Raw genomic sequence first — 57,671 nt, 5'->3', positions numbered from 1 at the left:
ATAAATTGGCAGGAATTCAATAACGAGGTCGAGTTCCTAAGAAATCCTCCTGCGTCGTATCCCGTACCACGGCTTATTGCGGCTTTGGACGATGCATCGGATTTGTTCCTCGTCAGGGAGATGGCCGGCGGGCGCCTACTTTCGGAGTTGATCGACGACGGCTCTCCCTATGATCCGGATAAAGTAGTCTCCGAATTGCTTGAGCAATTGGTAATGCTCGAGCGCGTGGGTCTCTATCACAATGACGTGCGCTGCTGGAATGTTCTCATTTCGCAGGAAGGCAAGGCCATCCTGATCGACTACGGCGCCATTTCTGCCGAAGCCACCGACTGCTCCTGGCTGGGCGACTTGTTGTTGTCCTTCCTGATTACGGCCAAGGAGATACTGCAACGTCGCATTGTTCCGGCCAGTCCCGGTCGGGAACCGGCGTTGGACCTCATGACGCTTCCTCCCCGTTATCGCAATGCCTTCATTCAGGCATTTGGGAGCGACCAGGCACGCTGGACATTTGCAGAGCTACAAGAGTGCCTGGCGCGTTCTGAACCCGTTGCATTGCATGCGCCCGAGTGGACATCGCTTTACAGCCACATGCAACAGGCGTTGCTGAGCTATAACACACGCCTTGGAGCCCTCTATACGCAGAACGAGCATGACCGTGTTGAGCTCGCGGCACGCGCATCCTTGATTGAACGCATGCAGGTAGGTGCTCAGCAGGCTCAGGAAAAGCTTGCAACCCTTCAGCTGGAAGCAGAGACAGCCGATAACCGCTATCGCGATCTGGAAAAGGTGAGTAGCCAACTGCAGGAATGGGCAAAAGACCTGGAAAAGCGCACTGCAGAAGCCGAGGACAGGGAGAAACGGCTTAACAAGGGCATGGCGGATCAGGAGGCTGAGAACGCAAGGCTCGTCTCGCAGATTTCGGTGCTCGAGTCCGAGCTGGAGGAGCGTCAACGTGTTCGTGAACTGTCGGAACTGCTTGCCGCTGACCTCAGTCGACTTGTCGAAGAGCGCGATGGCATGCAGGTCAGCATGTCGGAGATGCAGCGCGTCAATACGCAGCACCAGTCAACCATCGACGAACTGCAGACAAAAATTGTTTCTCTGGTTCAGCGCGTCAATAGTTCGGATACCACTAGCGCTGCGGACGCACGCAGGGTGAAGGAGCTTCAGCTGGATCTGTCCCATCGTGTGCGGGCGCTTGAGGAAGCACGGAACCGTATTCGTGAACTTGAGTTGGCAGTGGATATCCTAGAGGGGCAGATCGGAGAGCTTCATGCGAGCCGCTCATGGCGTGTGACAGCACCTTTGAGATGGGTCACCATGAAGGTGACCAAGCGTGGCGGACCTCTTATGGCTCAGACGCCGCGGCGACTGGAGCGCACAGAGCCCGTGCTTGCGGAGGACGAGGTGGCAACGCCCGCCGATGTAGCAATCGACAAACAGTTGGCAGCGCTGGACCAGTTGGGTAGCCGGATCAGGAAATCGAAGAAGTAGGGCCAGGGATTGCCATGTACCGGCAAGGACATCATGAAGGGGAATGTAGGTGAAGAGAGTTATTGTGCTTGGCGCGCAAGTGCCGTTTGTCAGAGGCGGTGCGGAGCTGCTCAACGAAGAACTCGTCAAGCAAATCAATCTGTGGGGCAAGCAGCGCCAGGTCGTCGCAGAGCTGGTGCAGTTGCCATATAAGTGGTATCCAGAAACAGAAATTCTGTCTTCCATGCTGGCATGGAGGTTGTTGAACTTGAACGAAAGCAATGGTCAAAAAATCGACCTGTGCATCTGTACCAAGTATCCGACGTATGCGGCCTCGCATGCCAATAAAGCGCTTTGGCTCGTGCATCAGCATCGAGTGCTTTACGACCTGGAACGTACGCGCTTCGATCAGCCCTACCTGACCGCGAAGGATTCGGCGGTGCGTGATGCCCTGCGAGCTTCGGATCGGGAGCTGCTGGCGGAGATCGAGCCGCGATATACCATTTCTCAGACGGTCACCGACCGTCTGCAGCACTATAGCGGTCTGGGTTCTGAAGTGCTTTATCCGCCGTCGAAGCTGGCGCCATTCATCACCTCGGGAGACTATGGCGACTACGTGCTGTGTATCGGTCGTCTTGAGTCGATGAAGCGTCCCGACCTGCTGATTCGGGCCGCGAAGCACGTCCCCCATGCGAAGGTGGTCATCGCCGGAACCGGTGCCAGCGAGTATGCGCACTCTCTGGCACCGCTGATACACGAGCTGGGCCTGGCGGATCGCGTCGAGCTTGCAGGCTTCGTGGAAGATGAGAAGCTGCTTGAGCTGATTGCCAACTGCCGTGCGGTCTTCTACTCGCCGGTGGATGAGGATTACGGGTTTGCGACATTGGAAAGCTTCGCCGCCTATAAGCCGGTCATCACGGTTGACGATAGCGGTGAGGTGGGCAGGATCGTCGAGTCAACCGGTAGCGGCTGGGTCACAAGCCCTACGCCGGAGGCGATCGCTGAAAGCTTGCTTGATTGTTATGCGAAAGGGCCTGCGCAACTTCGCGCATTGGCCGAGGCTGGTCAGCACATGAGTACCTCCATTACCTGGGATCGTGTGATAAGCAATCTGGTGGAGAGCCGGCTTTGAGTACGCGGTTTCGCATCGCGATGGTCGGGCCGCATCCTCCGGAGCGCTCAGGCATTGCCGAGTACACGGCAGGCCTGTCGAATTTGCTGCGCGACCAGGGCGTGCAGGTCGATGCATTTACCCTGGACGATCTCACTCGCCTCGGAGTGGCCGTGGTCGTCGGCAGATTGCTTGAAGCCGATGCAATCGTGTACCAGATGGGGAACCACCCGGCGTTCCACGGCTGGATGCTGCCCTTGATGGCGGCAGCGCCGGGAATCGTGCATCTGCATGACCTCGTATTGCATCACATGGCCGCTGGAGTGCTTAACGACGAAGACCGTCTGCTCAACGGCGACTATCTTGGCCTGCTGGAAAAGTGGTGCTCGGTCACCGATGTTCGGACCGCGAGCCTGGCGCTTCGTAGTGGATCGCCTGTCTGGAATCGGGAAGACGTGGTGCGTTTTCCGCTGCATCAAGTGGCCACCAAGTTGGCCACTGAGGTTGTGGTGCATTCGCAATATGCGGCCGATCGCGTCAGTCGGGATTTCCCCTGGCTTCCCGTCACAGTAGTGCCGCAACTGTACCCGTTCGTTGTTCCGCACCGTGTCCGCGACGGCCTTCGTACCATCGCACTGCTGGGTGGTGGGCACACCAACCGCCGCTTCGATTGGGTCGTGCATGCACTGGCAATGATCGACGCCGATCTGGATGAGCCGATCACGCTGGAGATTGCTGGTCAGGTGGAGACGGCGGTACTCTTGCAGTTGGAAGGTCTCGCCGACTTGCGTAATGTGCGGCTGGTCAAGCACGGTCATGTCGACGACGATCAGTTCTGGAAGGTATTTGAGCGCGCGGATCTGATGATTGCGCTGCGCGAGCCGACGATGGGCGAAGCGTCGGCAGTTGTGTGCAAAGCGATGCAGGCTGGCCTCCCGAGCGTCGTATCCGATCACGGGTGGTACGCAGAGTTGCCAGCTTCGGTGAAGAAGATCGCACCGGACGCGGAATGCCCGCATGCCCTGGCAGGATTGCTGCGGCAACTGGCACTTGACCCAGCAGCGTATGCCGCATGGGCCGAAGAGTGCTCTGATGCAGCTAGGCGGCCAGCGCTGGATCCGTACGTCGCCACTGAGCTGTATGCGCGTCTGCTGAGACACCATCGTGTCGTTTCCGACTTCAGGAACCGTGTTGCTGATGCGATCGTGAGCCTGAAAGTCGAAATCGACTCGCCGCTTGCCGAAGAACTCCATCGAATCGATGTGCTGAGCGGCTTGCGGGGAGACCGCTGGGTGAATCCGGCCCTGGCAGCATTGAAGGATCAGGAACTGGATCCGCATGCGCGCGTGGTGGGGGCAACAGTGGGACCCTATCCCTACAGTGAGCCGTTGCCAGAAGAGGCCTTTCAGGGGCAGGCTGCCGTTGCTGAGCAGGAGGTGCTGGTTGCCGAACCGTCCAGCATGGTCTCCTTGCGTGTCGAATTGACCAACAACAGCGAATACTCCTGGTTCAGTCCGCTCGGTCACGCACTGCGACCGTTTGGCATTTATCTCGGACACTTCTGGATTCATGCGGAAACACCGACGGCGGTAGCCGAACAACCTCGCCATTTTATTCACGATGCTGTCGCGCCGATGTCTTCTGCAGTTCACGATCTCACAGTCCGCGCTCCGGCAGTCGCAGGTGACTACTACCTGGAGATTGATCTAGTCCAGGAGTCGGTCTGCTGGTTCAAAAGTCGTGGCTTCTCACCGGCCCGACTTCTCATTCGAGTAGAAGCCGCTCAATAATGAGCGGCGTACTCATCCACCACAGGTCCTTACCGATGAAAAACATTATGAAATCTCCTGTTTCCTTCGGCTCCGTCGCCGTACTGGCGACGGTGATTGCGTTCACTGGCTGCTCAAAAGCCCCGGAGGCAGAACAGCCAGTTAAGGCCGAGCCGCAGCAGGCTGCCCAGACCACCGAAGCTGGCGGCATGTCGACTCCGTTGACGCAAGAGCAGGTTGGCGCACGCTACGCCATTGCGTCGGAGCCGGTACTGATCAACAACGGCGAAGTGGTACGGATTGCAGTGTCTGTCACCAATTCGGGCAAGGTCGCCATCAACTCAAAGGGCACACTGCCGGTCAATCTCGCTATTTCCTTGGTGGATGATTCGGGCAATTTCTCGAACCGGGACTTCCTGCGCGCTCCGCTTCCTGCCGAGGGGATTACGTCGGGTGGTTCCGCTGAAGTGATCGCAGATGTGCCCAGCCAAGCAGTGATTGGGAAGACCCTGCGAATCGGCCTCGTCCAGGAATCGGTGGCGTGGTACAGCGACTTCAAGGTGGATTCGCTCGATTATGGCCCCCTGACTTCATGCCAGGACCAGGGCAAGAAAACGGTTTGCGGTGCGGGCGGAAAGCCTTTGGCCAAGCGCTGAGACTCGACGATCATCGGAACGGGCCGCGTTCAGTCTCGGCTTGATTCTGGAACTTATAAGTAACCAAGAGAGGGATGATGAAAACTGCGTTGATTACCGGCATTTCCGGCCAAGACGGGGCCTACCTGGCCCAGCTGTTGTTGGATAAAGGCTACCGCGTGTTCGGCACATACCGCCGTACTAGCTCGGTCAATTTCTGGCGGATCGAGGAGGTGGGAATTGCAAATCACCCCAATTTACACCTGATCGAATACGACTTGACCGACCTTGGTTCAAGTATCCGTATGCTTGAAAGTACGGGCGCCACCGAGGTTTACAATCTGGCGGCTCAAAGTTTTGTGGGCGTCTCGTTCGACCAGCCGACGACGACCGCGCACATCACCGGTATCGGCCCGGTCCACCTGTTGGAAGCCATTCGACAGGTGAACAAGGACATCCGGTTTTACCAGGCCTCAACATCGGAAATGTTCGGCAAGGTGCAGGCGGTCCCGCAGATCGAAAGCACGCCGTTCTATCCTCGTAGCCCCTACGGCGTTGCCAAGCTGTATGCGCATTGGATGACGGTGAACTACCGTGAGAGCTACGGCATCTTCGGCTCCAGCGGGATTCTGTTCAATCATGAAAGCCCGCTGCGCGGCCGCGAATTTGTGACACGAAAGATCACCGACTCGGTGGCCAAGATCAAACTTGGACGGTTGGAATGCCTGGAACTGGGCAATCTGGATGCCAAGCGCGACTGGGGTTTTGCGCGCGAGTATGTGGAAGGGATGTGGCGCATGCTTCAGGCTGATGAGCCGGATACCTTTGTTCTGGCGACAAATCGTACCGAAACCGTCCGTGACTTCGTCAGCATGGCCTTCAAGGGTGCTGGAATTGACGTCGAATTCCGCGGCAAGGATGCAGATGAAACTGCAGTGGATGTCGCTACCGGCAAGGTAGTGATGCGCATCAATGCGAAGTTCCATCGTCCTGCAGAAGTGGATTTGCTGATCGGCGATCCTGAGAAAGCAACTCGCGTTCTCGGCTGGAAGCCTGAAACCACGCTGGAGCAGCTTTGCCAGATGATGGTCGAGGCTGACCTCAAGAGGAACGAGCATGGCTTCTCGTTCTGATCTGAACGGCAAGCGGGTTCTGGTCACTGGCGCGTCCGGTTTCACCGGCCGCTATGTGGCTGATGAACTAAAAAATCTAGGCTGCGAAGTGCTGGGGCTTGGCGGCTCCGATCAATCCGCACCGGACTGGTCTATCGGCCTTGCCTCTGTCGACCGTCATTACCAGGTCAATCTGCTTGATCAGGATGCTTTGCGTGAGGTGCTGAAAACTACCCGTCCAGATATTATCATTCACTTGGCTGCCCTTGCGTTTGTAGGGCACGGAAGTGCAGATGATTTCTACAACGTAAATTTGATCGGCACGCGTCATTTGCTGCAGGCAGTGGAAGAGGCTGAAATTTCTCTTGAGCGGCTCCTCATCGCCAGCAGTGCCAATGTTTATGGCAACTCCTCGGAGGGGCGTTTGGATGAGTCGGTTCCTCCTGCACCAGCAAACGATTACGCTATCAGCAAACTGAGCATGGAGTACGTGATTCGGCTTTGGCAGAGTCGGTTGCCCATCACCGTAGTAAGGCCATTCAACTACACGGGTAAGGGCCAGTCTGAAAATTTCCTAATTCCCAAAATCGTCTCGCACTTTGTCAGGCACGAGCCGCGGATCGAGTTGGGAAATCTGGATGTGTCGCGCGACTTCGGCGACGTCAGGGCGGTGGCATCCGCCTATGGCAAGCTATTGCAGTCATCCGATGCCATCGGTCGTACGGTCAATGTGTGCTCTGGAACGGCTTATTCCCTTCGGGAGGTGATCGACCTGTGCACACAGATCACTGGCCATTCATTGGAAGTTTCGGTGAACCCGAAGTTCGTCCGTAGCAATGAAGTCAAGATGCTATGCGGCGATAACGGATTGCTGCAGGAACTTGCCGGGAGCTGGACGTCTCCGCCGCTGCGGGAAACCCTGGAATGGATGCTCGAAGAAGGCTGAGTAAAGCTCGGCCTCGCGAAATGCTGGCAGCTAGCTGGCTTCGTGATCTATCTACGCGTGTGCGACGCACAGGAGTCTAAGGTTCGGTGACTGATGTGGCAGACAGCCTACGTCACGTTGGGTATGACGTGACGTAGGTTGGTTGGTAGACATGCGATCAACGGTTGATCTGAGATATATGATTCCGCGGCGTGCGCTGTCAACCAGGTGCAGAGGCGCGCACCTGATACGGGTCAAGTAACGTCAAGTCCGACTGCATTTGCTGGCTTGCCCGACCAGGGCCGGCGACTGCTAGGGCGTGCGGTCCAATAGCTGCATAGACCTGAGTGAAATACCCAGAGCGCGCGCGTCCGAAGACATTCCAAGCTCGACTGGGGAGGCTGGATGATCGAAGCGCAGTTCGACCCTGACTTCATCGCCAGCCGCCAACTTTGGTAAAGCAATGCTGATCAGTTGCGGCTCTGGCGCTGACGCTGTGAGGGTCTGGTTTTGCCAGTTGCCGCCATTCACACGAATATTAACAACCATGGATTGGCGTCGTGGAGCCCATAGGCCACCAGCCTGCATAACAAGCCGGGCGCCTGCGGTCGCCGACTTTTCCATTCGCATTAAAAGGCCCGCATCCTCGCCAATGGACCATACTCCGAACGGTTCATCTCTTGACCAGCCATTTGTCAGAAACGGCCGTAGGTCAGCAGGACCTATCCTATCACCTGCCGAAAGAACTGCAGACCTAGTTGAAGCAGCATCCAGAGAGGACTCAGTCTCTCTTGCCGTACAGCCTGGAAGTAATAGGCATAAGACGGAAGCCAGGAGTGCAGCCTTAATATCGCGATTTGCGGCAGTCATTTTGAATCCCGTATGCCAATTGTGCTTAAAGCGATGCATATTTCTTTTAGTTAGTCAGTCAGCTCGATCGGAGCGAATTTGATCCAATCGAAGGCCATGCCGAATCCGGATGAGTGATTATCGACTGGAAGCACGAAGGTAGCCCTGTTGTTGCCATCTTTTAGGAAGGATGAGGGCAATTCTCCATAAAATTCATTGGCAGTGAGCCAACTTAGCCGCACCACGTGGCCGTTCACTGAAACCGCGAGCTCCTCCGGGTGGATGCCAGGGGCTATGGACATGACCTTTCCGCGAACCCGATACATTCCGCTAGAGGGCTTTAGGCGGAATTGAAGCCACGGATTCTCCACCACGTTCCACGAGAACGAAGCCTGTTCTACAGGCCCTTCAGGCTGCCATTGGGCATCCTGCCATCCTCGTCCGGGTGCAGGTACGTCCAAATTCCACCAGCGGCCGAAATCCCACCTGAAGCTTGCCTCGCGTTCTCTGTGGCGGAACTGATCGAAAGCAAGAGGCCAAGGAGACGGGGCGAGCATGGCGCGATAGCGCTGCGAAACGGTATCGCTGCGCAACGAAAGCTCGTCTTTGCGCGCGTCACCCAGCCGTACGACGCCGTCTTCGGGAATACGCATGATCTGCGTCTTGCTCTTGTCCGCGCGGTACAGAACGCTTTGCGGCGGCGACGTATAGTCGGGCCCATCAACAGTTGCGCCTGAGCTGAACTCCCAATGATCCGGGTACTCGACGCACTGACCGGTGCGGCCTCTTTCATCCGTGTGTTGCCAGTCGTTCTCAGGTTGATTGCAGATCTGAACCCGGTTGATCGGCTTGCCGTACAAGTACGTCAGGGCGTTCATCATGTTTTCCCGGAGCGTCCACACGCTGTTGATCTGGTGGGAACCATCAAGAATGAGGAGATCGCGTTCGTTGGCGATGTCCGGCAGGCTTACGGCCACGTTCTTGAGGGCTCTGCGTTGTGTATCAGAAATCTGTGTGTAGTGATGGAACTGGAACATTTGCGCCGCCATGCCCAGTACGATCAATACAGTGCCCAACAACATCGCCAGGGTTCGACGCGCTCCAGATAGGAGCATGACCAGAGCTACCGTCGCCAATGCTCCGCCTGGAGTAGCGAAGAGGAAGGTGCGTTGACTGATACTTGTATGCGCCGGCGACGCAAGGAAGGGAAGATAGCCGACTACGGCAAACGCTACGCCGGTGAAAAGCACCCGTAGCGACCAACGTACGTCGATTTGCTTTCCCGACGTTGGTGTGAGCATAGGTTCGCGTATGTAGCTGAGCGATGCCACCGCCATCAACGCAATCGCCGACAGATACCAGAAGCTGCGGTACTCGACGAAGAGAATCCGCCCGGCGTCGATCCAACCGCCCACTACACTTCGCCCGATGCCAGTGTAAAACAGCACGTGGGCGCGGTCTTTGAGCCAGGCAATGCCACCGGCTTGGCTCTCTAGCAGATGCCCTTGGTAGGTCGAGCCAGTTTTAGCAACATAGTAGATATATGCCGAACACGCCAATATGCCTATGCACCAGACCAGCGAAACGTACCAGCGGCGTAAGGGGAGTTTGACCGTCTCCGCTAATCCCAAGCGACACCAAAGCAACAGCAGAGGCAAGATGGCGTATGCCAATGCCACTTCATAGATCAGCGCGGCGACAACCATCATTGACGTGGAAACAAGCGATAACAGGATGGTCCTGCTCTTGCCGGCTATCAGCTGACTTTCATATGCGTGCACGATCCCTATCACGCCGGCAAAGGCCAGCAAGACAGACCAGTTGATATGGAAGGAGCGGAACGACAGCTGCATTGTATCCGCGGGATAAATGATCACCAGCAGCGCCAATAGCGCAGCGTAAAATCGTGAGCGCAGCAGCCACCATCCCATGATTCCGCCGCACACGCCCTTCAACGCCAAAGCCAGCATCTGCAACAGATGCATGGCGAAAAAAGAATTTGGTGATAGTTGGTAAGCGATCGCGTTGGGCAACAGCATGAGAGGCCGCATGCGATGAGTGGGGAGTGGCCCGCCCTCGCCGACCCAGTAGAACACGCCGTGGCGAGTAAACAGGCTCAGAAGATCCCATTCCTCGATATGCCCCATCATATTGAAGCCGAAGGGAAGCCAAAGCAGCATGACGATCGCTATGGAGCAAGCGATGAACAGCATGGTGCGTTGGGAAGCGTCGTTGCGGGAAAGAAGGTTGGACATTCGATGGCTTGTTTGGTTGCAGTTACGGCGTAGGTTGGAGTTAGACGTGATCGCGACGTCGGTCTCGGTTGAAGACCCAGAAATTCATCACGAGAAACACCACGACAGGCACGACGACGGCCGAGAATGCAATCCCCCACGCGTAATGCAAATGCAGACTGTTCACAGCCACGCCCATCCCGATGATGGACAAGGCGAGGTTGAAGCTGTGCAGCAAAATGAAGCGCAAGCCTTCCGAACTCAGATGACCAGAGGAGACGAACGTAAAGCTGCGGTGCGCGACGAAATTGATTGGTACCAACAACAGGTAGCAGAGCGCCGTCGCCATGGTCGGCTGCATGCCGAACTTTGATACAGCCAACCAGGTGAGCGCACTGAAGGCAACGGTACTGGCGCCGCCAACGATGCAAAAGCGCAAAAAGCGTGCGGCCAGGGCGCGATGGCGCTGCGGTATCACTGCACGTTCTCTTGCTCTTGGCCGACGTTGAGCTGTTGGCCCTTTATGTATTGAGGACGATTGCTGACGTTCAGCAGCACGCGCCCCACATACTCGCCCACCACGCCTAACGCGAGTAGCTGGATGCCGCCCATAATCAATACCGCGACGATCAATGAGGTCCAGCCGATGACGGTATGCGGCCAAAGCAGCTTTTGCAAGATCAGCACGATGGCGCACAGGAAGCCGAGGCCGGAAGAGACGATTCCTGTCAGCGACGCTACCCGTAATGGCGTGATCGAGAAGCTTGTGGCCATCTGCATCCACAGCGAGATTGATTTGCGTAGGCTGTATCCAGACTTGCCATCGCTTCGGGCGTGGTGCTCCGCTTCTATGGTGGTGATATTGCTGGTGCTCTGGACGATAAGGCCATCGACATAGACGAAGGGGCCGCCGTAGCGCAATATCTCGTCACGAACTTCGCTGATCAAACCGCGAAATGGCGAAAGATACAGTCCGCGAGGTTTGGCGAGCAGCCACGAAGCCATGCGGTCATTGAACTGGCTGCCCAGGCGCTTCCAGAGAGCGTGTCGCCGGCTTTTGAACTGCACGTAGCAAACATCCGCGCCACTGCGCAGCTCTGCCACGACGCGCCCGATGTCGGACGGCGAGTGCTGCAGGTCGTCATCCATGGTGACGATGTAACGGCCGCGTGCCACGCCGAATCCGGCCATTAACGCATTGTGCTGCCCCGCATTCTTGCGCAGCCGGACTCCTTTCAACCAGGGCCGGGAGGCGCACAGCGCTGTTATGACCTGCCAGGAACTATCCGGGCTGCAGTCGTACACCAGTACAACCTCGAACTTGTCGGTGAGTCCGGTCAGCGACTCCTCGAGTTTCTCGGCAAGCGTGGGCAGGATGGTGGCGCTGCCATAGACCGGGATGACGACGGAAATATCAGGTTGCATCGCTCGTTCCGTAGTATTTGCGGATCAGCCTGCCGATGTATCCGGGAGAGGAATCAATGCCGATGGCAGTTGCATAACGAACAAATGGCGCCGGATCAGGCATGGCACCGCCGCCTCGGTCCACAAAGTCGATGGTTGCCTTCTTGCCCAGCGTGGCCTCCAGCATCGAGACCAGCTCGAGCAGGGTGATGTTTTCTGGCGGAGCCAGATCCAGCACAGCATTGGCCTCGAGGCGGCGCTCAACCAGATGAAGGGTTAATCGGGCGACATCTTCTACGTCGATCAGGCAGCGCACTGCCTTGACCCAGATGCGCAATGGCTCCGCGTTGCGGATGCCACTGGCGAGATAGTTGGACAGAGTGTGAGGGTTGTCGGTGCGTCCCACGACTTGAGGCAGGCGCAGAATCAGATACTCGTCCCGTTCCGCAATCAGCCGTTCCATTCTCAGCTTGTGTCGGACGTAATGGGTTTCTGCGCGGTCGGGGTCTGTCACGCTGCACGTGCTGAAGTACACGAACCGGCCCCGCGCCTCGTCCAGAGCCTTGACCAGCAGACGTGCTTCCCTTTCGAATGCCGCAGGATCGGTCTCGGACGAATTGGACACCCCGGAGGCGAATACCGTGGCGTTGAGCTCAGCGAGCCTATCTGCTGCGAAGGATCTGGCCAGCAGGCCATTACCGATGATCACTTAATTACCAATTCCCATTTATCGACGTTGCCCTTATGCAGCGCTGGACAACTACAAGGCCGCCGACGCCATACGATCGTCCCGGGCCAACACTTGCTTCGGCCGCGGCGTGTCCCCATCAGGCATGAAAGCGGCGAGTAGTGGCGCCGCCACGCTGACGGCGCAGTATACCGTCAGCCGTGGCGGCCATCGTAATCTTGAGAGTGGCCGTTAGCCCAACGCTTGTTCCAGCTCCGGCAACAGCGTGAACAAATCCCCCACCAACCCGATATCGGCAATCTCGAAGATCGGCGACTCCGGGTCCTTGTTGATCGCCACGATCGTGCCGGCGTCCTTGATGCCGGTCAGATGCTGGATCGCGCCGCTGATGCCGATCGCCACGTACAGCTCGGGGGCGATGATCTTGCCGGTCTGGCCGACCTGCAGCTCGTTGGGCACGTAGCCGGCGTCCACGGCGGCGCGCGAGGCACCCACGGCGGCGCCGAGTTTGTCGGCCAGGCTGTAGATGTGCTGGAAGTTCTCGGCCGAGCCGACGCCGCGGCCGCCGGAGACCACGCGCTTGGCGCTCTGCAGGTCCGGGCGGTCGGAGCTGCCTGCGGCCAGGCCGACGAAGCGGGTGTGGGTCGGCAGCGCGGCATCGACCGTGACTGCTTCGACCGTCGCGCTGCCGCCGGCTGCCGCTTCCGGCCAGGAGGCGCTGCGCACGGTGGCGACCACGACCTGGTCGGCCGGCGCTTTCACTGTGATGATCGCATTGCCGGCGTAGATCGGGCGCTTGAAGGTGTAGGCATCTTCGACCGCCATCAGGTCGGAGACCTGGTTGACGCCCAGCAGCGCGGCCACCACCGGCATCAGATCCTTGCCGAACGTGGTCGAGGGGCCGAACACGTGGGTGAAGCCCTGGCCGGCGAGCTGGGCGATCTGCGGCCCCAGCACCTGCGCGATGGCGTGTTCATTGGCGGCGTTTGCCACCGTCAGCACGCGAGCAACCCCCGCCAGCTGCGCGGCCTGGGTCGCAACTGCGGCCGGATCGGCCGCCAGCACCACGATGTCGATGGACTCGGCCGGCACCGCCAGCGCGGCGCTCAGGGTCTTGGCAGTGGCCGCATTGAGCTGGCCGTTGAGATGTTCGGCAACAATGAGAACCTTGGCCATTACAGCAACCCCTTCTGCTTGAGTGCGGCCACCAGTTCGGCGGCATCCTTGACCATCACGCCGCGGCTGCGCCTGGACGGCGGGGCATAGTGGGTAGTGGCCAGGCTGTCGTGTGCAGCGACGCCGAGATCGGCAAAGGCCAGGGTCTCCAGCGGCTTGCTCTTGGCCTTCATGATGTCCGGCAGCTTGATGAAGCGCGGCTCGTTCAGGCGCAGATCGGTGGTGATCACCGCCGGCAGGTCCACTTCCAGCGTTTCCAGGCCGGCATCGACTTCTCGGGTCACGGTGGCCTTGCCATCGGCGACCACCAGCTTGCCGGCGAAGGTCGCCTGCGGGCGACCCCACAGGGTGGCCAGCATCTGACCGGTCTGGTTGGCATCGTCGTCGATCGCCTGCTTGCCCAGGATGACCAGGTCCGGCTGTTCCTTCTCGACCAGCTTGAGCAGGGTGCGCGCGGCGGTCAGCGGCTGGATCGCCGCGTCGGTGACCACGTGGATGGCGCGGTTGGCGCCCATGGCCAGGCCGTTGCGCAGATGCGCCGCCGCATCTGCCGGCGCCAGGGTGGCGACCACCACTTCGGTGGCGATGCCGGCGTCGCGCAGGCGCAGCGCCTCTTCCAGGGCGATTTCGTCGAACGGGTTCGGTGAAAGCTTGACGCCGTCGGTGACCACACCGGAGCCATCTGGCTTGACCTGAATGCGGACGTTGTAGTCCACCACGCGCTTGTAGGCGACGAGGATTTTCATCGTGTACGAGATCCTTCAGCTGTTGCGGGAAGGCCCGGCCGCGGCGGCAGGCTCGGGAGTGCGGTCATTCTAACCGGGCGGGATGCACCATGCGATGGCGTATGGATGCTGCGGCGCAACACCTCTGAGCACGGTTTGGGCAATGCTTAGGCCCGGTATTGCTCCGACCGTATATCCTGTGTGGTTTGAAAACGCAGCGCGGTGCGCGCGCGACCAGGAGGGGTAGACAGTGGCGACTTGGCTAGTAACCGGCGGGGCGGGCTTTATCGGCGGAAATTTTGTCCTTGAGGCAGTCGCGCGCGGGATCCGCGTGATCAATCTGGACGCGCTCACCTATGCGGGGAACCTGAACACGCTGGCGTCGCTGGAAGGCAATGCCGACCATGTCTTCGTCCAGGGCGACATCGGCGACGGCGCGCTGGTGACCCGCCTGCTGCAGGAACATCAGCCGGACGCGGTGCTGAACTTCGCTGCCGAAAGCCATGTGGATCGCTCGATCGAAGGCCCAGGCGCGTTCGTCCAGACCAATGTCGTCGGCACCCTGGCCTTGCTCGAGGCCGTGCGCGATTACTATAAGGCGCTGCCGGACGCGCGTCGCGAGGCCTTTCGGTTCCTGCATGTGTCCACCGACGAGGTCTACGGCACGCTGGGCGAGACCGGCAAGTTCACCGAGACCACGCCGTATGCGCCCAATTCTCCGTACTCGGCGTCCAAGGCCGCCTCGGATCACTTGGTGCGCGCGTTCCACCACACCTACGGGCTGCCGGTGCTGACCACCAACTGCTCGAACAACTACGGCCCGTACCACTTCCCGGAAAAGCTCATTCCGCTGGTGATCGCCAAGGCGCTGGCCGGCGAGCCGTTGCCGGTGTACGGCGATGGCAAGCAGGTGCGCGACTGGTTGTTCGTCAGCGACCACTGCGAGGCGATCCGCACCGTGCTGGCCAAGGGCAAGGTCGGCGAGACCTACAACGTGGGCGGCAACTCCGAGCGCCAGAACATCGAGGTCGTGCAGGCGATCTGTGCGCTGCTGGATCAGCACCGCCCGCGTGAGGATGGCAAGCCGCGTGCGAGCCAGATCACCTATGTCACCGATCGCCCCGGACACGACCGTCGCTACGCGATCGATGCCTCCAAGTTGAAGAACGAGCTGGGTTGGGAGCCGGCGTATACCTTCGAGCAAGGCATCGCGCAGACGGTGGAGTGGTACCTGACCAACCAGGCCTGGGTGCAGGGCGTGCTGGATGGCAGCTATCGGCTGGAACGGATCGGCGCCGCGGCGTAACGCGAGCCATTAGCAAGAGCCCGCGCATGTATGCGTGTGCGGGCCTCAACAGGACATACCTGATGACACAACGTAAAGGCATCATTCTGGCTGGCGGCTCCGGCACGCGCCTGTACCCGATCACCAAGGGCGTCAGCAAGCAGCTGTTGCCGGTGTACGACAAGCCGATGATCTACTACCCGCTGAGCGTGCTGATGCTCGCGGGTATCCGCGACATCCTGATCATCAACACGCCGCACGAGCAGGCACTGTTCCAGTCGCTGCTGGGCGATGGCTCCCAGTGGGGCGTCAATATCCAGTACGCCGTGCAGCCCAGCCCCGACGGTCTGGCGCAGGCCTATCTGATCGGTCGCGAGTTCGTCGACGGCAAGCCGAGTTGCCTGGTGTTGGGCGACAATATCTTCCATGGGCATGGCCTGACCGATACCTTGCGCCGCGCCGATGCGCGTGAGCAGGGGGCAACCGTCTTCGGTTACTGGGTCAACGACCCGGAGCGCTACGGCGTTGCCGAATTCGATCAGCAAGGCAAGGTCATCGACATTGCCGAAAAGCCGGAAAAGCCCCATTCCAACTACGCGGTCACCGGCTTGTATTTCTATGACGGCAAGGCCAGCGACTACGCGGCTGCGTTGAAGCCCTCGCCGCGCGGCGAGCTGGAGATCACCGATCTCAATCGCTGCTATCTCGATGCCGGCGACCTGCACCTGGAGCCTCTGGGGCGCGGGTATGCATGGCTGGATACCGGCACGCATCAGTCATTGCACGAAGCGGCCAATTTCATCGAGACCATCCAGATGCGCCAGGGTCTGCAGGTGTGCTGCCCGGAAGAGATCGCATTTGGCCAGGGCTGGATCGATGCCGAGCAGCTGGAGCGGCTGGCGGCGCCGTTGTTGAAAAATGACTATGGCAAATATCTGACTGCATTAGCCAAGCGCGGGGTTGTCCATTGAAAGTGATCGAAACGACGTTGCCCGGCTGCGTTGTCATCGAGCCTGCGGTCTTCGGTGATGAGCGCGGTCAGTTCTTCGAAACATGGAATGCAGAGCGATTCGGGCAGCATGGCCTGCCGACGAGTTTCGTACAAAGTAACGTCTCCACGTCCGCCAGGGGCGTGCTGCGTGGTTTGCATTACCAGTGGCCTCGGCCACAGGGCAAGCTGGTGAGCGTGCTCGAGGGCGAGGTGTATGACGTTGCGGTGGATATCCGCGCTGGATCTCCTCACTTTGGGCGTTGGACCGCCGTTTTACTGAGTGCAGAAAATCGACGCCAAGTCTGGATACCTGAAGGCTTTGCACATGGCTTCGCAGTGCTCTCAGAGAAAGCACTGTTCAGCTATCTGTGCACCGACGTATACGTCAAGGAAGCGGATGCAGGCGTGCGTTGGGACGATGCGGCAATCGGGATCGATTGGCCGATCAGCGATCCATTGCTGTCTGCCAAGGATGCCAAAGCGCCGTTCCTGGATGAGGTACCAGTCGATCGACTGCCGGTGTACATGCCGTGACCACGGTGGTGTTTGGTGCGAACGGGCAGGTCGGGACGGAACTGCTGCGCGCACTGGCAGCCGATGGTGCAATACGGGCAACGACGCGCAGTGGCCAGTTGCCTGATGGAAGTACGTGCGAGACGGCGGATTTTGACGTGCCGGAAATGCTGACCGTCTTGTTGGACCGAATTGGCCCGTCGCGCGTGGTCAATGCTGCGGCCTACACGGCAGTAGATCGCGCAGAACAGGATCGAGATAGCGCCATGCGCGCCAATGCGACCGCGCCCGGCGTCATCGCGGCATGGTGTGCATCCAACAACGTGCCGTTGGTGCACTACTCGACCGACTACGTCTTCGACGGTCAGGGCACCGCGCCGTATCCGGAGGAGGCGAACACCTCGCCGCTGGGCGTGTATGGCGAGACCAAGCTTGCTGGCGAGGAGGCCATCCGTGCTTCCGGCGCGCGGCATCTGATCCTGCGCACGGCATGGGTGTACGCATCGCACGGCGCGAACTTCCTGCGCACCATGTTGCGCGTCGGTGCCGAGCGCGAGGAGCTGCGGGTGGTGGCCGATCAGGTCGGGACACCGACGCCCGCCGCCCTGATTGCCGATGTCACCGCGCAGTTGCTGCGCCAACGCACACCCGACACTTCGGGTACCTGGCACCTCACGGCTGCAGGTCAGACAAGCTGGCATGGCTTTGCCGAGGCGATCTTCCAGGAAGCTGTCAGCGCCGGTTTGCTGTCGCGCACGCCGCGCGTGGTGCCGATCACCACTGCCGACTATCCGACGCCCGCAAAGCGGCCCGCGTATTCGCGGCTGTCGATCGACAAACTGCAGCGCGATTTCGATATCGTGCTGCCGGACTGGCAGGTCGGCCTGCAGCGCGTGATTGCCGAAGTCGCCGCTGCCAGACAGTAAAGTCGCGACTCTGGTCGGTGGCGATATTTCCACCGACCGATGCGCGCCGCAAAAACAAACAGCCGGGAATCCCCGGCTGTTTGCTTATACGTTGCGCAGTCCCGCAGGCGACCGATCAGGTGCGCCCGTAGGTGTCTTCGAAACGCACGATATCGTCTTCGCCCAGATAGCTGCCGGACTGCACTTCGATCAGTTCCAGCGGCAATTTGCCTGGATTGCGCAGGCGATGGGTCACGCCAAGCGGAATATAGGTACTCTGGTTCTCGGTGAGCAGCAGCACCTCTTCGCCACGCGTGACTTCTGCGGTGCCACTGACGACGATCCAGTGTTCGGCGCGGTGGTGATGCATCTGCAGGCTGAGCACGGCACCGGGCTTGACGGTGATGCGCTTGACCTGGTGACGGTGACCCATGTCGATCGAATCGTAAGCACCCCACGGACGATAGACCTTGCGATGCCAAGTCGCCTCGGAGCGACCGTCGGCCTTGATCCGGCCGACCACATCCTTCACTTCCTGGATGCGATCGCGGTGGCCGACCAGAACAGCGTCTGGCGTCTCCACCACAACCACGTCCTCCAGACCGACCATGGCGATCAGGCGCGAGCCATACGCATAGGTGTTCTTGCAGTCCAGCTGGATCACATCGCCGTGGTGCGCATTGCCCTGGCCGTCCTGTTCGGAGACGTCCAGCAGCGACGACCACGAACCGACGTCGTTCCAGCCGGCATCCAGCGGCACCACCACTGCATCGGCGGTCTTTTCCATCACCGCATAGTCGATCGAATCCGATGGGCTGGAGGCGAACGCGTCCTTGTCCAGACGGGTGAAGTCGGCATCGCGCTTGCCGCCTTCCCACGCCTTCTGGCAGGCATCGGCAATGGCGGGCTGGAACTTGCGCAGTTCTTCCAGATAGCGCGAGGCACGGAACAGGAACATGCCGCTGTTCCAGTAATACTCGCCGCTGGCCAGATAGCCTTGCGCGGTGGCCAGGTCGGGCTTTTCGACGAAGCGCTCGACCGCAGTCGCGCCAGTACCGGCACCGGCCTTGATGTAGCCATAGCCGGTTTCAGGCGCGGTCGGCTTGATGCCGAAGGTGACCAGCTTGCCCTGTTCTGCGGCGGCGGCTGCGACGGTGACTGCCGCCTGAAAAGCAGCCTCGTCACGAATGACATGGTCCGAAGGAAGCACCAGCAGCAGCGGATCTCCACCGTTACGGGTGGCTTCCAGTGCAGCGACGGCAATTGCCGGGGCAGTGTTGCGGCCCTTGGGCTCGAGCAGGATGGCTGACGGCTTCACGCCCAGCTGCTGCAACTGCTCGGCGGCCATGAAGCGATGCTCTTCGTTGGCCACCACGATGGGGGCATGCGCCGCCACCGGGGCGGAACGTAGCCAGGTGGCCTGCAGCATGCTGTGCTCGCCGACCAGCGGCAGGAACTGCTTGGGATAGGATTCGCGCGACAACGGCCACAGGCGCGTGCCGGAACCGCCGGACAGGATAATCGGAAGGACATCGCTCATGAGCGGGGGAAACTCCAATGCGTCAAAGTGGGGGACGATGTTAAATCAGCCGCGCAGCAGGTTGGAAATTTCCTGCGTACGCGTTTCCAGCAGTGCCGCGTCGCCGCGCGTTTCCACGTTCAGACGCAGCAGCGGCTCGGTATTGGAGCTGCGCAGGTTGAAGCGCCATTGGCCGAAATCGGCACTGATGCCGTCGGTGTAGTCCAGTTCCGGCGACTGCTCGCCGTAGTGCTCCATCACGCGGGCAACCGCCGCCTTGGCGTGGTCCACCTTGAAGTTGATCTCGCCGCTGCAGGGGAATTTCTGCATGCGCGCTTCGACCAGATCCGCCAGCGAACGACCCGACTGCGACACCAGCTCGGCGATCAACAGCCACGGAATCATGCCGGAGTCGGCATAAGCGAACTCGCGGAAATAATGGTGCGCGCTCATCTCGCCGCCATAGACGGCATTTTCGCTGCGCATCTTTTCCTTGATGAAGGCATGGCCGCTCTTGCACAGCACCGGAATGCCGCCGGCGTCCTCGACCATCTCGACGGTGTTCCAGGTCAGGCGCGGGTCGTGCACGACCTTGCCGCCGGGCTGCTTGGCCAGGATCGCCTGCGCCAGCAGGCCGACCAGGTAATAGCCTTCGATGAAGCGGCCGGTGTGATCGAAGAAGAAGCAGCGATCGAAGTCGCCATCCCAGGCGATACCGAAATCGGCGCCGTGTTCCTTGACCGCCCTCGCGGTGGCGTCGCGGTTTTCCGGCAGCAGCGGGTTGGGGATGCCGTTGGGGAAGTTGCCATCGGGTTCGTGGAAGACGCGGACGAACTCGAACGGCAGCTGCGGTGCAAGCAGGTCGACGATCAGGCCGGCGCCGCCGTTGCCGGCGTTGACCACCAGCTTGAGCGGCTTGAGCGTGCTGCGGTCCACGTAGCTCAGCAGATGCTCCAGGTAGGCGGTCTTGTCGGTGCGGCTCTGCTCGCTTGCGGTAGGCTCGCCGGGTGCGGCGGTATCGGCAGCGACGGTGTCGCGAATCGCGAACAGGCCGGTGTCTGAGCTGATCGGCCGCGCTTGCTCGCGGACCAGCTTCATGCCGTTGTAGTCCATCGGGTTATGGCTGGCGGTGACCATCACGCCGCCGGCCGCCTTGAGGTAATCGGTCTGGAAATAGACCTCCTCGGTGCCGCACAGGCCGATGTCGATCACTTCGCGGCCGCTGGCGCGCAGGCCGGCCGAGAGCGCTTCCTGCAGGCCGGGACTGGCCAGGCGCACGTCGTGGCCCAAGACCACCGGCCCTTGCTCCAGCTGCGCCGCCAATGCCACGCCGATGCGGCGCGCCAAGTCCTCGTTGAGTTCATCCGGCACGCGGCCGCGAATGTCGTAGGCCTTGAAGGCGGGTAGCGTCATGGGCAATTCCTGGGGTGGGGGAATTCCGAGTTTAGCGGCTGCGCCGTGTCTTGGGTGTGGCGGCATTGCGACCGGGGACAGGGAACAGTCAGCGGCTAGAATGGCCGCTTCACATCAGCGAGGCGAGGGCGGTGATGAACAATGGTGGACGTGGTGCGGCAGGCGGCAAACGCTACGCCGATGCCGGGGCGGCGCTGGACGGGGTGCTGGCCGATGGCCAAACCCTGGCGGTCGGCGGCTTTGGGTTGTGCGGAATCCCGGAAGCGCTGATTGCGGCGGTGCGCGAGAGTGGGGTCGGTGGATTGACCGTGATCTCCAACAACGCAGGCGTCGATGGATTCGGGCTGGGTCAATTGTTGGCCACCCGGCAGATCCGCAAGATGATTTCGTCCTACGTGGGCGAGAACAAGGAATTCGAGCGGCAGTACCTGGCCGGCGAATTAGAGCTGGAATTCAACCCGCAGGGCACGCTGGCAGAGCGTCTGCGCGCGGGCGGGGCAGGAATCCCCGCGTTCTATACCGCAACCGGCTACGGCACGATCGTCGCCCAGGGCAAGGAAACCCGGCAATTCGACGGCAAGCAGTATGTGATGGAAACCGCGCTGCAGGCCGATGTCGCGCTGGTCAAGGCCTGGCGTGCGGATACGGCCGGCAATCTGGTGTTCCGCAAGACCGCGCGCAACTTCAACCCTGCCTGCGCCATGGCCGGGCGCGTCTGCGTTGCCGAGGTCGAGGAGATCGTGGAGGTGGGGGCGATCGACCCGGACCAGGTGCATCTGCCCGGCATCTATGTCGACCGGCTGGTGCTTAACGCCACGCCGGAAAAACGCATCGAACAACGCACCGTGCGCGAAGGACAGCAGTGATGGCCTGGACCAGAGACCAGATGGCGGCCCGTGCGGCGCGCGAATTGACCGATGGCGCCTACGTCAACCTGGGCATCGGCCTGCCGACGCTGGTGGCCAATCACATTCCCGATGGCGTGGACGTGTGGCTGCAATCGGAAAACGGCCTGCTCGGCATCGGCCCGTTTCCCACCGAGGACGAGGTGGATGCGGACCTGATCAATGCCGGCAAGCAGACAGTCACCGCACGTGCCGGCGCCAGTTATTTCGGCAGCCACGACTCGTTCGCGATGATCCGCGGCGGGCACGTCGATCTGGCGATTCTCGGTGCGATGCAGGTCACCGAGCGCGGCGATCTGGCCAACTGGATGGTGCCCGGCAAGATGGTCAAGGGCATGGGCGGCGCGATGGACCTGGTGGCCGGCGTCAAGCGCGTTGTCGTGCTGATGGAACACGTTGCCAAGGACGGCAGCCACAAGATCCTGCCCGAATGCGACCTGCCATTGACCGGCGTCGGCGTGGTCGATCGCATCATCACCGACCTGGCGGTCTTCGATGTCACCGATGGCGGGCTGGTGCTGGTGGAGGCGGCCGATGGCGTAGGGCTGGAGGAGTTGCGCCAGAAGACCGGTGTGACAATTCTGACGCCTCAACTGTGAGGCAAGGCCGGATGGCCGTCAGGTCATCCGGCCCGAACCACTCCGCGTCCGGTGAAGCGATCATCGAGTTGCAGATCCGCCAGCCACGGCGCCTGCCAGTGTCCGGAGCCGACGCACTGCAGCGGGATCTGGACCGAGGCTCGATCGAAGTCCAGCAGGTAGCTTTCGTCCTGCGCAACCTGACAGACGTCAGCAATGAACGCTAGCGCGCCCTCATGCACCTGCGCGATCGTCGCCCATTGCGCTGCCGAGAGCTCCGGACTGGCGTAGACCGCAGTCGGAACGTCGGCGGTGCCTGTGAAGTAGGAAAACTGCGGCGAAGGAGCGGTGAGAAGTGTTTCCAGAAGCAGATCGTGGCGCAGGATTGTCGATTGCTCCGGATCATCCTCGGTGCGGCCATCAAAATAGCGGGCGGCTGCCCAACTCTGGGCAGGGATCTTTGTGGCGCGCCCGTTCAACGCAAAATAAACGCCATCCAGCGGCTGCCCAGTCAATCTTGTGAGGTTGGCCTGGATGGTGCCGGAGTAACCTATGTCGGCCACCATGGCGGCACCGTCACCTGCAGTCGCTCTCCAGTAATGCAGGTAAGCCGTCCTTTCAGTTTCGGCAAGCGCCAGCAGTTCATTGGTCGCCGGGGCAATGAGTTCCAGCAGCTCGGCATGCATCTCCGGCAGGTAGACGTCGCGTTGCATGACCGAGCGCCCCAGGCGACGTTCCAGAATATGTGCTGCAACATCTCCCAGGCGCGCCTGTACCAGACCGCTCAGTGTCCCGGTGTAGGTGCTGTCCAGCAGCAGTGCAAGATCATCCGGTGCATGCAGTGAGGGTGTTCCGGTTGCCCGCCGTGATGCCAGCAGATACCTGCCATGCAGCTGCTGCAGTGAAGGGGAAGTTTGCCTTACCAGCTGAAAGCCCTGCTCCAGCAGGTGGCCTTCCCGGCTCAAAAACAAGATTGTTTCGATATTGCGTTGCTCTGCCGTGCGGATCAGCCAGGCGAGATAATCGAAGATCAGCGGGCCGATCACCACGTAGCCAAGACAGGCCGGTGACAGAATCGGCGAGGGCATCAACGTTTCCGGATGCCGGTCGGCAAGGTCGGCGAACCGATTGGCCAGCAGGCCAAGCCACAACTGGTCCTGCCACCGGGTGGCCGCACCCGAAGATGGTCTAAGCGGGCGCAAGGCAGGAACCACGTCCAGCAGCGCGGATGGGCGAAGTACATGCACCGGCGTCAACAGGCTGTGCATCTGTGGGCGCTGGATATCTGCGTGTTCGTTGTCGCCGACATGTAGCCACTGCGATGCATCGATTCTTTCGATGTCTGGCAGCTCCTTCCAGGCACTGTCGGCATCCTTGCGCCAGCCCGTCTCGCAGGACACATACCAGGCAGCCGGCAGTGCGCTGACTTCTGGTGGCAGGACCTGCTGCAGCAACGCGCTATCCAGATACATATCCGAAAGCGCAACCAGGCGGATGCCACGTTGTTTTAGGTGCGTCGCTGCTGCGATCACCCCCCGGCGTGGTCGCAGCAATCTGGCTTCCAGGGCCACTTCCAGTGCCTGAAGGGCGCCGATTGGCAGTCCCTTCGCATCGGGCAGGCCAGCCAGCGTTGCGTAGATGCTCGATAGATCGACATCGGCGCCATGTTGATGGCGCGCTTTTGACTCGGCAAGTTCGCGTAGTTCGAGAAAATTTCCGACCCCGAATTGGCCTGCTATGAGGTGGGCAAGATAGGCGCGGGCACCCGCCGGAAACAGGAACGGCCTCACTACCAAGGTATCGAAGATATCCAGCGACACAAATCGAGCCTGCAGAGAGGACAGTGTCAATCGCGTGGCGAGCGGCGTCTCGAACGATGCCTGCCAATTGCGTCCACCTTCGCCGCTGAGTGACAGCGTACCGTCTTGCGGCAATATGCCGATGCGATACTGTTGATGGCGCAAGACAGCAACGAATATGCGTTCCATCGCGTGGTGCAGGGTGCCGTCGATCTGGCCGTGCTCTTCGGGAAAGTCCTTGAGCTCTAGATTCAGTGCGTACAACGGCCGCAGTGCATCCACCTTCACCCAGAACATCGATCCTGCGGGAAAGTCGATGTACTCCGATGCGTCGATGTCGAATCCGAGTCGCTGGGCCAGCGTGCGGCAGACCTCAAGATTGCTCAGCCAGGTATGCGCCCACAGCGGCACTCGTTCGTAGCTCTCAGGGTAAAGCATGCCAAGGCGTGGCTCGGCCTGAAACATTCCCAGTTGCCAGGCGATGCGCTCCGCACTCCCCATCAGGGACGACAGCAGGTAGCGGCGCCACTCGCCTTGCTCGCTGCCTGTATACAGCGACTTTTTCGTGTGCAGATGGCCGACAACATCCAATGCCAGGACCTGCTCGCGGAACGTCACCACCAGCGGTGCGATGTCACGGCCGCGGTTGGGCACGACGCGTATGTCGAGCTTCCCGATCTGCGGCAGCTTTGAAAAGCGCTCGCGCGCCTGAGCTACGGCTGTTTCATCCATCACCGATACCAGCAGGTCATAGCCCACCGGCATGTGCTGGAGTGACTGCGCGAATTCGTCGATCAGGTCGGGATAGAAGACGTGCACCATCACGCCAACTTTTAACTGCAACTGCGACAACGGCACTGGCGTGCCGAACGACGCCTGGTCTGACAGGCGGGGAGCTGCCGGCTGCTTGCGTCCAGCCAATCGCACCCGCTCCAGAAAGCCGCGTAACCCGAGGGCACGGACCACCTTGTACGCACGCGTCGCGACCGCAGTTGCGCCGGAGAAACCGCCGCCATGCAGTTCTACCGAGCGACGCGCCGCAGCCATGAGTTTGGAAAGACTGCCGGTCACGCGGTACGCCACTGGTTGCTCACAGATTCTGGTAGTTCGGGCCCGAACCACCCTCCGGCGTGACCCAGGTGATGATTTCGTACGGGTCCTTGATGTCGCAGGTCTTGCAGTGCACGCAGTTGGCGGCGTTGATCTGCAGGCGCTTGCCGGAGGGGCTGCCGGTGTCTGCGACCATTTCGTAGACGTTGGCCGGGCAGAAGCGGGTGCAGGGGTTGTCGTACTCCTGCACGCAGCGGGTGGCGCAGACGTCGGTGTCGAGCACTTTCAAATGCACGGGCTGGTCTTCGTCGTGCTCGGTGGCGGCGAAGTAGACCGCCTGCAGGCGGTCGCGCGGGGCGAGCTCGCGCGTGCCGTAGTCGCGCGGTGGTTGCTCGTAGTCGCCGATCTTGTGCAATGCCGACCAGTCGGGCTTGTTCTTCAGCGTCCATGGCGAGGCGCCCTTGAGCGCGGTTTCCCAGGCGGCGTTGAGCAGGCCGAACCACAAACCCTTCTTGAAGCCGGGCTTGATGTTGCGCACCTGCTTCAGCTCGGCCATCGCATCGGACGCGCGCAACTTGGCATCGAAGCCTTGCGGCGCCAGCTGCGATTGCACCAGGTGTTCGGCGGCCAGCATGCCGCTGCGGATCGCCTGATGGGTGCCCTTGATCTTGGGCACGTTGAGCAGGCCGGCGGTATCGCCGATCAACAGGGCGCCGGGCATTTCCACCTTCGGCAGCGATTGCCAGCCGCCGGTGACGATGGCACGCGCGCCGGCCGAGAGGATGCTACCGCCTTCCAGCAACGGCTTGATCAGCGGGTGGTTCTTCCATTGCTGGAAGGCTTCCCACGGCTGGTACTTCGGGTCGCTGTAGTCCAGTCCGCTCACGTAACCGAGCGCGATCTGGTTGTTGTCCAGGTGATACAGGAAGCTGCCGCCGTAGGTGCGGTTGTCGGCCGGCCAGCCGAGCGTATGCACGATCTTGCCGGGGCTGACGCGCCCCTCCGGTACCTGCCACAGTTCCTTGATGCCGATCGAATAGCCCTGCGGGTCGGCGTCGGCGGTGAGGTCGAAGCGTTTGAGCAGGCGCTTGGTCAGATGCCCGCGCGCGCCTTCGGCCAGCACGGTGACTTTGGCACGGATATCGATGCCGGCGGTGTAACCGGGCTTGTGCGAACCGTCCTTGGCCACGCCCATGTCGCCGATGCGCACGCCGATGACCTGGTCGTCGGCGTCGTGCAGGGTTTCGGCGGCGGCAAAGCCCGGGTAGATCTCCACGCCCAGCGCTTCGGCCTGCGGCGCCAGCCAGGCGCACATCGCGCCCAGGCTGACGATGAAGTTGCCGTGGTTGCGCATGCCCGGCGGCACCACCGGGAACTTGCGCGCGCTGTCCTTGCCGAGAAACCAGAATTCGTCGTCGGTGGCGGCCACGCAGATCGGCGGCGGGTTGTCGCGCCAGCCCGGCAGCAAGGCATCCAGCGGGCCCGGCTCGATCACCGCGCCGGACAGGATATGCGCACCGATGGTGCTGGATTTTTCAATCACGCAGACGCTGATGGCCGGATCGAGCTGCTTGAGCCGGATCGCAAAGGCCAGCCCGGCCGGACCGGCGCCGACGGTGACGACGTCGTACTCCATCACGTCGCGCTCGACCGTCTCTGGCGCACTTGCGCCGACTCCTGCTTCCGACATTGCTCCGCTCCCGTTGGCTCGATGGCTGCTGCGCATTTTCCGGGATTCGATGTGACGGCGGCAAATCGGATCGATTCATCCGTACCGCCCAGCCTCCACTCAGCGGGAGCGTGCTAGCGTTTGATGCATGAAGATTCGGGTTGCGCTGCCGCAGGCGGAGATCACCTGGTGCCGCGGCTGGTTGCCCCGCGCGCAGGCCGATGCGCTGATGCAGGCACTGCTGACCCAGGTGCAGTGGGAAGTGCACCGCATCCGCATGTTCGGGCGAACGGTGGATTCGCCGCGTCTGAGCAGTTGGGTTGGCGATCCGGGCGCCAGCTATCGCTACTCGGGCACGCAGTTCGCGCCTCAGCCGTGGCTGGACGTCTTGCAGCCTTTACGCACGCGCTTGCAGGCCGAGACCGGGGCGCCGTTCAACAGCATGCTGGCTAACCGTTACCGCAGCGGCAACGATGCGATGGGCTGGCACAGCGACGACGAGCCGGAGTTGGGGCCGCAACCGTTGATCGCCTCGGTGAGCCTGGGCGCGACGCGGCGCTTTGCCTTCAAGCATCGCGACGATGCGGCGTTGAAGCAGGCGCTGGAATTGGGGCACGGCGATTTGCTGCTGATGGGAGGCGATACCCAGCGCCACTACAAGCATGCGTTACCGCGCACCGCAAAGCCCATTGGCGAGCGCATCAACCTGACGTTTCGCCGGATTGCGCCGCGTGGCCCCGAGCGCTAGTCCGGCTGTCGCGGTGACGGCGGGCCCGGCAAGCGCTGGCTATCCTGCTGGCCGGTGATCAAGGTCCACCCGACCAGTTCGGTGGTGACCTGCGTCATCGCCTGTTCGAAGGCCGCTGCCACTGCCGCCGTGTCGGTGCCGCTGGACGGGCGCGCGACCAGGAAGGTGCGCGAGGCCACCACGCGCTGATCGGCGGCGTGCAGCAGTTTGGCATTGAGTTCGATGGTGGCCGACGGCAGCGACTGGCCGGCGTAGTCGGACTCGAAGCGGCGCAGGTCGATCGCCAGCTTGTAGTCGGAGCGGATGCCGGTGCCGATGCGGGCGACCGCGGCGATCTTGCCGGAGTCCTCGAACGCGCGCACCACGCTGTCTTCCAGCATATCGGTGGCCGGCTGCGCCCAGCCTGCGCCGTGATAGACCTGCAACTCGCCCGGGGTCGGGCGCACGTTGATGCGGGGGCTGTCGATCACCCGCGCGGCGCTGGGCTTGGACACCGAGAGCTGCCAGGTCACCTGCGGCCAGGACGGGTTGGGCGCGATCCGGACATTGGGTGCGTAGATGGTGGCCGGCTTCTGGTCGCCGCCGGTCAGCAGCGAGCAGCCGCCCAGCGCCAGCAGGGAGACGCACAACACGGGACGCAACAGGCGCATGGCAGTCATTTCGGTTCGAACTCCTTGGGTGCGTCGCGGCCGAGCAGGTAGCGCGCAGGGTTGTTGTCCAGTTTGTCGCTGACCCGGCGCAGGTCGCGGATCAGGCCGCGCAATTCGGTCAGCGTGGGGCCGAGCTGGCCCAGCCCGTCATTGGCAAAGCTGTTGATGGCTGCGCGGTTCTCGCCAAGGATGTTGTCGGCGTTGCCGGCGGCCGAATCCAGCTTGACCAGGGTGGCATCGAGCTTCTCCAGGATGCCCGGCAGCTGTTGCACCAGGTTCTGGTCCAACCGCTTGATGGTGCCGTTGGTGGTGGTCAGGGTGGTGTCCAGATTGCGTGCGGCATCGCGCGCGCTGACGATCAGCGCCTGCATGCCTTCGTCGCGATCGGCGATGCCGCCGCTGATCTTTTCCAGGTTCTGCAAGGTGGCGGTGATGCTGGCAACGTTCTTGTCCGAGAGCATCTGGTCCATGCGCTCGACGATGCGGTTGGCGGTGTCGGTGATGTTCTGCAGTGCCGACGGCGTGGTCTGGATGATCGGCGCGTCGCTCTTGTCGATGGTGGTCAGCGACGGTGCCTCGGGCGTGCCGCCGGAGAGCTGGATGATCGACGGGCCGGTCAGGCTGGTGATGGCCAGCTTGGCGCGGGTATCGCTCTTGATCGGCGTGGTGGAGTTCACCCGCACGTGCGCGACGACCTGGCGCGGGTCGTTCGGCGCTAGCGTCAGCTCGGTGATCGAGCCGACCGCGATGCCGTTGTACTGCACCGGGCTGCCGACCGTCAGGCCAGTCACCGCCTCACGGAACACCACCCGGTATTGCTGCCAGGTACGGTCGGAGGAGTATTTTGCGGCCCATAGCCCGAACAGCAACAGGGCCAGGCCCGCCACGATGGTGAAGGCGCCGATCAGGACGTAATTGGCTTTGGTTTCCATGCTCAGGCGGTCTCGGTGGAGTCGGTCTTGGCCGCGCGCGCGGCGCGCGCGCGCGGACCGTGGAAGTATTCCTGGATCCAGGGGTGATCGATCTGCTCGACTTCGGCCAGCGGCGCGTTGGCGATCACCTTGTGATCGGCCAGCACTGCGATGCGGTCGCAGATGGCGTACAGCGTATCCAGGTCATGGGTAATCAGGAACACGGTCAGGCCCAGCGCCTGCTGCAGGGTGCGGATCAAACGGTCGAAGGCGGCCGCGCCGATCGGGTCCAGCCCGGCGGTGGGCTCGTCCAGAAACAGCAGCGGCGGATCCAGCGCAAGCGCCCGCGCCAGGCCGGCGCGCTTGCGCATGCCGCCGGACAGCTGCGAGGGCAGTTTGTCCAGCGCATCGGCCGGCAGGCCGGCCAGCTTGATCTTCAGCAGCGCAAGCTCGAAATACCAGCGCTCGGGAAACTCGCCGTGATGTTCCTTCAGCGGGACCTGCACGTTTTCGCCGACGGTCATCGACGAGAACAGCGCGCCGTCCTGAAACAGCACACCGGTATTGCGGGTGATGTGCTGGCGGTCGGCGAAACGGCCCGAGCGCGCATCCGCACCCAGCACCTGGATGCTGCCGGCGTCCGGCTCGCGCAGCCCCAGGATGCTGCGCATCAGCACCGACTTGCCGGTACCCGAGCCGCCGACCACGCCCAGGATCTCGCCGCGGCGCACGTCCAGATCCAGTTCCTCGTGCACGACCTGGCTGCCGAAGCGATTGGTCAGCCCACGCACCGAGATCGCCAGCTGGTCGTCGGCGGCGTCGGTCTCTGTGCCGGGATTGGGGATTGGGGATTCGGGATTGGTCAAGGCACAGCTCTCCCGAATGCCAGCGCGCCAGCTGCGCTTGTGCTTTGCACGAATCCCCAATCCCGAATGTCGAATCCCGGCTTCATCACCACCCCATCTTCATGAACCACAGCGCGGCGATCGCGTCGAGGATGATGACCAAGGAAATCGTCTGCACCACCGAGGAGGTGGTGCGCTCGCCAACCGATTGCGCGGTGCCGCTGACCTTCAGGCCTTCCAGGCAGCCGATCAGGCCGATCACCAGCGCGAACAGCGGCGCCTTCGACAGCCCGACCAGAAAATGCCGCAACTGGATGGTGTCGTGCATGCGCGCCAGATACATCTGCGGCGGAATATCCAGATCGAATGCGCCCACGGTGACGCCACCGGCCAGGCCGGCGATCATCGCGATGAAGGTCAGCAGCGGCAGGGTGAAGATCAGCGCGAGCAGGCGCGGAATCACCAACAGGTCGATCGGGTCCAGGCCCAGGGTGCGGATCGCGTCCACTTCCTCGCGCGATTTCATCGCACCGATCTGCGCGGTGAAGGCGCTGGCGGTGCGCCCGGCCAGCACGATCGCGGTCAGCAGCACCGCGAACTCACGCAGGAAGGCGATGGACACCAGCTCCACCACGTAGATCTCCGCGCCGAAGTCGCGCAGGATGGTCGAGCCCAGGAACGCGATCACCGCGCCGACCAGATACGACAGCAGCACCACCAGCGGCACCGCATCCAGGCCGACCTGCTCCATGTGGTGCACGGTGGAGGTCAGGCGGAAGCGGCGCGGCTCGTGGATCAGCCGCGCGATCTTGACCAGGTTCTCGCCCAGAAAGCTGTTCAGCTCCAGAATGCCCTGGCCGACGCCATGGGTGGTGCGGCCCAGACGGTCCAATGCGGCAACAAAGCCGTAGTCACGTTTGGGCTTGGGGCGTTCGTCGTTGAGTTCCTCGATGGTGCACACCAGGGCCTGGTGCTCGTCGCGGAAATCGATCGCGTCTTCCTTCAGGCCCATGCGGCTGGCGAAGCGCAGCAACTGCAGCACGCCGGCCGAATCCAGTTGCCCGATGCCGCGTGCGTCGATGCGCCGGACCCCCTCGGGCACGGCCTGCAGCAGTTCGGCCTGGGGCAATGCGGTCGCCAGGACCCAACTGCCAGCAAGGCGGACCTGTGCGTGATCCTGCGAGTCTTGTTCGATGCGTGGAGGTTGCGCTTTGATCATGGGTGGCCTGTCCGTGGCGCCAGCATACCGCGCCCGGCGTGAGCGAATGATGGGGACGCTTCGCACCTGCGGTCCCGGCACAGACAATCGGCGCGCCGGCCAGGTGCGCTGCGGCATACACTGGCGGCCTCGCCAGACGGCGTTTCTCCGATCCGACCCGCCACGCATGTCCGCTGCCACCGTCGTCCAACCGTCCGCCAGCGCCACCTATGCCCAGCGCGTCGCCTTTGTTTCGGAAATCGCCGGACGCCTGCATTCCTACGGCACCACTGCGCAGCGTCTGGAGGCCGCCGTGGTCGGACTGTCGCAGAAGCTGGGCCTGGACTGCGAGCCCTGGTCCAATCCCACCGGCATCATTTTGAGCTTCAGCGACCCGACCAAGGCCATCGGCTCCAGCGACATCACCCGGGTGATCCGGCTGGCCCCGGGCGAGAACGACCTTTACAAGCTCAGCGTGGCCGATTACGTGGCCGACAGCGTGGCCAACGGGCGCATGAGCATCGCGCAGGGCCACACCGCGCTGCGGCGGCTGGACCGCGAGGTCGATCGGCGCGGCAAGACCATGCAGGTGCTGGCATTCGGGCTGGCCGCCGCCGGCGTGGCAGGGCTGTGGAAACTGCCCTGGTTGGACATCGCCACCGCTGGCGCGATCGGGATGTCGATCGGCCTGCTGACCCAATACACCGACAAGCGGCCGGCGACCAAGGAAGCCGGCGAGGCGCTGGCCGGTCTGCTGGCCGGGGTGGTGGCCGCGGTGGTGGCTTCGCTGGTCGGGCCGCTGAACCTCAATACGGTGATCATCGCCTCGCTGGTGGTGCTGCTGCCCGGCATGTCGTTGACCAATGCCTTCAACGAGCTGGCCAGCCAGCATTGGGTCTCGGGCACGGCGCGGCTTGCCGGTGCGGTGACCACGGTGCTCAAGCTCACCGTCGGTGCGGTGATCGCGGTGACGCTGACCCAGGTGCTCGGCCTGCACCCGCAGGTGGCCGCATTGCGCCCGCAGGCCGGCTGGGTGGAAGCAGCCTCGCTGCTGGTGGCCGCTTATGCGTTTGCGGTGTTGTTCAAGGCCAATCGACGCGATTATTTATGGATCATGGCAGCGGCCATGTCCGGGTATGTCATCGCGCGTTATGCCGGACATGCCTGGGGTGGTCCGGCCGGTGTCTTTGCATCGGCCATGGCCTTGACCGCCGCCGGTAATCTGTTCGGGCGGGTGGTGCAAAAACCCGGTGCATTGATCCGTTTGCCCGGCATCATCATGCTGGTTCCGGGCAGTGTCAGCCTGCGTGGCTTTCTGACCCTGGTACAGCAACAGGATGTCAGCGTCGGGCAGGCCGCACTATTGGCGGTTACCAATATCGTGATGGCCTTGATGGCAGGATTGCTGTTCGGCAATCTGTTGATTCCGGCCCGCAAGAATTTATGACCGGTAGAAAACGCGCAATAAAAAACGCCGGCACTGCCGGCGTTTTTTATTGGTATGAATCAAGCGGCCTTGGACTTCTTGGTCGCGCGCTTGGTGGCGGCTTTGCGTGGCGCTGCCTTCTTGGCCGGGGTCTTCTTGGCGCCGACCTTGCTGATCAGAAAGTCTTCGACTTTCTTGCCGGCGGCGGTGAGTTCGGCCAGCCAGCGCGGCTGCTTGCCGCGGCCGGTCCAGGCTTCCTGAGGATTGGCGGGGTTGCGATACTTCGGCGGAACCTTGCCCAGCTTGCGGCCGGCGCGCGGACCCGGCTTGGCAGCGGCAGCAGGACGACCCGGGCCGGCGCTGGCGCCAAACAATTCTTCGATGGAATAACCCTGGGCTTTTGCCGCGCGGGTCAGCTGCGTGCGAACCTTGGCAATCGGGGCGCGCTTGGCAACCACGGTCTGCTGCTTCTTCGCATTTTTGATCAGTGCACCCAACTGCTTGGCCGACAGGCCGCTAAGATCGATCGACATCACTACTCCGGAAGATGAGAGAAAAAGAATGCCGGTCCGTGGCAGCGCTGGCCATCATAATGTCAGAAAACCCGGGTGACAAATGCGCCGAAATAATTCGGCGCCTTGTGTTCATCCAATCGAAGTGGTTTCGGGTGATTTGATCAACGACCCAGGCGGGAGAATAACCCGGCCTTATCCAGGTTTTCTGCTGCCTCTGCATTGCGGGCGCGATATTCAAATGTACCGGCGGCCAATCCGCGTTCGGAGACCACCACCCGATGCGGAATGCCCAATAGTTCCATATCGGCGAACATCGCGCCCGGGCGCAGCCCGCGATCGTCCAGCGCCGCTTCGATCCCTGCGGCGATCAATTCGTCCAGCAATGCCTGAGCGGCGGCAACCACCTGCGCATCCTGCTTGGGATTGATGATGCAGACCACCACCTGCCACGGTGCCATCGGTGCGGGCCAGACGATGCCGGCATCGTCATGGTTCTGCTCGATCGCCGCGGCCACGATGCGCGAAATGCCGATGCCGTAGCAGCCCATCTTCATCACTGCCGGCTTGCCGTTCTCGTCGATCACGGTGGCCTGCAACGCCTGCGCGTACTGGCTGCCGAGCTGGAACACATGGCCCACTTCGATGCCGCGGGCCAGCCGCAGCTCGCCGCCATCGGCCGCGCGTTCGCCGTCGATGACGTTGCGCACATCGGCAACGGTTTCCGGTTCGGGCAGGTCGCGGCCCCAGTTGACGCCCGCCAGGTGGGCGCCGGGCACATTGGCGCCGACCACGAAATCGGCCATCGCCGCGACATCGCGATCTGCCACCACGCGCACCGGGCGGGCGGTATTGACCGGACCCAGGAAGCCCGGCTCGCAGCCGAGGTGGTCGCGGATTTCGGTGTCGTTGGCCAGGCGGTAGCCGGCCAGGCCGGCGACCTTGCCGAGCTTGATCTCGTTGACGGCGTGATCGCCGCGCACCAGCACCAGCACGAAGCCGGCGTCGGCCATCACCGCCACCGACTTGACCGTGCGCTGCAGCGCGATGCCCAGCAACCGGGCGACGTCTTCGCAGGTCTTCTGGGTGGGCGTTGCGACCTGGCGCATCGCCTCGCCAGCCTCGGCGCGCGGCGCGGGCAGGGCGGCGCTGGCGGTTTCCACGTTGGCGGCGTAATCGGAGCCGGTGGAGAACGCCAGCGAGTCCTCGCCGGAGGCGGCGATGACGTGGAATTCCTGCGAGGCGTCGCCGCCGATGGCGCCCGAGTCGGCCTGTACGGCGCGGAATTCCAGCCCCAGCCGGGTGAAGATGCGGGTGTAGGCCGCACGCATGTTGTCGTACTCGCGCGCCATGTCCGCATCGGTGAGATGGAAGGAATAGGCGTCCTTCATCAGGAACTCGCGTGCACGCATCACGCCGAAGCGCGGGCGGATCTCATCGCGGAACTTGGTCTGGATCTGGTAGAAGTTCAGCGGCAGCTGCTTGTAGCTGTTGATCTCCTGGCGTGCGAATTCGGCCGCGGCCTCTTCGGCGGTCGGGCTGTAGCAGAACTCCTGCTCCTTGCGATCCTTGATCTTGAGCAACTGCCCGCCGAACTTCTCCCAACGGCCGGTGGCGTCCCACAGCTCGCGTGGCTGGATGGTGGGGAACAGCACTTCCACCGCCCCGGCGCGGTTCATCTCCTCGCGCACGATGGCCTCGACCTTGCGCAGCACGCGCAGACCCAGTGGCGACCAGGTGTACAGCCCGGAGGCCAGCTTGCGGATCATGCCCGCGCGCAGCATCAGACGGTGGCTGACCAGTTCGGCGTCGGCCGGGGTTTCCTTGGTGGTGTGCAGGTGGAACTGGGAAAGACGCATCGGGCTTCGCTTGGGCGGAAAGCCCATAGTTTGCCAGTCTCGCGCCCTGCCGGTCAGGGCGCCGGCCGATCGGCCGGATGCATGGACCGGCACCTGGCCGGTCCCGAGCCGGCTCAGGTGGCCGGATTGCCGCTCGCGGCCGGCTTGCAATAGGCCTTGGCGGCCGCCTCGGCGAGATTGCGCTGCGCTGCGCGGGCGTCCGGGTCCAGCGGGGTGCCGGGCTTGCCGTCGGCGCCGGCACCCATGGTGACCTCGCCCTTGCCGCTGAGCAGTTCCAGGTTGCGGCGTGCGGTCAGGCAGTCGGCCGATTCGGGCGTGGCGGTTTCCGGAGCGGCGATGGCGGCGGTGCCGCTGCGCGCATCGATCCGGCGCGCTTCGTAGCGCTGGCCGGTCGGTGGCGGGGTTTCGGTGTAGTGGGTGACGCCCTTGGCGTCCTTCCATTTATACAGATCGGTCGCGCCGGCGGCGGCGCTGACCAGCATCAACAGGGCGCAAAGCCCGGACGACAGATGCATGTGGCTTCCCCTGGATGATTCCCGCGGCGATTGCAGCATCCGCGGCCCGCGCTGGCAAGTGACGCCGCGGGCGCGCATGCACGACGCAGACGCGCTACCGCCGGACGGACCTCAGGCCCTACACTTGCCGGATGGATGAGATGAGACCGCCCCCGCGCTCGCGCACGATCTACCTGCTGCCGAACCTGTTCACCACCGCCGGGCTGTTTTCCGGTTTCTACGCCATCATCGCCGCCGCCAATGGGCAATTCGTCCAGGCCGCCATGGCGGTGTTCGTGGCCGCGGTGATGGACGGGCTGGACGGCCGGGTCGCGCGCCTGACCAATACCAGCAGCGAATTCGGCGTGCAGTACGACTCGCTGGCCGATCTGGTCAGCTTTGGCATGGCCCCGGCGCTGGTGATGTATCACTGGTCGCTGTCGGCATTGAAGTACGACAGCAACGTGATGGGCCGGGTCGGTTGGTCGGCCGCCTTTCTGTATGCGGCCTGCGCCGCGCTGCGGCTGGCGCGTTTCAATACGCAGGTGGGCGTGGTCGACAAGCGCTGGTTCATCGGCCTGGCCAGCCCGGCGGCCGCCGGCCTGATGATGTCCTTCGTCTGGGCGTTTGCCGACGACAGCCTGGGCTTCGATGGCGAGCAGCTGCGTTATCTGGCGCTGGCGGTCACCGTGGTAGCGGCCTTGCTAATGGTGAGCCGGATCCGGTTCTGGAGTTTCAAGGGCGGCGCGCGTGGTCCGCGTGCCGACCGTGTGCCGTTCCTGGCGCTGGCGATCGCCACGGTGGTGATCGCGTTGCTGGTGATCGACCTGGCCCGTTCGCTGCTGGTGATCGGCGTGCTGTATGCGCTGTCCGGCCCGGTGATGTGGTTGTGGCGGCGCTGGCGGCGCACGCCCGAGCTGCCATGAGCCGGCCAGCTGCCATGCGCACACTGCCATGAGCCAGATGCCATGAGTCAATTGGCTTCCGAGCCGATGTGGTCCGATTTGCAGGTGTCGTATCTGCAGGCGTTGGGGCATACCGTCTATCTGGACCGCGACACCGTGGACGCGGCGGCTGCGCCTGACGAGACGATCGAGCGCGCGCCGGCGGCTGCACCGCCACGCGTCGAGCGCACGCCACCAATGCCGGCGCCTGCGGCACCGCATGCGGCCCGTCGCAGCGCACCGGTCGACGCGCCGCATGCGGTCGCGCCTGCGCCATCGACAACGCCGCAGCGGCGCAGCCGGGTCGGCATGCCCGACCGCCTGCAGATGGCGTTGCTGCGTGCATCCGGCTGCAACCCGGGCGATCCGAATACGCAAGCCTTGATGGCATCCTGGCCGCTGGCCGAGCTGCGCGGCAACCCGGCGGCCAAGCGCGCGCTGTGGCCGCAACTGCGCGCCCTGCGGCGGCGTCAGGATCCGGCATGAGCGCCCTGAACGCGCCGCTGCCCACGTCGCTGCGCGCCATGCGCGAGAGCGATCTGGATGTGGTGATGGAGATCGAACATCGCGCCTATCCGTTCCCGTGGACGCGCAGCATCTTTCGCGACTGCCTGCAGGCCGGCTATCCGGGCTGGGTGATGGAGCAGGGCGGGCAGGTCATTGGCTACGGGGTGATCAGCATCGCCGCCGACGAGGCGCACGTGCTCAATGTCTGCATCGCACCGGAGGCGCAATCTCAAGGGCATGGCCGCGTGCTGTTGCGCGCGCTGATCAAGGGTGCCTGCGATCGCGGCGCGCGACGCGCGTTTCTGGAAGTACGCCCGTCCAATCCATCGGCGATTGCGCTGTATCACTCCGAAGGCTTCAATGAGATCGGGCGGCGCCCACGCTACTACCCCTCCAATACCGGCCGCGAAGATGCGTTGGTGATGGCGATCGAGTTGTTCTTCGAAGGGTTCTCCTGACCCGCATTGGCCGAGGCGGATGGGAGCGTTCTCTCGCATCCGGCTGGATCTGCACCCACTTACCTGATACGCGCTGCGCAGTTGCATCGGTGATGCATGCGCCACGACCCGCAGACACCCGCCCGGCTCTTGCGTAGCGGTCAGACGACTGCACCGGTGCTTTTCTGTTTCGCGGCAAATGCGGATTTGTCGTAACGCAATACGATCAGAACATCAGGCAACGCACCTGCTGTGACCGCGAGCTCTTGCGCATCGCTGCAATCGATCGCAACGGGGTGCATGTTTTTCCCCTCGCATCGCCGGGAGTTGGCGATTGCGTGTCGCCATCCGGCAGGTCGCGCCTGCATGCGAGATGGTGATGATTCCGCGACATCCCATAGTGTGGTTTACGGCGGCATCCATCGACCACGTCCACGCGTGCGAGGCGCAGCGCAATAGCGATGCATCGCATCGCAACCGCTGTGCGCGTCAGAAAAACATGGATGCATGTGATCGTGGTGGCACACCGTGCTGGAGCTATGTCCGTCTGCGTTGCGATGCAGGTCATGCTGCGCTGCAGTGTCCTTACGCATGTCTCCGCGTGTCTTGGTTACAGCGTTTTGTCTTCTCTTGGATGTCCCGCAACCGTTTGCGTGACTGCGCGTGCACATCGATGCATCGGCTAGATACAGGCCATTGCGATGCTCCTAGTATCGGCGTCGCGGAACTGAACATTACAGATATGAAAAGTATGTTCCGCGCCTGCTAGACCAGGGGTGTGCCGCCGCGCGGCGCATCGAACCTATCCGAGGGAGAGATCAAGATGAAGCCGAAATTTTCAACGGCGGCCGCCGCGTCGCTGTTTGTCGGGTCGTTGCTGGTTGTTGGCGTTGCCTGCGCCGATCCTGCACTGGAAGTCGCAACCACTGGTTGGGCAATACAGAACGGAGGGACCAAGGGCGGCTCCAAAGCAGCCGCTGCCAACATCTACACGGTCAAGACTGCCGCCGAGCTGAAGAGCGCGTTGAAAGCCAGCGTGGGCAGCAACGGGCGCATCATCAAGATCAGCGGCATCATTGATGTCAGCGAGGGCAAGCGGTACGCCACGACCTCGGATATGAAGGCCCGCGCACGGTTGGACATCCCGACCAAGACCACGCTGATCGGCATCAGCAGTAACGCGGAAATCCGCGAAGGCTATTTCTACGTCAAGGCCAACGACGTCATCATCCGCAACCTCACCATCGAAAATCCGTGGGATCCGGAGCCGGTCTGGGATCCGGATGACGGCAGCGCCGGCAACTGGAATGCCGAGTACGACGGCCTCACAGTCGAGGGCGCCACCAACGTGTGGGTGGACCATGTCACCTTCACCGACGGTCGTCGCACCGACGATCAGAACGGCACCGCCAACGGCCGCCCGAAGCAGCATCACGACGGGGCGATGGACGTCAAGAAGGGCGCCAATTTCGTCACCATCTCCTACTCGGCGTTCAAATCGCACGAGAAGAACGACCTGATCGGCTCCAGCGACAGCGCCTCCAGCACCGATAGCGGCAAACTCAAGGTGACCATCCACAACACCTTGTTCGAGAACATTTCCGCACGCGCACCGCGTGTGCGCTTTGGCCAGGTGCATCTGTACAACAACTACCACGTCGGTAGCACCAGCAATAATGTCTATCCGTTCTCGCACGCGCATGGCGTTGGTAAGGAGTCGAAGATCTTCTCGGAGAACAATGCGTTCGACATCAGCGGGGTGAGCAGCTGCGACAAGATTGCGGCCGATTACGGCGGCAGCGTCTATCGCGATCAGGGCTCGCTGCTCAACGGCAAGGCGCTGACTTGCTCGTGGAATACCAACATCGGATGGACCCCGCCGTACACCTATAGCCTGCTGTCGGCCGACAAGGTCGCTGCGGACGTCAAGGCGAAAGCCGGCGCGGGCAAGCTGTAAGACGTCTGAGGTACGCAATGCCGCGATGTGTGCAGCGTTGCACGTCTTCCCACAACGCCCGCCGCACTGCGGGCGTTGTGCGTTTGCGCAATGTCTTCATCGATGTCTCGATGTCCGGCGACATGCGCCGTCTCAACACCGTGGCGCGTGTGTGCAGCATTACGCGTCTTCGATTCGCTGCGCAGCAGAGCGCAGGAACCATGCAGGACGCGGGAACCATGCAGGGCCCTTGCCCGCCCACCATCGCGGGGCACGCTGCAAGTACGTCCTTGTAAGCTCCTACGCGGCATCCATGCCGCGTAAGGTCCCGCGACGGTGGGCGGGCAAGGACCAGGCGAGATGGTCGGTGTGCATGGCTTTCAGTAAAACAATCAGCACACTGTCTGGTGAGGGCACCGCGCCCTCGACTAACCAGGCTTTTGACCCCGTCTCGGCCAACAGTGATTGGCGGTCCTAGAGCTTGGCGCGTTGTTCGCGCAGACCGGTCAGCTGCGTGCTCCAGTCGTTCAAGCGCGCACGCTCCTGCTCGACCACCACGGCTGGTGCGTTCTGCACGAAGGTGGCGTTGCCCAGCTTGCCATTGCACTTGCCGATCTCGCCTTCCACGCGCTTGATTTCCTTGTCCAGGCGCGTGCGTTCGGCATCCATGTCGACCAGGCCTTCCAGCGGCACCAGCAGGGTCAGCTCACCGACGATGGCCGTGGCCGACGGCGGTGTGTCCTGGCCGGCCTCCAGCCAGTCGATCGCTTCGAGCTTGAGCAGAAACGACAGCTGCGAGGCAAAGCGGCCAACGCGGGCGCGATCGTCGGCAGCGCCGGCCTGCAGCAGCAGGCGTACCTGCTTGGACGGCGGCACGTTCAACTCGCTGCGCACACGACGCAGTGCCGACACCATCGACTTCAGCCATTCGACATCGGCCTCTGCGCTGGCGTAGCTCGCAGTGTCGATATCGCCGGCCTGCGGGAATACCTGCAGCGAGATCGTGGCGGCGGTGATGCCCAGGCGCGGTGCGACCTGCTGCCACAGTTCTTCGGTGACGAATGGGGTGAGCGGGTGCAGCAGGCGCAGTAGCGCCTCGAGCACGTAGAGCAGTGTGTGACGCGTGCTGGCGGCAGCCTCGCTGTCCTGGCTATTGAGCGCGGGCTTGGCCAGTTCGACGAACCAGTCGCAGAACGCATTCCAGGCGAACTCGTACAGCGATTGCGCGAGCAGATCGAAGCGGTAGTTGGCGTAGTGCGCGTGGGTTTCCGCAGTGACCTTGTCCAGGCGCGCAAGAATCCATTGCTCGGCTTCGGTGCGCGGTTGCGGCACGCCGGCAAAGCGCGCGCCTTCGGTGTTCATCAGCACAAAGCGCGTGGCGTTCCACAGCTTGTTGCAGAAGTTCTTGTAGCCTTCGGCGCGGCCGAGATCGAACTTGATGTCGCGGCCATGCGTGGCCAGCGCGGCGATGGTGAAGCGCAACGCGTCCGCGCCGTGGGCGATGATGCCGTCGGGGAATTCCTTGCGCGTGGCTTTTTCGATCTTCGGCGCGTCCTTGGGTTTCATCAGCCCCGTGGTGCGCTTGGCAACCAGGTCTTCGATGCTGATGCCGTCGATGATGTCCAGCGGGTCGAGTACGTTGCCCTTGGACTTGGACATCTTCTGGCCCTGCGCATCGCGGATCAGGCCGGTGATGTAGACATCGCGGAACGGTACTTGGCCGGTGAAGCTGTCGGTGGCCATGATCATGCGCGCCACCCAGAAGAAGATGATGTCGAAGCCGGTGACCAGTACCGACGACGGCAGATAGCGCTCGAAGCCGCGCTCGGCCATCGCGCTCGCATCCGGCCAGCCCAGCGTGGAGAACGGCCATAGTTGCGAGGAGAACCAGGTTTCCAGCACGTCGCTGTCCTGGTGCAACGCGACGTCGGCACCCAGGCCGTGTTTCGCGCGCACCTCGGCTTCGTCATGGCCGACATAGCACTTGCCCGCCTCGTCGAACCACGCCGGGATGCGATGCCCCCACCACAGCTGACGGCTGATGCACCAGTCCTGGATGTTTTCCATCCAGTGGCGATAGGTATTGATCCAGTTCGGCGGGACGAACTTGACCTGGCCGCTTTCGACCAGCTCCAGGCCGCGCTTGGCCAGCGCGTCCATCTTCACGAACCACTGGTCGGTGAGATACGGCTCGATCACCTGGCCGGTACGATCGCCGCGCGGCACCTGCAGCGTGTGCGGCTTGGTTTCGACCAATCGACCTTCGTCTTCCAAATGGGCCAATACAAGTTTGCGTGCTTCGTAGCGGTCAAGGCCGACATAGGCTGATGGAATCGAATATGCGAAGTGCTGGCCGACGCGCTTGCGTTGGATCTGATTGAGTTCGCGCCAATCCATGCCCGGCTCAACGAAGGGATATTCATCGTCCGGATACTGCTCCCGCGGATTGATGATTTTCGCTTCTGCTGTGAACAGGTTGATTAACGGAAGATTGTGCCGCTCTCCCACCTGATAATCGTTGAAATCATGCGCAGGCGTGACCTTGACCACGCCGGTGCCGAAGGCGCGGTCGACATACTCGTCGGTGATCACCGGCACGTGCCGGCCGGTCAGCGGCAGCACGATGCGAGCGCCGTGCAGCGTGGCATAGCGCGGGTCTGCCGGATGCACCATCACCGCGGTGTCGCCCAGCATGGTCTCCGGGCGCGTGGTGGCGACCACCAGATAATCGCGGGTTTCGCGCAGCGTTTCGACGCCGTCGGCAGCGTGTTCGACGTGCTCGTAGGTCACGCCATCTGCCAGCGGATAGCGGATCGACCACAGGAACCCGTCTTCTTCGACGTTTTCCACTTCCAGATCGGAGATCGCGGTCTTCAGCACCGGGTCCCAGTTGACCAGGCGCTGGCCGCGATAGATCAGGCCCTGCTCGTACCAGCGCACGAACGCTTCGTTGACCGCGGCCGACGGCTGCGGATCCATGGTGAAGGTGCTGCGCGACCAGTCGCTGGATGTGCCCAGGCGACGCATCTGGCGCTCGATGGTGTCGCCGGATTCGGCCTTCCATTCCCACACCTTGGCGATGAAGCCTTCGCGCCCCAGCGAGTCGCGCGTGTCACCCTTGCCTTCCAGCGCCAGATTGCGCGATACCACCATCTCGGTGGCGATGCCTGCATGGTCGGTGCCCACCTGCCACAGCGTGTCGAAGCCGCGCATACGGTGATAGCGCACCAACGCATCCATCAGCGTCTGCTGAAACGCATGGCCCATGTGCAGCGTACCGGTCACATTCGGCGGCGGCAGCAGCACGGTATACGGCTCACCCTTGCCTGAAGGTACGAAATAACCGGCAGCCTCCCACTGCGCGTACAGGCGCGATTCGAAGGAAGAGGGGTCGTAGCTGGAGGCGAGGGTGGTCATAAGGCGGGGAATGGAGAGTCGGGAATAGGGAATTGGTAAGGCGTGTGCGCTGATCGGTGGCGGTCTAATGGGAGGGAGCCGATTTTCGATTCCCAATTCCCGATTCCCGATTCACATGTCGTATTTGGTCAGTTCCAGGCCTAGCGCCTTGTACTGCTTCCAGCGTTCGCGCAGCGGTTCGCGGGCGGCGGGGTCGGCGGGGACGACTTCCAGTACGCGGTCGCAGGCGCCCAGGTAGGGATCGTCGCGCAGGTTGATCACCAGCGGGCGCGAGGGAGCATCGAACTCCGGAGAGGCGATCAGTACCGGTGCCAGCTCGTCTTCCTCGTCGGTGCCGGCAATCTGGTGCGGGATGTAGGCCTCATCGTCGAATGCCCACAGCAGGTCGTCCAATGCCTCGGCCTGCGCGGCGTCGCGCGCCAGGATCAGCGTAGGCAGGTTGGCGTCGTTGGCCTTGCGCGCCAGCTCGCAGACCAGCCGCAGCGGTTCGTTGAGGAAGCGCGGTTTGGCGATCAGGTAGAAGTCGGCACGGGGCATCAGGGCAGGGAATCGGGAGAGGGGAATCGGGAATGGTCACGGCACCGCCGCGACCTCGACGGTCGCGGCGGTGACTGAGAGAAGAGGGATTTCACGATTCCCTATTCCCGATTCTCAATTCCCACCTGCGGCGCGGTCCAGCAACCACTGCGTCAGCAGCCCCACCGGGCGTCCGGTGGCCATGCCGCGCTTGCCTTCGTCGCTGGCGACGCCGGCGATGTCCAGATGCGCCCAGCGCTGATTTTCGGTGAAGCGCGACAGGAAGCAGCCGGCGGTGATCGCGCCGCCCCAGCGGCCGCCGATGTTGTAGACGTCGGCGAAGGTGGAATCCAGCAGGCCCTGGTACTCGTCCCACAGCGGCAGGCGCCAGGCGCGGTCGAACACGTGCTCGCCGGCGGCCAGCAGTTCGTTGGCCAGGTCGTCGTGCTTGCTCATCAGGCCGGCGGTCTGGTGGCCGAGCGCCACCATGCAGGCGCCGGTCAGCGTGGCCACGTCTACCAGCGCTTCGGGGTTGAAGCGCTCGGCGTAGGTCAGCGCATCGCACAGGATCAGGCGGCCTTCGGCGTCGGTATTGCCGACCTCGATGGTCTTGCCGGACATGCTGGTGATCACGTCGGAGGGGCGATAGGCATTGCCGTCGATGGCGTTCTCCACCGCCGGCACCACCACCACCAGGTTGATCGGCAGCTCGGCCTTGACCGTGGCCACGAAGGTGCCGATGACGTTGGCGCCGCCGCACATGTCGTACTTCATTTCCTCGATGCCACCCTGCGTCTTGAGGTTGACGCCGCCGGTGTCGAAGGTGATGCCCTTGCCGACCAGCACATAGGGACGCGCGTCGCCGCCGCCGTTCCACTTCAGCACGATCAGCTGCGGGCGGTTGGCCGAGCCACGCGCCACCGACAGCAGCGAGCCCATGCCGAGCGACTCCATCCGCGTCTCGTCCAGGATCTCGGCTTCGGCGCCGGGGAACTTGCCGGCGAAGGCGGCCGCGGTCTCGGCCAGATAGGCCGGGGTGCAATAGTTTGGAGGCAGGTTGCCCAGCTCGCGGGCGAACTCCACGCCCTCGGCGGTGGCCACGCCCACGGCCAGTGCGCGGGCGTCGTCGCCGGCGATCGCCAGCGTGGTCAGGCCGGTCTCGTCGACTTTCTTCTTGCCCAGCGTGGCGGTGTAACGGTAAGCGGCATGGTCGCTGACGATGATCGCCTGACGGATGTTCCAGGCGCTGTCGCGCGCCTTCACCGGCAATTCGGTCAAGGTGAGCAGGGCGGTGCCGACCGGGCCGGTCTTCAGCGCGCGGGTCGCATCGCCCACCGCCTTGAGGTACGGCGCCACGCCGAACTTGCCGGCCTCGCCCAGGCCGACCACCAGCACGCGCGGGGCGGCGACGCCCGGCAGGTCGTGCAGCAGGCTGGTGCTGCCGGTCTTGGCAGCCACATCGCCGCGTGCCACCAGGGCCGTCAGACGGCCCTGGCTGGCGCTGTCTAACGCCTGGGCGGCGGGCGACAGGGTCTTGTCGGCGAACACGCCAACCACGATGCAGTCGACGGCGGCGCTTGCCGGCGCGTCTTGGTTCAGGGTGAATTGCAGGGCCATTGATCAGATTCCGTAGGCAAATCCGTACAATCGCGGGCTGTTTACGCCAACCGGACTAGGCTGGCGCCGCCGCGAACGAATCCGAGAGTTTAAAACAAGCCCACCCCATGCCGAAGCTCGATCGATACCTGTTTAGCGATTTCACCCAGAGCTTCCTGGCCACCTTGATCGTGCTGCTGGTCGTCAGCGTGGGCGGTGTGCTGGTGGATATCCTCGGCAATATCGCCGATGGCCGCATCCCTGCTCGCTTGCTGCTGTCTCAGGTGGGCCTGCAATTCGTGGCGTATCTGCCGATCATCCTGCCGCTGGCACTGATGCTGGGGCTGTTATTGGCGCTGGCGCGGCTGTACCGCGATTCAGAAATGGCCGTCATCACCGCCATCGGCGTGGGCCCGCGGCGCATGTTGCGGCCGATGTTGATGCTGGTGGTGCCGGTCGTCGTGGTGATCGGGCTGTGTTCGCTATGGCTGGGCCCCTGGGCCAGCCGCACCGCCGAGACCATGCTGGAAGACGCCAACCGCAGCATCGTGATGGCCGGCCTGGAGTCGGGCAAGTTCACGCCGCTGTCCGGCGGTGGGGTGGTCTACCTGACCACGATCTCCGCCGACGGCAAGGGCCTGGGCAAGGTGTTCATGCAGCGCCAGAAGGACGACCGCATCGATGTGGTCACCGCCGCCCGCGGTGCGATGTTCTTCGAAGGCAAAGCCGACCGTTACCTGCGCCTGGAGGACGGGTACCGCATCGAGGGCCCGGCCGCCGGCAACACCCTGGACTACCGTTTGATGAAGTTCGCCAGCAACGACGTGGCCTTGCCCGACCGGGCCCAGGTGCACGATGCCAACGATCCGGAAGTGATGTGGACCACGCAGTTGCTCTCGGACGAACGCCCGGCCGCGCGCGCCCAGTTGCATGAACGCCTGGCGCCGCCGTTGCTGGCGCTGGCCTTCGCGCTGCTGACCCTGCCGCTGTCGCGCAGCGCGCCGCGGCAGCAACGTTACGGCCGGATCATGCTGGCCTTCCTGGCTTACATGGTGGGCACCAATCTGATGATCGTCGGCACCCAGTGGATTGCCAACGGAAAGACCCCGGCTGCGCTCGGTCTGTGGTGGCTGACCTTGCCGCTGCTGGCGGTGGCGATCTGGGCGTATGCGCGCGATGGCCGCGTGCGTCGGCCGAGGGTGCGCGCATGAGGCTGATGCCGCGGGTGCATGACTGGTACGTCGGGCGTGCGGTGCTGTTCACCGTGCTGCTCACGTGGGCGGTGCTGCTGGGCCTGGACCTGGTCAATGCCTTTGCCAGCGAGGCCAAGAACATCGGCCAGGGTGCCTACACCTTTGGACATGCGATCGCATATGTGGCCTACACGGTGCCGCGCCGGGCCTACACCTTGTTCCCGACCGCTGCGGTGATCGGCGCCTTGATGGGCCTGGGCCAGCTGGCGGCGACGTCCGAGCTCACCGCGCTGCGCGCGCTAGGCGTGTCGCGCAAGCGCATGTCGGCCTCGGTGGTGGCCGCCATGGCGCTGTTGACCGCCACCATGGTGATCAGCGGCGAGACCGTGGGGCCGTGGGCACAGAACCAGGCCGACACCCTGAAAACCAGCGCCCGTTACAACAGCGATATGGCAATGGCGCGCTATTCCGGCCTGTGGGCGCGCGAGGGCGACACCTTCCTCAATGCGCTGAGCGGCGAAGAGAAGCTGCTCGACGGCGGCGGCACTGCGCTGGATCTGCACGATGTGCGGCTGTATCACCTCGATGCCAGCGGCCGTCTGGCGCAACTGACCTACGCGGCGCTGGCCGAGAATCGCAACGGGACCTGGACGCTGCGTCAGGTACGTCGCGACACCTTCCAGGAGCGCTCGGTGCAGCGCGAAACCTTCCCCGAGCTGGCGTGGCAGTCACAGCTCAGCCCGGCAGCGCTGGCGGCCGGGCTGGCCAAGCCGCGCAACCTGTCTGCGCGCGATCTGGAACAGAGCATCGAGTACCGTCGCCGCAACGGCCTGGACGCACGCGATTACGAAGATCAGTACTGGAGCCGCTGGTTCTATCCGCTCAACGTGCTGGCGCTGTGCATGGCGGCGATTCCGTTCTCGTTCGGTTCGCTGCGTAGCGGCGGCCTGGGCAAGCGGCTGTTTCTGGGCATCCTGTTCGCGCTGGGGTTCTGGCTGCTGCAGCTGTTCTTCGGCCGCATGGCCGGCGCACTCAAGCTGGATTACCGCATCGCCTATGCGCTGCCGCCGATGGTGATGCTGGGCGTGTCGGCGTGGTTGTTCCGACGGCGCAGTAGCTGACGCGGGTGCGCCGGTTCAGCGTCTTCGGAACCGCGCTCTGCCTGCTCTAAGCAGCGGTAACCGCCTTGTGCCTGTGAACCACCACTGCTTCGCATGATGGCCGTACTCCAGCGCCGCCTGCCGTAGAGATCGGCAAATGCCGGCCTGGCCATTTCAGCGCTTCGGGATGCGTTGCAGCCGGGTGCCACTGGCGCGGTCGTGCCAGGCCAATCGATCGCGATCCAGCCAGGCCCACCAGAATCCTGCGCCGGCCAAGGCCAGCGACAGCGTGCCGACGGCATAGCGGATCCAGAGCGCGCGCCAGGAGGCTTGCGGACCGGCCAGCGCCAACCGCCATGGGCGCATGCCCAGGGTCTGGCCACCACGTCGCCAGCTGACGGTGGCGTACATCCCGGCAGCGATCCAGCAGCACAGCCACAGCAGCCATTGCCAGCCGCTGAAGGGGGCAATGTTCTCGCGGGCCGGATGCCCGGCAAGCGTGAACCCCAGCGTGAACGCGGCGGAGATCAGCATCCACAGCGCGAAGACCGGCCAGGCGTCGTAGCACATGGCCAGCAGTCGCCAGACCACCAGAGCAGGTGCGCGCGGGCTGCGAGGTGATAGGGGTGAGGTCATGCCGCGAGCATAGCCGGCGCAGGCGATCGAGCAACGCCGCGCCGCGGCAATCCCGCACCGGGCACAGCCCGTGTTTCGAGCCGAGAGCCACGCGGTGCAGGGCGCATCGAGGCCGCGCAGTCAAGCCCACTCCTTCGCGGACCGGCGCGCCGCAAAACGCATGCCACGCTCTATGCTGTTGCGATGTCAGCCAGCAGTCCCGCCGAACGTCGCCAACTTGCGCAACAGCTGCCACCGGTGCAGGCCGCCGATGCCGCGGCCATCGAGCGCTTTCTGGATCGGTTGTGGGCCGAGCAGGGCGTGGCGCGACAGACCCTGGACAGTTACCGGCGCGATCTGGAAGGGCTGGCGCGCTGGCGCGACGGTGCCGGCGGCGGGTTGCTGGGCGTGGATCGGGCGGTGTTGTTCGACTATCTGCGCTGGCGCACCGAGGCGCATTATTCGCCGCGCAGCAATGCCAGGCTGCTGTCGACCCTGCGTGCGTTCTACGGGCTGTGTCTGCGCGATGGCGTGCGCGGCGACGATCCCACCGCATTGCTGGACCCGCCACGCTTGCCGCGCTCGCTGCCCAAGGCACTGACCGAAAGTCAGATCGAGGCGCTGTTGGCCGCGCCCGACATCGACACGCCGCTGGGCCTGCGCGACCGCGCGATGCTCGAGCTGATGTATGCGGCCGGCCTGCGCGTCAGCGAACTGGTCAACCTGCCGGCGGTGGGGGTCAATCTGCGTCAGGGCGTGCTGCGGGTCACCGGCAAGGGCAGCAAGGAGCGCCTGGTGCCGCTGGGCGAGGAGTCCCAGCACTGGCTGGAGCGGTATCTGCGCCAGGCGCGCCCGCTGCTGGCCAGCCACAAGGCAGTCGCGGCGGTGGACGGGCAGGTGCCGTTGTTCATCGATGCAGCGCGCCGGCCGCCCAGCCGCCAGCAGTTCTGGGTGCTGGTCAAACGCTATGCGGCAGTGGCCGGGATCGACCCCGCCACGGTCAGCCCGCACGGGCTGCGGCACAGTTTTGCCACCCATCTGCTCAACCACGGCGCGGACCTGCGCGCGCTGCAGATGCTGCTCGGTCACAGTTCGCTGTCCACGACGCAGATCTACACCCTGGTGGCGCGTCAGCATCTGCAGAAGCTGCACGCCACCCATCATCCGCGCGGCTGACTGCGGCCGCAGGGGCGGCGTCGGTGCCGCCGCAGCCGAGCCAGCGGCCCAGTTAGCGAACAAACCGTCCCGTTCGCTGCCTGGCTTCATCTGCGCTGTGCGAGAATCCAGACACCCCATTCGACTGGATGCGTGAATGTATCGTCTTGCCATCGCCGCGCTGCTGGGCGCAATCAGCCTCACCGCCTGCGCGCAATCCTCGCAGCCTGCGGCAAGCACCGCCGGCGCCAAGCCGGCCGCCGCCGCCGCCGCGGGCAATGTGGACCAGCGCGTGAGCGTCGCGCTCAAGGCGCTGGACCCGGACTTCAAGCCGGACTACATCGGCGCCGCGCCGTTTCCCGGTTTCCGCGAAGTGGTGGTCGGCGGGCAGGTGCTGTACGTCAGCGACGACGGCCGTTACCTGATTCAGGCGCAGCCGTTCGACATCCAGAACAAGCAGTTCGCTGCCAGCCCGGGTCTGCTGGCCTACCGCCGCAAGCAACTGGAGACCGTGCCCAAGGCAGACCGCATCGTGTTCGCGCCGGCAAATCCCAAGTACACCGTGACGGTGTTCACCGACGTGGAATGCGGCTACTGCCGCAAGCTGCACAGCGAGATCGGCGAGCTCAACAAGCAAGGCATCGCGGTGGAGTATCTGGCGTTTCCGCGCATGGGCCTGGGCAGCCAGGACCACAAGGAAATGATCGCGGTGTGGTGCGCCACCGACCGCAAACAGGCGCTGACCGCGGCCAAGTCCGGGCAGCCGGTCACTGCCAAGGACTGCAAGAACCCGGTGTCGATGGAATACACGCTGGGCCAGCGTCTGGGCGTCAACGGCACCCCGGCGATCTTCGCGCCGGACGGCACCCAGCTCGGTGGCTACCTGCCGCCAGCGCAGCTGCGTGAGGCGCTGGAAAAGCGCGCGATCACCACCGCCGGCGGCAGCCGCTGAGGTATCCGACAACGGCGCTGTGATGCTGCCTTGACGCTGGCCGCTGCGACGGTCGGCGTGATCGATCGAGAGGCCGGGATGCGCATGCATTCCGGCCTCTTGCGTTTCAGGGGCCGGCTGGTCGGCATCGTTGTGCGATGAGAGAACGGCGGTGGGCCGGCGTTGGCCAGCGCTGCCGACGTTGCCACCGCGCGGAGATCCTGCCCAAAGGCCGGCAAGCGCGCGAATCCCTGATGGCATCGCCATTTGCCCTGCCGTTGCTGCTGCCGCATCGGCCGGAACGCGCCGAATCCGGCCCGGGCTGTGCGAATGATCACTGCATGGATCGACGGCCCGCCCACGCCGGGTCCGGCGCCAACGCATCAGCTCCGTTACAATCTGCAGCCCCGTTTCTGACACGGTTCCCCGGACATGATGGTCCTCGAGGGCGCTTCCGCCCTTTCGCCGTTCCGCCGCGCTCGGCTCGAAACCCGCCTGCAAACCCTCGTTCCCGCGCTGCGCATCAGCGGTGCCTGGCACGTGTACTTCATCGGCGTCGAGGCCGGGCAAGCGCCCGACCAGGCCACCTTGCAGCGGATCCTGCAGGCCGAAGCCGCCCCCGCGCCGCGTGCCGAGGATGCCTCTTCGCACTATGTGGTGCCGCGTCTGGGCACGTTGTCGCCGTGGTCGAGCAAGGCCACCGAACTGGTGCGCGGGGCCGGGCAGCCGATCCAGCGCGTGGAGCGCGGCACCCGCATCGATCTGGCCGGCTGGCCCGACGACGAAGCGATGCGGGCCGCCGTGGCCAGGCTGCTGCACGATCCGATGACCCAGTCGCTGCTCGGCTCTGCCGCAGCCGCCGAGGCGCTGTTCAACGTGCCAGATCGCGGACAGTTGCAGCGCGTGCCGCTGGTGGCGCTGGAACAGGCCAACCGCGACCTCGGCCTGGCCCTGGCGCAGGACGAGATCGACTACCTGCGCGAACGCTTCGCCGAGCTGGGCCGCGACCCGGCCGATGTCGAGCTGATGATGTTCGCCCAGGCCAACTCCGAGCATTGCCGGCACAAGATCTTCAACGCCAGCTGGACCATCGACGGCAGGCCGCAGGAGCGCTCGCTGTTCCGCATGATCAAGCACACCCACCAGCAGACCCCGCAGCACACCTTGTCGGCCTACAGCGACAACGCCGCGGTGGTGGAAGGCGTGCCGGCCGCGCGCTATCGCCCGGATCCGGCCAGCGGCGAATACCGCGCCGAGGCGGTGCTGCCATCGGCGTTTGCGATCAAGGTGGAAACGCATAACCACCCGACCGCGATCGCGCCATTTCCCGGCGCGGCCACCGGTGCCGGCGGCGAGATCCGCGACGAGGGCGCCACCGGCCGCGGCGGCAAGCCCAAGGCCGGCCTGACCGGGTTCACGGTGTCGCACCTGCGCATCCCGACCCTGCCGCAGCCGTGGGAAGCGCCGCGCGCGCTGAACCCGCGCATGGCCCCGGCGCTGGACATCATGCTCGACGGCCCGCTCGGCGGCGCCGCGTTCAACAACGAATTCGGCCGGCCGAACCTGCTCGGCTATTTTCGCAGTTTCGAACTCGCCGAAGGGCAGGGCCTGACCCGCGCCTACGACAAGCCGATCATGCTGGCCGGCGGCCTGGGCGCGATCGACCGCAATCAGGTCGAGAAGCTGCGCCTGCAGCCCGGCGATGCGGTGATCGTGCTGGGCGGCCCGGCGATGCTGATCGGCCTGGGCGGCGGTGCGGCCAGTTCGGTGGCCGCTGGCGACAGCGCCGAGGCGCTGGATTTCGCCAGCGTGCAGCGCGAGAACCCGGAGATGGAGCGCCGCTGCCAGGAGGTCATCGACCGCTGCGTGGCGCTGGGCACCGACAACCCGATCCGCTGGTTCCATGACGTGGGCGCCGGCGGCCTGTCCAACGCCATCCCCGAGTTGCTGCACGACTCCGGGGTGGGCGGCATCATCGACCTGGGCCGCGTGCTCACCGACGACCCCTCGCTGTCGCCGCTGGAACTGTGGTGCAACGAATCGCAGGAACGCTACGTGCTGGGCGTGCCGCAGGCGCGCCTGGAGGAATTCGCCGCGATCTGCGCGCGCGAACGCTGCCCGTTTGCCGCGGTCGGCGTGGCCACGGCCGAGGAGCGACTGATGGTTGGCTATGGCGTGCTCGACGCCGGGAATCGGGAGTCGGGAATCGGGAATGGCAACAGCACGCTGCCGGTTGCCGATGCCGCTTCCCACCATTCCCCATTCTCCACTCCCGATTCCCCGCTCCCCATCGACCTGCCGATGGATGTGCTCTTCGGCAAGGCGCCGAAGATGCATCGCGATGCAGTGCATCCGCCGGCGCCACAGTGGCCGGTGCTGCAGACCGCCGCGCTGGATCTGCAGCAGGCCGGTCTGCGCGTGCTGGCGCATCCCACGGTGGCGTCCAAGAGCTTTCTGGTGACCATCGGCGACCGCAGCGTGGGCGGCCTGACCGCGCGCGAGCAGATGATCGGCCCGTGGCAGCTGCCGCTGGCCGATTGCGCGATCACCCTGGCCGGTTTCGACACCTTCGCCGGCGAGGCGATGTCGATCGGCGAGCGCACCCCGCTGGCGTTGTTGAACGCCGCGGCGTCGGCGCGCATGGCGGTGGGCGAGGCAATCACCAACCTGTGCGCCGCGCCGGTGCAGACGCTGGACAGCATCAAGCTGTCGGCCAACTGGATGGCCGCCGCCGGCCACGCCGGCGAAGACGCCTTGCTGTACGACGCCGTGCGTGCGATCGGCATGGAGCTGTGCCCGGCGCTCGAACTGAGCGTGCCGGTGGGCAAGGATTCGCTGTCGATGCAGGCGCAGTGGGTTGTCGGGAATGGGGAATCGGGAATCGGGAATGGCGAAACGCACAAAAGCGTTTCACCCGTCTCGCTGATCATCAGTGCGTTCGCGCCCGTCGGCGATGTCCGCACGCAGTTGACGCCGTTGTTGCGTAGCGACGAAGAGAGCGAGCTGTGGTTGATCGGGTTGGGCGGTGGCAAGCAGCGTCTGGGTGGCTCGGTACTGGCGCAGGTGTATGCCGACGATGCCGCGCTGCCGGCATTCGGCGGCGAGGTGCCGGATCTGGACGATGCGCAGCGGCTGCGCAGTTTCTTTGAATTGATCCGCGCTGCGCGTGAGAGCGGCCTGCTGCTGGCGTATCACGATCGTAGCGATGGCGGGGCGTTTGCGGCGCTGTGCGAAATGGCGTTTGCCTCGCGCCAGGGCCTGGATATCACCCTCGATGCCTGGGGCGACGATGCGTTCCGCAGCCTGTTCAACGAAGAACTGGGTGCGGTGGTGCAGATCGCCATCGAGGATCGCGCCGCGTTCGCCGATCTGGTCGAGCGGCATGCCCTGACCGAATGCGCGCAGCGCATCGCACGTCCCACCGGCGCGCCGCGCATCCGCGTGAGCGGGCAGGGGCGGGTGCTGGCCGAATGGCGTTGGGAAGCCTTGTTCGACGCCTGGTGGTCGGTAACGCATGCCATGCAGAAGCTGCGCGACAACCCGGAAACCGCCGACGAGGAGCGCGCGCAGGCGCGCGACTTCCAGGCGCCGGGATTGCGTCCGAAGCTGGTGTTCGACCCGTCAGAAGACGTGGCCGCGCCCTTTGTGGCGACCGGTGCGCGGCCCAAGGTGGCGATCCTGCGCGAGCAGGGCGTCAACGGACAGATCGAGATGGCCTACAACTTCGAGCGCGCCGGTTTCCGTGCGTTCGACGTGCACATGAGCGACCTGATCGAAGGCCGGGTGGATCTGGCGCAGTTCTCCGGGTTTGCCGCTTGCGGCGGCTTCAGCTACGGCGACGTGCTGGGTGCCGGCCGCGGTTGGGCCACCTCGATCCTGGAGCGGTCGGCCTTGCGTGACGCATTCGCCGCGTTCTTCGCGCGCAGCGATACCTTCGCGCTGGGCGTGTGCAACGGCTGCCAGATGCTCAGCCAGCTCAAGGACATCATTCCCGGTGCCGAGCATTGGCCGCGCTTTCTGCGCAATCGCAGCGAGCAGTTCGAAGCGCGCACCGCCTTGCTGGAAGTGGTGGAGTCACCGTCGATCTTCCTGCGCGGCATGGCCGGCTCGCGGATTCCGGTGGCGGTGGCGCATGGCGAAGGCCGCGCCGAGTTCGACACCGTGGTGGATCAGGCGGCTGTACGCGTGGCCCTGCGTTTCATCGATGGCGATGGCGCGGTGGCATCGCAGTACCCGCTCAATCCGAACGGCTCGCCGGATGGCATCACCGGGCTGACCAGCACCGACGGTCGCGCCACCATCCTGATGCCGCATCCCGAGCGCACCCCGCGCACGGCAAACCTGAGCTGGCACCCGGCCGATTGGGGCGAGGACTCGCCGTGGCTGCGCATGTTCCGCAATGCGCGGGTCTGGTGCGGTTGACGGTAGGTGGTTGTGCGGCATGAGCTGAAGCGCCGTACCAACCGTGTCATTCGACGGCCGTGTGCAGCGATGCACACGGCCGTCGTCGTTTCCGGTGTCGGGGCTGCGCAACTGCCTGCGGTGGCGTCGGATCGTTCGACCCTTGCAGCGATCGTGATGGCGATGCGCGGAGTTTTTGAGCAAGGACGCGCACGGCCGCGGCTGGGCCGACTGCAGCAGATGGGCGCTCAAGGAGCAGGCTTGCCTGCGACAGCATCCATGTCCTTGGAGGAAGTGCGCGCACCGGCGATCGCATTGGCGTTGCTGCGACGAATTACATTTAGAGCGGCCAACAAAACGATTGCGCGGCCGCCAGGCGGGCGCGGTCGGTGCTCGGAACGGCATGTGCCACGCGTAAACTCCGGTTCTGAGCGCGCCGCCCGTCCTCACCTGACGACCGCTCGCTACGTTTTGTCAGCCGCTCTTAGTGAAGGTCGGTACACGGTTCGCTTTAAGTAACCATAAAAAATACTAGGTATTTAGTCGATGTATCTGGTGATGCTGCTTGTGTGACGTCAATCTCAATTGAAATTTTGGTTTTTCAATAGATTCAGACCACGTGATGCATTTTCGATGCATGGCGTTTCTGCAGCACTTTATGCGTTGACCGTGGATGCTTTTGTGCGGCCATTTGCCGCTGCAGAAGCAGTGCGAGTGCGTTTTCGATAAACCTCAGGGGGACCGTGCGATGCAATCGCACGGTGGTCGGTTTTTATCTGCCAGACCAATGGGGAGTAAATCGTTAATGAAACGAATTCACTTGGATGCCGGTGGTGAGCAGCGTGCTCATCGCCGAACGGTAAGGCTTGCCTGCGCGACGGGAAATCAACCGTTATATCGGTCTTCGGGACATGCGCGCGGCAGGCTGGCGGCGGCAATGCTGCTGGCTCTTGCCGGCATGGCCGCAGTTGCCCAGGCCACGACCACGCATGCCGATGCGCTTGCGCATTGCACGGTGGTCGATGGCCAGCAGCGTTGCGACACCGATGCGGCGACGAGCGACAGCGCCGCGTCTGCGAGCACGAGCGCGCAAGCATCGGCAACGCCTGCGACCGATGCCGATGCACCGGCGTTCGCGGATGGGCAGGATGCGCTGGCACTGGGCAACGCAAGCAATGCCCTCGGCGATGGAACGAGTGCGTTCGGCGGCGGAAGCCTGGCGTTGGAGCGCGACGCCACTGCGATCGGACACAACGTGTCGGCCGCAGGGGAATCGGCGACCGCCATCGGTGGCGTGGCAACGATCTACGACTACGATGCATCCGGATTTGTCATCGGGCAACGCGAACAGGCCACGCAAGCGTCCGGTGTGGGAGCGACTGCCGTCGGCGGTGGTGCAGTGGCTGGGGATCCGTTTTCCAGCGCCGTGGGCAGCGGCGCCAGCGCCATTGGCGTGCAGAGCACGGCGCTGGGTTATCGCGCGCAAACCGGCAACGACGGCGCCACCGCGATCGGCGGTTTGTCCACGGCCAGTGGTTTTCTCTCCACCGCCGGCGGCTACAATTCGCGTGCCAGCGGAGAGACATCCACGGCCTTCGGTTACGGGGCGCGCAGCGAAGGCAGCAGCAGCATTGCAGTGGGCGATACCGCATTGGCCAGTGGCGTACAGAGCGTGGTGGTCGGTGGCATCAGCAACTTCGGCTCGATCACCGCCGCCACCGGAACAGGCGGCATCGCGCTCGGCGCAGGTGCGCAGAGCCAGTCCGATTATGCGATTGCCATTGGCTACGATTCCAACATCTTTCCCAATGCCCCAGGCAATACCGATGCAGTGGCGATCGGCCACAGCGCCGGGTCGTTCGCGCCACGCACGGTGTCGCTGGGTGGCTTCGCATTGGCGATGGGCGATGGTGGCGTCTCGATCGGTCACGACAGCGCGGTCTACACTGAAAACAGTGTCGCGTTGGGCGCACGTGCCGGCACCTCCCGGTTCAACGGCAACAACACCGCGATCGGCGCAGATTCACAGACCAATGGCATCGATGCGGTGGCGATCGGTTATGGCGCGCGCGTGGGCGATTTTGTCGACGATGCCTGGAATCGCTCTGCATCCAGCGCCGTCGCGCTGGGCGCGCATTCCTACGCGTACCGCAGCAACACGGTGTCGGTTGGCGATGTGCAGGCGGGGCTGACGCGGCAGATCACCAGCGTGGCGGCAGGCACCGAGGCCAACGATGCGGTCAATGTCGCCCAGCTCGACAGCGTGCGTGCGGTGGCCGACCGTCTCGACAGCACGCTGGCGGTTGGCAAGACCGATGCGGACGAAGCCGCTGCTCATGTCGACGGACTCAATGCGCTGGCGTTGGGGAGCGCCAGCAACGCGATCGGCGATGGTGCCAATGCGCTGGGTTCGGGCAGTCTGGCACTCGGGCGCGATGCCGTGGCCGTCGGCCGCAACGCCAGCGCGGCCGATGCCTCGGCCGTTGCAGTGGGTGGCGTCGCGTCCGTGCCGGTGTTCGATGCAACGGGTTCCATCGTCGGCGCGCAGGAACGGGCAACCCTGGCCCAGGCGGTGGGTGCAGTGGCGCTGGGCAGCGGGGCGATTGCCACGCGCAGCTTCGCCACCGCGGTCGGCACGGGGGCGGCCGCTGACGGAGAGCAATCGATGGCGGCGGGATTCGGCGCACGTGCCCAGGATGATGTCGCCACTGCGGTGGGCGCCTTTTCGACCGCCCGCAGTACGGCGTCGTCGGCCTTCGGTTTTGGTGCGCTGGCCAACGCGAGCATGACCACGGCAGTGGGCTTCAATGCCTCCAGCCTTGGCGAGAGCAGTGTCGCCGTGGGCAGTCTGGCGGTTGCCGCCGGCGAGCGCAGCGTGACGCTTGGCGGCATGTCGCTCATCAGCTCCACGCTCAGGCCGGCAGGTGCCTTCCGGGTCGGTGGCGTTGCCATCGGCGCCGGTGCGCGAAGCGACGGCGATTACGCCGTTGCGCTTGGCTACAACGCCAACGTGTTCTCCAACGACAACAATGCCGACGCAGTGGCGATCGGCCATAGTGCCGCTTCGTTCGCTCCGCGCACGGTGTCGCTGGGGGCGTTGGCATCCGCCGAGGGCGCGGAGGGCATCGGCATCGGCTATGACGCGCGTGCCTCCTCCCGCAGGAGCATCGCGATCGGGAGCGGCGCCAATACGTCGATCCTCTATGGCGACAATATCGCGCTGGGAACCAACGCCAAGGCGGATGCGCCCGATGCGATCGCGATCGGGCGCAATGCCAGCGTGGGCGTGTTCGTCGGCGAAGTGGGCAGCACGGCGGTGGCATTGGGCGTGCAGTCCAATGCGCTGGGCAACAACAGTCTGGCAGTGGGCTACAACGCCTTTACCCGCCAAGGTGGCAGTGATGCCGTTGCACTCGGTGCCAATGCCGGTGCCAGCGGTGCCGATTCGGTGGCGCTGGGCGCGGGTTCGCGTACCTACGACGCCAATGTGGTGTCGGTCGGCAGCGGCGATGGCCGCGGCGGCCCGGCCACGCGTCGCATCGTCAATGTCGG

The 57,671-nt window shown here is 63.6% G+C and carries 46 protein-coding genes and 1 other RNA gene (1 of these 47 running past the window's edge); 25 read left to right on the top strand and 22 right to left on the bottom strand.

Going from position 1 to position 57,671, the window contains the following annotated elements; genetic code table 11:
• The 6 genes from XaplCFBP3123_RS16905 to XaplCFBP3123_RS16880 form a co-directional block, all read left to right on the top strand.
• Positions 1 to 1,494, top strand: partial view of a methyltransferase domain-containing protein gene (locus XaplCFBP3123_RS16905; protein WP_253254230.1) — the 3' portion only. It extends 795 nt beyond the left edge of the window; the window shows 1,494 of its 2,289 coding nt (coding positions 796-2,289); its start codon lies beyond the left edge, outside the window; its stop codon occupies positions 1,492 to 1,494.
• 49 nt (positions 1,495 to 1,543) lie between these two features.
• Positions 1,544 to 2,605, top strand: a complete 1,062-nt coding sequence (locus XaplCFBP3123_RS16900; protein WP_104535087.1) for a glycosyltransferase family 4 protein — start codon at positions 1,544 to 1,546, stop codon at positions 2,603 to 2,605.
• 20 nt (positions 2,606 to 2,625) lie between these two features.
• Positions 2,626 to 4,374, top strand: a complete 1,749-nt coding sequence (locus XaplCFBP3123_RS16895; protein ID WP_104535086.1) for a glycosyltransferase — start codon at positions 2,626 to 2,628, stop codon at positions 4,372 to 4,374.
• A complete protein-coding gene (locus XaplCFBP3123_RS16890; RefSeq protein ID WP_253254229.1) occupies positions 4,374 to 5,009 on the top strand; it encodes a glycosyltransferase in 636 nt (211 codons plus the stop codon). Before XaplCFBP3123_RS16895 ends, XaplCFBP3123_RS16890 begins: the two co-directional genes overlap by 1 nt.
• Positions 5,010 to 5,086: 77 nt before the next feature.
• On the top strand, positions 5,087 to 6,121 hold the full coding sequence (gene gmd / locus XaplCFBP3123_RS16885) for a GDP-mannose 4,6-dehydratase (RefSeq protein WP_104535085.1): 1,035 nt from the start codon (positions 5,087 to 5,089) through the stop codon (positions 6,119 to 6,121).
• Complete coding sequence (locus tag XaplCFBP3123_RS16880; RefSeq protein ID WP_172453336.1) at positions 6,105 to 7,046, top strand: NAD-dependent epimerase/dehydratase family protein; 942 nt, start codon at positions 6,105 to 6,107, stop codon at positions 7,044 to 7,046. Before gmd ends, XaplCFBP3123_RS16880 begins: the two co-directional genes overlap by 17 nt.
• Positions 7,047 to 7,945: 899 nt before the next feature.
• On the opposite strand, the gene XaplCFBP3123_RS16875 is transcribed toward XaplCFBP3123_RS16880, so the two are convergent.
• The 6 genes from XaplCFBP3123_RS16875 to XaplCFBP3123_RS16850 all read right to left on the bottom strand — a co-directional run bounded on the left by XaplCFBP3123_RS16875 (position 7,946) and on the right by XaplCFBP3123_RS16850 (position 14,122).
• Positions 7,946 to 10,129 (bottom strand): hypothetical protein, encoded by a 2,184-nt coding sequence (locus XaplCFBP3123_RS16875; RefSeq protein ID WP_104535084.1) that lies wholly within the window; start codon positions 10,127 to 10,129, stop codon positions 7,946 to 7,948.
• A 40-nt stretch (positions 10,130 to 10,169) separates the two neighbouring features.
• Entirely contained in the window at positions 10,170 to 10,586 is a 417-nt protein-coding gene (locus tag XaplCFBP3123_RS16870) for a GtrA family protein (RefSeq protein WP_172453335.1), read from the bottom strand.
• The gene (locus tag XaplCFBP3123_RS16865; protein ID WP_104535082.1) at positions 10,583 to 11,533 is read right to left on the bottom strand and encodes a glycosyltransferase family 2 protein; all 951 of its coding nucleotides are present in this window, start codon (positions 11,531 to 11,533) and stop codon (positions 10,583 to 10,585) included. The genes XaplCFBP3123_RS16870 and XaplCFBP3123_RS16865 overlap by 4 nt, the downstream gene beginning before the upstream one ends.
• The gene (locus XaplCFBP3123_RS16860; RefSeq protein ID WP_104535081.1) at positions 11,523 to 12,221 is read right to left on the bottom strand and encodes an NAD-dependent epimerase/dehydratase family protein; all 699 of its coding nucleotides are present in this window, start codon (positions 12,219 to 12,221) and stop codon (positions 11,523 to 11,525) included. Before XaplCFBP3123_RS16860 ends, XaplCFBP3123_RS16865 begins: the two co-directional genes overlap by 11 nt.
• 210 nt (positions 12,222 to 12,431) lie before the next feature.
• Positions 12,432 to 13,376: an electron transfer flavoprotein subunit alpha/FixB family protein gene (locus XaplCFBP3123_RS16855; protein ID WP_104535080.1), complete on the bottom strand. Its 945-nt coding sequence runs from the start codon at positions 13,374 to 13,376 to the stop codon at positions 12,432 to 12,434.
• The gene (locus tag XaplCFBP3123_RS16850; protein WP_104535079.1) at positions 13,376 to 14,122 is read right to left on the bottom strand and encodes an electron transfer flavoprotein subunit beta/FixA family protein; all 747 of its coding nucleotides are present in this window, start codon (positions 14,120 to 14,122) and stop codon (positions 13,376 to 13,378) included. The genes XaplCFBP3123_RS16855 and XaplCFBP3123_RS16850 overlap by 1 nt, the downstream gene beginning before the upstream one ends.
• Before the next feature lie 229 nt (positions 14,123 to 14,351).
• Here XaplCFBP3123_RS16850 and rfbB point away from each other — a divergent pair, with 229 nt between their 5' ends.
• The 4 genes from rfbB (at position 14,352) to rfbD (ending at position 17,816) form a co-directional block, all read left to right on the top strand.
• Positions 14,352 to 15,407: a dTDP-glucose 4,6-dehydratase gene (gene rfbB, locus XaplCFBP3123_RS16845; protein WP_104535078.1), complete on the top strand. Its 1,056-nt coding sequence runs from the start codon at positions 14,352 to 14,354 to the stop codon at positions 15,405 to 15,407.
• Positions 15,408 to 15,469: 62 nt separating this feature from the next.
• Entirely contained in the window at positions 15,470 to 16,357 is an 888-nt protein-coding gene (gene rfbA / locus XaplCFBP3123_RS16840) for a glucose-1-phosphate thymidylyltransferase RfbA (RefSeq protein WP_104535077.1), read from the top strand.
• Positions 16,354 to 16,911, top strand: a complete 558-nt coding sequence (gene rfbC, locus XaplCFBP3123_RS16835) for a dTDP-4-dehydrorhamnose 3,5-epimerase (RefSeq protein WP_104535076.1) — start codon at positions 16,354 to 16,356, stop codon at positions 16,909 to 16,911. The genes rfbA and rfbC overlap by 4 nt, the downstream gene beginning before the upstream one ends.
• Positions 16,908 to 17,816: a dTDP-4-dehydrorhamnose reductase gene (gene rfbD, locus XaplCFBP3123_RS16830; protein WP_104535075.1), complete on the top strand. Its 909-nt coding sequence runs from the start codon at positions 16,908 to 16,910 to the stop codon at positions 17,814 to 17,816. The genes rfbC and rfbD overlap by 4 nt, the downstream gene beginning before the upstream one ends.
• A 115-nt stretch (positions 17,817 to 17,931) precedes the next feature.
• Here rfbD and XaplCFBP3123_RS16825 read toward each other — a convergent pair whose 3' ends face one another.
• Together XaplCFBP3123_RS16825 and XaplCFBP3123_RS16820 are read right to left on the bottom strand one after the other, a co-directional pair.
• The gene (locus XaplCFBP3123_RS16825) at positions 17,932 to 19,335 is read right to left on the bottom strand and encodes a mannose-1-phosphate guanylyltransferase/mannose-6-phosphate isomerase (protein ID WP_104535074.1); all 1,404 of its coding nucleotides are present in this window, start codon (positions 19,333 to 19,335) and stop codon (positions 17,932 to 17,934) included.
• 45 nt (positions 19,336 to 19,380) lie between these two features.
• Entirely contained in the window at positions 19,381 to 20,727 is a 1,347-nt protein-coding gene (locus tag XaplCFBP3123_RS16820) for a phosphomannomutase (RefSeq protein WP_104535073.1), read from the bottom strand.
• Positions 20,728 to 20,861: 134 nt separating this feature from the next.
• Here XaplCFBP3123_RS16820 and XaplCFBP3123_RS16815 point away from each other — a divergent pair, with 134 nt between their 5' ends.
• Together XaplCFBP3123_RS16815 and XaplCFBP3123_RS16810 are read left to right on the top strand one after the other, a co-directional pair.
• On the top strand, positions 20,862 to 21,593 hold the full coding sequence (locus tag XaplCFBP3123_RS16815) for a CoA transferase subunit A (protein ID WP_104535072.1): 732 nt from the start codon (positions 20,862 to 20,864) through the stop codon (positions 21,591 to 21,593).
• Entirely contained in the window at positions 21,593 to 22,231 is a 639-nt protein-coding gene (locus tag XaplCFBP3123_RS16810; RefSeq protein ID WP_104535071.1) for a CoA transferase subunit B, read from the top strand. Before XaplCFBP3123_RS16815 ends, XaplCFBP3123_RS16810 begins: the two co-directional genes overlap by 1 nt.
• 23 nt (positions 22,232 to 22,254) lie before the next feature.
• Here XaplCFBP3123_RS16810 and XaplCFBP3123_RS16805 read toward each other — a convergent pair whose 3' ends face one another.
• Together XaplCFBP3123_RS16805 and XaplCFBP3123_RS16800 are read right to left on the bottom strand one after the other, a co-directional pair.
• Positions 22,255 to 25,056, bottom strand: a complete 2,802-nt coding sequence (locus XaplCFBP3123_RS16805) for a rhamnan synthesis F family protein (RefSeq protein WP_104535070.1) — start codon at positions 25,054 to 25,056, stop codon at positions 22,255 to 22,257.
• A gap of 43 nt (positions 25,057 to 25,099) precedes the next feature.
• Positions 25,100 to 26,749 (bottom strand): electron transfer flavoprotein-ubiquinone oxidoreductase, encoded by a 1,650-nt coding sequence (locus XaplCFBP3123_RS16800; protein WP_104535069.1) that lies wholly within the window; start codon positions 26,747 to 26,749, stop codon positions 25,100 to 25,102.
• A 127-nt stretch (positions 26,750 to 26,876) separates the two neighbouring features.
• On the opposite strand from XaplCFBP3123_RS16800, the gene XaplCFBP3123_RS16795 reads away from it, so the two are divergent.
• On the top strand, positions 26,877 to 27,476 hold the full coding sequence (locus XaplCFBP3123_RS16795) for an alpha-ketoglutarate-dependent dioxygenase AlkB family protein (RefSeq protein ID WP_104535068.1): 600 nt from the start codon (positions 26,877 to 26,879) through the stop codon (positions 27,474 to 27,476).
• On the opposite strand, the gene XaplCFBP3123_RS16790 is transcribed toward XaplCFBP3123_RS16795, so the two are convergent.
• From XaplCFBP3123_RS16790 to XaplCFBP3123_RS16775, 4 genes are all read right to left on the bottom strand, one after another.
• A complete protein-coding gene (locus tag XaplCFBP3123_RS16790; protein ID WP_104535067.1) occupies positions 27,473 to 28,135 on the bottom strand; it encodes an ABC-type transport auxiliary lipoprotein family protein in 663 nt (220 codons plus the stop codon). The genes XaplCFBP3123_RS16795 and XaplCFBP3123_RS16790 overlap by 4 nt on opposite strands.
• Complete coding sequence (locus XaplCFBP3123_RS16785; RefSeq protein WP_016903957.1) at positions 28,132 to 29,058, bottom strand: MlaD family protein; 927 nt, start codon at positions 29,056 to 29,058, stop codon at positions 28,132 to 28,134. Before XaplCFBP3123_RS16785 ends, XaplCFBP3123_RS16790 begins: the two co-directional genes overlap by 4 nt.
• Positions 29,059 to 29,060: 2 nt before the next feature.
• Positions 29,061 to 29,903, bottom strand: a complete 843-nt coding sequence (locus XaplCFBP3123_RS16780; RefSeq protein WP_104535066.1) for an ABC transporter ATP-binding protein — start codon at positions 29,901 to 29,903, stop codon at positions 29,061 to 29,063.
• Positions 29,904 to 29,988: 85 nt separating this feature from the next.
• A complete protein-coding gene (locus tag XaplCFBP3123_RS16775; protein WP_429001637.1) occupies positions 29,989 to 31,218 on the bottom strand; it encodes an MlaE family ABC transporter permease in 1,230 nt (409 codons plus the stop codon).
• A gap of 49 nt (positions 31,219 to 31,267) precedes the next feature.
• Here XaplCFBP3123_RS16775 and XaplCFBP3123_RS16770 point away from each other — a divergent pair, with 49 nt between their 5' ends.
• A complete protein-coding gene (locus tag XaplCFBP3123_RS16770; RefSeq protein WP_104535065.1) occupies positions 31,268 to 32,527 on the top strand; it encodes a threonine/serine ThrE exporter family protein in 1,260 nt (419 codons plus the stop codon).
• 59 nt (positions 32,528 to 32,586) lie between these two features.
• On the opposite strand, the gene XaplCFBP3123_RS16765 is transcribed toward XaplCFBP3123_RS16770, so the two are convergent.
• The 3 genes from XaplCFBP3123_RS16765 to XaplCFBP3123_RS16755 form a co-directional block, all read right to left on the bottom strand.
• A complete protein-coding gene (locus XaplCFBP3123_RS16765; RefSeq protein ID WP_104535064.1) occupies positions 32,587 to 33,039 on the bottom strand; it encodes an H-NS family nucleoid-associated regulatory protein in 453 nt (150 codons plus the stop codon).
• Between the two features lie 143 nt (positions 33,040 to 33,182).
• Positions 33,183 to 34,877, bottom strand: coding sequence for a proline--tRNA ligase (locus XaplCFBP3123_RS16760; RefSeq protein WP_104535063.1), 1,695 nt, complete (start codon positions 34,875 to 34,877; stop codon positions 33,183 to 33,185).
• 113 nt (positions 34,878 to 34,990) lie between these two features.
• Entirely contained in the window at positions 34,991 to 35,392 is a 402-nt protein-coding gene (locus tag XaplCFBP3123_RS16755) for a DUF4124 domain-containing protein (protein ID WP_104535062.1), read from the bottom strand.
• A 131-nt stretch (positions 35,393 to 35,523) separates the two neighbouring features.
• Here XaplCFBP3123_RS16755 and pssA point away from each other — a divergent pair, with 131 nt between their 5' ends.
• Genes pssA through rimI form a run of 3 tightly spaced genes read left to right on the top strand, consistent with a single transcriptional unit; the run spans position 35,524 to position 37,280 of the window.
• Complete coding sequence (gene pssA / locus XaplCFBP3123_RS16750) at positions 35,524 to 36,297, top strand: CDP-diacylglycerol--serine O-phosphatidyltransferase (protein WP_016902892.1); 774 nt, start codon at positions 35,524 to 35,526, stop codon at positions 36,295 to 36,297.
• Between the two features lie 42 nt (positions 36,298 to 36,339).
• Positions 36,340 to 36,801, top strand: a complete 462-nt coding sequence (locus XaplCFBP3123_RS16745) for an alanine acetyltransferase (RefSeq protein ID WP_104535061.1) — start codon at positions 36,340 to 36,342, stop codon at positions 36,799 to 36,801.
• Complete coding sequence (rimI, locus tag XaplCFBP3123_RS16740; protein ID WP_172453334.1) at positions 36,798 to 37,280, top strand: ribosomal protein S18-alanine N-acetyltransferase; 483 nt, start codon at positions 36,798 to 36,800, stop codon at positions 37,278 to 37,280. The genes XaplCFBP3123_RS16745 and rimI overlap by 4 nt, the downstream gene beginning before the upstream one ends.
• 140 nt (positions 37,281 to 37,420) lie before the next feature.
• Here rimI and XaplCFBP3123_RS21540 read toward each other — a convergent pair whose 3' ends face one another.
• On the bottom strand, positions 37,421 to 37,561 hold the full coding sequence (locus tag XaplCFBP3123_RS21540; protein ID WP_172453333.1) for a hypothetical protein: 141 nt from the start codon (positions 37,559 to 37,561) through the stop codon (positions 37,421 to 37,423).
• A gap of 521 nt (positions 37,562 to 38,082) precedes the next feature.
• Here XaplCFBP3123_RS21540 and XaplCFBP3123_RS16735 point away from each other — a divergent pair.
• Positions 38,083 to 39,216 (top strand): pectate lyase family protein, encoded by a 1,134-nt coding sequence (locus XaplCFBP3123_RS16735; RefSeq protein ID WP_104535060.1) that lies wholly within the window; start codon positions 38,083 to 38,085, stop codon positions 39,214 to 39,216.
• Between the two features lie 453 nt (positions 39,217 to 39,669).
• Here XaplCFBP3123_RS16735 and XaplCFBP3123_RS16725 read toward each other — a convergent pair whose 3' ends face one another.
• From XaplCFBP3123_RS16725 to XaplCFBP3123_RS16715, 3 genes are all read right to left on the bottom strand, one after another.
• A complete protein-coding gene (locus XaplCFBP3123_RS16725) occupies positions 39,670 to 42,612 on the bottom strand; it encodes a valine--tRNA ligase (RefSeq protein ID WP_104535059.1) in 2,943 nt (980 codons plus the stop codon).
• A gap of 111 nt (positions 42,613 to 42,723) precedes the next feature.
• Positions 42,724 to 43,149, bottom strand: a complete 426-nt coding sequence (locus XaplCFBP3123_RS16720) for a DNA polymerase III subunit chi (protein ID WP_104535058.1) — start codon at positions 43,147 to 43,149, stop codon at positions 42,724 to 42,726.
• A 114-nt stretch (positions 43,150 to 43,263) separates the two neighbouring features.
• Entirely contained in the window at positions 43,264 to 44,745 is a 1,482-nt protein-coding gene (locus XaplCFBP3123_RS16715) for a leucyl aminopeptidase (protein WP_104535057.1), read from the bottom strand.
• A gap of 107 nt (positions 44,746 to 44,852) precedes the next feature.
• On the opposite strand from XaplCFBP3123_RS16715, the gene lptF reads away from it, so the two are divergent.
• Together lptF and lptG are read left to right on the top strand one after the other, a co-directional pair.
• A complete protein-coding gene (gene lptF / locus XaplCFBP3123_RS16710; protein WP_104535056.1) occupies positions 44,853 to 45,935 on the top strand; it encodes an LPS export ABC transporter permease LptF in 1,083 nt (360 codons plus the stop codon).
• Positions 45,932 to 47,038, top strand: coding sequence for an LPS export ABC transporter permease LptG (gene lptG / locus XaplCFBP3123_RS16705; RefSeq protein WP_104535055.1), 1,107 nt, complete (start codon positions 45,932 to 45,934; stop codon positions 47,036 to 47,038). The genes lptF and lptG overlap by 4 nt, the downstream gene beginning before the upstream one ends.
• 153 nt (positions 47,039 to 47,191) lie before the next feature.
• Here lptG and XaplCFBP3123_RS16700 read toward each other — a convergent pair whose 3' ends face one another.
• Positions 47,192 to 47,653, bottom strand: a complete 462-nt coding sequence (locus XaplCFBP3123_RS16700; RefSeq protein WP_104535054.1) for an RDD family protein — start codon at positions 47,651 to 47,653, stop codon at positions 47,192 to 47,194.
• 183 nt (positions 47,654 to 47,836) lie between these two features.
• Between XaplCFBP3123_RS16700 and xerD the strand changes: the two genes are divergently transcribed.
• From xerD to XaplCFBP3123_RS16675, 5 genes are all read left to right on the top strand, one after another.
• Positions 47,837 to 48,808, top strand: a complete 972-nt coding sequence (xerD, locus tag XaplCFBP3123_RS16695; protein WP_104535053.1) for a site-specific tyrosine recombinase XerD — start codon at positions 47,837 to 47,839, stop codon at positions 48,806 to 48,808.
• Between the two features lie 136 nt (positions 48,809 to 48,944).
• A complete protein-coding gene (locus XaplCFBP3123_RS16690) occupies positions 48,945 to 49,739 on the top strand; it encodes a DsbC family protein (RefSeq protein ID WP_104535052.1) in 795 nt (264 codons plus the stop codon).
• 411 nt (positions 49,740 to 50,150) lie between these two features.
• On the top strand, positions 50,151 to 54,140 hold the full coding sequence (gene purL, locus XaplCFBP3123_RS16685; RefSeq protein ID WP_104535051.1) for a phosphoribosylformylglycinamidine synthase: 3,990 nt from the start codon (positions 50,151 to 50,153) through the stop codon (positions 54,138 to 54,140).
• Between the two features lie 382 nt (positions 54,141 to 54,522).
• Positions 54,523 to 54,599: non-coding RNA, sX9 sRNA (locus tag XaplCFBP3123_RS16680), on the top strand.
• A gap of 325 nt (positions 54,600 to 54,924) precedes the next feature.
• Positions 54,925 to 57,671: hypothetical protein (locus XaplCFBP3123_RS16675; protein WP_104535265.1), on the top strand; the 2,747-nt coding region annotated here is incomplete at its 3' end.

Origin of the sequence: Xanthomonas arboricola pv. populi (assembly GCF_002939945.1) — a bacterium.
Taxonomy (GTDB): Bacteria; Pseudomonadota; Gammaproteobacteria; order Xanthomonadales; family Xanthomonadaceae; genus Xanthomonas; species Xanthomonas arboricola_A.
Note: the sequence above shows the minus strand (reverse complement) of the source record. Positions and strands in the feature narration are given on the sequence as shown.

Bases quoted from the DNA above. Each gene is read 5' to 3' on its own strand.
- XaplCFBP3123_RS16895 (WP_104535086.1), top strand. From the start codon at position 2,626: ATGGTCGGGCCGCATCCTCCGGAGCGCTCAGGCATTGCCGAGTACACG.
- XaplCFBP3123_RS16890 (WP_253254229.1), top strand. From the start codon at position 4,374: ATGAGCGGCGTACTCATCCACCACAGGTCCTTACCGATGAAAAACATT.
- gmd (WP_104535085.1), top strand. From the start codon at position 5,087: ATGAAAACTGCGTTGATTACCGGCATTTCCGGCCAAGACGGGGCCTAC.
- XaplCFBP3123_RS16880 (WP_172453336.1), top strand. From the start codon at position 6,105: ATGGCTTCTCGTTCTGATCTGAACGGCAAGCGGGTTCTGGTCACTGGC.
- XaplCFBP3123_RS16875 (WP_104535084.1), bottom strand. From the start codon at position 10,129: ATGTCCAACCTTCTTTCCCGCAACGACGCTTCCCAACGCACCATGCTG.
- XaplCFBP3123_RS16865 (WP_104535082.1), bottom strand. From the start codon at position 11,533: ATGCAACCTGATATTTCCGTCGTCATCCCGGTCTATGGCAGCGCCACC.
- XaplCFBP3123_RS16855 (WP_104535080.1), bottom strand. From the start codon at position 13,376: ATGGCCAAGGTTCTCATTGTTGCCGAACATCTCAACGGCCAGCTCAAT.
- XaplCFBP3123_RS16850 (WP_104535079.1), bottom strand. From the start codon at position 14,122: ATGAAAATCCTCGTCGCCTACAAGCGCGTGGTGGACTACAACGTCCGC.
- rfbA (WP_104535077.1), top strand. From the start codon at position 15,470: ATGACACAACGTAAAGGCATCATTCTGGCTGGCGGCTCCGGCACGCGC.
- XaplCFBP3123_RS16825 (WP_104535074.1), bottom strand. From the start codon at position 19,335: ATGAGCGATGTCCTTCCGATTATCCTGTCCGGCGGTTCCGGCACGCGC.
- XaplCFBP3123_RS16820 (WP_104535073.1), bottom strand. From the start codon at position 20,727: ATGACGCTACCCGCCTTCAAGGCCTACGACATTCGCGGCCGCGTGCCG.
- XaplCFBP3123_RS16815 (WP_104535072.1), top strand. From the start codon at position 20,862: ATGAACAATGGTGGACGTGGTGCGGCAGGCGGCAAACGCTACGCCGAT.
- XaplCFBP3123_RS16810 (WP_104535071.1), top strand. From the start codon at position 21,593: ATGGCCTGGACCAGAGACCAGATGGCGGCCCGTGCGGCGCGCGAATTG.
- XaplCFBP3123_RS16805 (WP_104535070.1), bottom strand. From the start codon at position 25,056: ATGGCTGCGGCGCGTCGCTCGGTAGAACTGCATGGCGGCGGTTTCTCC.
- XaplCFBP3123_RS16800 (WP_104535069.1), bottom strand. From the start codon at position 26,749: ATGTCGGAAGCAGGAGTCGGCGCAAGTGCGCCAGAGACGGTCGAGCGC.
- XaplCFBP3123_RS16795 (WP_104535068.1), top strand. From the start codon at position 26,877: ATGAAGATTCGGGTTGCGCTGCCGCAGGCGGAGATCACCTGGTGCCGC.
- XaplCFBP3123_RS16790 (WP_104535067.1), bottom strand. From the start codon at position 28,135: ATGACTGCCATGCGCCTGTTGCGTCCCGTGTTGTGCGTCTCCCTGCTG.
- XaplCFBP3123_RS16785 (WP_016903957.1), bottom strand. From the start codon at position 29,058: ATGGAAACCAAAGCCAATTACGTCCTGATCGGCGCCTTCACCATCGTG.
- XaplCFBP3123_RS16775 (WP_429001637.1), bottom strand. From the start codon at position 31,218: ATGCCGCAGCGCACCTGGCCGGCGCGCCGATTGTCTGTGCCGGGACCG.
- XaplCFBP3123_RS16770 (WP_104535065.1), top strand. From the start codon at position 31,268: ATGTCCGCTGCCACCGTCGTCCAACCGTCCGCCAGCGCCACCTATGCC.
- XaplCFBP3123_RS16765 (WP_104535064.1), bottom strand. From the start codon at position 33,039: ATGTCGATCGATCTTAGCGGCCTGTCGGCCAAGCAGTTGGGTGCACTG.
- XaplCFBP3123_RS16760 (WP_104535063.1), bottom strand. From the start codon at position 34,877: ATGCGTCTTTCCCAGTTCCACCTGCACACCACCAAGGAAACCCCGGCC.
- XaplCFBP3123_RS16755 (WP_104535062.1), bottom strand. From the start codon at position 35,392: ATGCATCTGTCGTCCGGGCTTTGCGCCCTGTTGATGCTGGTCAGCGCC.
- pssA (WP_016902892.1), top strand. From the start codon at position 35,524: ATGGATGAGATGAGACCGCCCCCGCGCTCGCGCACGATCTACCTGCTG.
- XaplCFBP3123_RS16745 (WP_104535061.1), top strand. From the start codon at position 36,340: ATGAGTCAATTGGCTTCCGAGCCGATGTGGTCCGATTTGCAGGTGTCG.
- rimI (WP_172453334.1), top strand. From the start codon at position 36,798: ATGAGCGCCCTGAACGCGCCGCTGCCCACGTCGCTGCGCGCCATGCGC.
- XaplCFBP3123_RS21540 (WP_172453333.1), bottom strand. From the start codon at position 37,561: ATGCACCCCGTTGCGATCGATTGCAGCGATGCGCAAGAGCTCGCGGTC.
- XaplCFBP3123_RS16735 (WP_104535060.1), top strand. From the start codon at position 38,083: ATGAAGCCGAAATTTTCAACGGCGGCCGCCGCGTCGCTGTTTGTCGGG.
- XaplCFBP3123_RS16725 (WP_104535059.1), bottom strand. From the start codon at position 42,612: ATGACCACCCTCGCCTCCAGCTACGACCCCTCTTCCTTCGAATCGCGC.
- XaplCFBP3123_RS16720 (WP_104535058.1), bottom strand. From the start codon at position 43,149: ATGCCCCGTGCCGACTTCTACCTGATCGCCAAACCGCGCTTCCTCAAC.
- XaplCFBP3123_RS16715 (WP_104535057.1), bottom strand. From the start codon at position 44,745: ATGGCCCTGCAATTCACCCTGAACCAAGACGCGCCGGCAAGCGCCGCC.
- lptF (WP_104535056.1), top strand. From the start codon at position 44,853: ATGCCGAAGCTCGATCGATACCTGTTTAGCGATTTCACCCAGAGCTTC.
- lptG (WP_104535055.1), top strand. From the start codon at position 45,932: ATGAGGCTGATGCCGCGGGTGCATGACTGGTACGTCGGGCGTGCGGTG.
- XaplCFBP3123_RS16700 (WP_104535054.1), bottom strand. From the start codon at position 47,653: ATGACCTCACCCCTATCACCTCGCAGCCCGCGCGCACCTGCTCTGGTG.
- xerD (WP_104535053.1), top strand. From the start codon at position 47,837: ATGTCAGCCAGCAGTCCCGCCGAACGTCGCCAACTTGCGCAACAGCTG.
- XaplCFBP3123_RS16690 (WP_104535052.1), top strand. From the start codon at position 48,945: ATGTATCGTCTTGCCATCGCCGCGCTGCTGGGCGCAATCAGCCTCACC.
- purL (WP_104535051.1), top strand. From the start codon at position 50,151: ATGATGGTCCTCGAGGGCGCTTCCGCCCTTTCGCCGTTCCGCCGCGCT.